Annotated in this window: 48 protein-coding genes (2 of these 48 running past the window's edge); 19 read left to right on the top strand and 29 right to left on the bottom strand. The window is 65.1% G+C overall.

The window, feature by feature from the left end; translation table 11 throughout:
- The 3 genes in view from CKO27_RS08140 to CKO27_RS08130 are tightly spaced (at most 21 nt apart) and all read left to right on the top strand, a layout consistent with a single transcriptional unit that may run on beyond the window.
- Positions 1 to 215 carry the 3' portion of a cupin domain-containing protein gene (locus CKO27_RS08140; RefSeq protein ID WP_200374401.1) on the top strand. 67 nt of this gene lie to the left of the window's left edge, so 215 of the gene's 282 nt are visible here — the last part of the coding sequence; its start codon lies off the left edge, out of view; it ends in the stop codon at positions 213 to 215.
- Between the two features lie 21 nt (positions 216 to 236).
- Entirely contained in the window at positions 237 to 740 is a 504-nt protein-coding gene (locus CKO27_RS08135; protein ID WP_242470792.1) for a DUF302 domain-containing protein, read from the top strand.
- Between the two features lie 3 nt (positions 741 to 743).
- Positions 744 to 2,216 carry a 2Fe-2S iron-sulfur cluster-binding protein gene (locus CKO27_RS08130; RefSeq protein WP_200374375.1) on the top strand — a complete coding sequence of 491 codons (1,473 nt, stop codon included), beginning with the start codon at positions 744 to 746 and terminating at the stop codon, positions 2,214 to 2,216.
- Between the two features lie 9 nt (positions 2,217 to 2,225).
- Here CKO27_RS08130 and CKO27_RS08125 read toward each other — a convergent pair whose 3' ends face one another.
- The 3 genes from CKO27_RS08125 to zapE all read right to left on the bottom strand — a co-directional run bounded on the left by CKO27_RS08125 (position 2,226) and on the right by zapE (position 4,563).
- Positions 2,226 to 2,408, bottom strand: coding sequence for a hypothetical protein (locus tag CKO27_RS08125; protein ID WP_200374374.1), 183 nt, complete (start codon positions 2,406 to 2,408; stop codon positions 2,226 to 2,228).
- 199 nt (positions 2,409 to 2,607) lie between these two features.
- The gene (gene ubiG, locus CKO27_RS08120; RefSeq protein ID WP_200374373.1) at positions 2,608 to 3,384 is read right to left on the bottom strand and encodes a bifunctional 2-polyprenyl-6-hydroxyphenol methylase/3-demethylubiquinol 3-O-methyltransferase UbiG; all 777 of its coding nucleotides are present in this window, start codon (positions 3,382 to 3,384) and stop codon (positions 2,608 to 2,610) included.
- A gap of 96 nt (positions 3,385 to 3,480) precedes the next feature.
- Positions 3,481 to 4,563: a cell division protein ZapE gene (gene zapE / locus CKO27_RS08115; RefSeq protein ID WP_200374372.1), complete on the bottom strand. Its 1,083-nt coding sequence runs from the start codon at positions 4,561 to 4,563 to the stop codon at positions 3,481 to 3,483.
- 193 nt (positions 4,564 to 4,756) lie between these two features.
- Between zapE and CKO27_RS08110 the strand changes: the two genes are divergently transcribed.
- Positions 4,757 to 5,080 (top strand): hypothetical protein, encoded by a 324-nt coding sequence (locus CKO27_RS08110; RefSeq protein ID WP_200374371.1) that lies wholly within the window; start codon positions 4,757 to 4,759, stop codon positions 5,078 to 5,080.
- A gap of 27 nt (positions 5,081 to 5,107) precedes the next feature.
- Here the strand turns inward: CKO27_RS08110 and CKO27_RS08105 are convergent, their stop codons facing one another.
- Both CKO27_RS08105 and CKO27_RS08100 read right to left on the bottom strand, forming a co-directional pair.
- Complete coding sequence (locus tag CKO27_RS08105; RefSeq protein ID WP_200374400.1) at positions 5,108 to 6,229, bottom strand: aminotransferase class I/II-fold pyridoxal phosphate-dependent enzyme; 1,122 nt, start codon at positions 6,227 to 6,229, stop codon at positions 5,108 to 5,110.
- Between the two features lie 75 nt (positions 6,230 to 6,304).
- Positions 6,305 to 7,081, bottom strand: coding sequence for an HAD family hydrolase (locus CKO27_RS08100; RefSeq protein ID WP_200374370.1), 777 nt, complete (start codon positions 7,079 to 7,081; stop codon positions 6,305 to 6,307).
- A gap of 215 nt (positions 7,082 to 7,296) precedes the next feature.
- Here CKO27_RS08100 and dksA point away from each other — a divergent pair, with 215 nt between their 5' ends.
- Complete coding sequence (gene dksA, locus CKO27_RS08095) at positions 7,297 to 7,731, top strand: RNA polymerase-binding protein DksA (protein ID WP_200374369.1); 435 nt, start codon at positions 7,297 to 7,299, stop codon at positions 7,729 to 7,731.
- Between the two features lie 30 nt (positions 7,732 to 7,761).
- Positions 7,762 to 8,688, top strand: coding sequence for a tRNA glutamyl-Q(34) synthetase GluQRS (gene gluQRS / locus CKO27_RS08090; RefSeq protein ID WP_200374368.1), 927 nt, complete (start codon positions 7,762 to 7,764; stop codon positions 8,686 to 8,688).
- A 69-nt stretch (positions 8,689 to 8,757) separates the two neighbouring features.
- Here the strand turns inward: gluQRS and galU are convergent, their stop codons facing one another.
- From galU to lapB, 3 genes are read right to left on the bottom strand one after another with little or no spacing between them, the layout of a single operon-like run.
- Positions 8,758 to 9,654 (bottom strand): UTP--glucose-1-phosphate uridylyltransferase GalU, encoded by an 897-nt coding sequence (gene galU / locus CKO27_RS08085; protein WP_200374367.1) that lies wholly within the window; start codon positions 9,652 to 9,654, stop codon positions 8,758 to 8,760.
- 33 nt (positions 9,655 to 9,687) lie between these two features.
- Positions 9,688 to 10,389 (bottom strand): orotidine-5'-phosphate decarboxylase, encoded by a 702-nt coding sequence (gene pyrF / locus CKO27_RS08080; RefSeq protein WP_338115940.1) that lies wholly within the window; start codon positions 10,387 to 10,389, stop codon positions 9,688 to 9,690.
- Between the two features lie 58 nt (positions 10,390 to 10,447).
- Positions 10,448 to 11,638, bottom strand: a complete 1,191-nt coding sequence (gene lapB, locus CKO27_RS08075; RefSeq protein ID WP_200374365.1) for a lipopolysaccharide assembly protein LapB — start codon at positions 11,636 to 11,638, stop codon at positions 10,448 to 10,450.
- A gap of 386 nt (positions 11,639 to 12,024) precedes the next feature.
- Here lapB and CKO27_RS08070 point away from each other — a divergent pair, with 386 nt between their 5' ends.
- On the top strand, positions 12,025 to 12,738 hold the full coding sequence (locus CKO27_RS08070; protein ID WP_200374364.1) for an SDR family oxidoreductase: 714 nt from the start codon (positions 12,025 to 12,027) through the stop codon (positions 12,736 to 12,738).
- Positions 12,739 to 12,746: 8 nt separating this feature from the next.
- Positions 12,747 to 13,250 carry a hypothetical protein gene (locus CKO27_RS08065; protein ID WP_200374363.1) on the top strand — a complete coding sequence of 168 codons (504 nt, stop codon included), beginning with the start codon at positions 12,747 to 12,749 and terminating at the stop codon, positions 13,248 to 13,250.
- A 191-nt stretch (positions 13,251 to 13,441) separates the two neighbouring features.
- Here CKO27_RS08065 and rpoH read toward each other — a convergent pair whose 3' ends face one another.
- Complete coding sequence (gene rpoH / locus CKO27_RS08060) at positions 13,442 to 14,281, bottom strand: RNA polymerase sigma factor RpoH (protein ID WP_200374362.1); 840 nt, start codon at positions 14,279 to 14,281, stop codon at positions 13,442 to 13,444.
- Between the two features lie 728 nt (positions 14,282 to 15,009).
- Between rpoH and rsxA the strand changes: the two genes are divergently transcribed.
- From rsxA to CKO27_RS08025, 7 genes are all read left to right on the top strand, one after another.
- Complete coding sequence (gene rsxA, locus CKO27_RS08055; RefSeq protein ID WP_200374361.1) at positions 15,010 to 15,591, top strand: electron transport complex subunit RsxA; 582 nt, start codon at positions 15,010 to 15,012, stop codon at positions 15,589 to 15,591.
- 13 nt (positions 15,592 to 15,604) lie between these two features.
- Positions 15,605 to 16,174: an electron transport complex subunit RsxB gene (gene rsxB / locus CKO27_RS08050; RefSeq protein WP_200374360.1), complete on the top strand. Its 570-nt coding sequence runs from the start codon at positions 15,605 to 15,607 to the stop codon at positions 16,172 to 16,174.
- 13 nt (positions 16,175 to 16,187) lie between these two features.
- Positions 16,188 to 17,786, top strand: coding sequence for an electron transport complex subunit RsxC (gene rsxC, locus CKO27_RS08045; RefSeq protein WP_200374359.1), 1,599 nt, complete (start codon positions 16,188 to 16,190; stop codon positions 17,784 to 17,786).
- A gap of 11 nt (positions 17,787 to 17,797) precedes the next feature.
- Positions 17,798 to 18,838 carry an electron transport complex subunit RsxD gene (gene rsxD / locus CKO27_RS08040; protein WP_200374358.1) on the top strand — a complete coding sequence of 347 codons (1,041 nt, stop codon included), beginning with the start codon at positions 17,798 to 17,800 and terminating at the stop codon, positions 18,836 to 18,838.
- Positions 18,835 to 19,482 (top strand): electron transport complex subunit RsxG, encoded by a 648-nt coding sequence (gene rsxG, locus CKO27_RS08035; RefSeq protein ID WP_200374357.1) that lies wholly within the window; start codon positions 18,835 to 18,837, stop codon positions 19,480 to 19,482. The genes rsxD and rsxG overlap by 4 nt, the downstream gene beginning before the upstream one ends.
- Entirely contained in the window at positions 19,482 to 20,186 is a 705-nt protein-coding gene (locus CKO27_RS08030; RefSeq protein ID WP_200374356.1) for an electron transport complex subunit E, read from the top strand. Before rsxG ends, CKO27_RS08030 begins: the two co-directional genes overlap by 1 nt.
- A 112-nt stretch (positions 20,187 to 20,298) precedes the next feature.
- Positions 20,299 to 22,035 (top strand): sensor domain-containing diguanylate cyclase, encoded by a 1,737-nt coding sequence (locus CKO27_RS08025; RefSeq protein WP_200374355.1) that lies wholly within the window; start codon positions 20,299 to 20,301, stop codon positions 22,033 to 22,035.
- 31 nt (positions 22,036 to 22,066) lie between these two features.
- Here the strand turns inward: CKO27_RS08025 and CKO27_RS08020 are convergent, their stop codons facing one another.
- A complete protein-coding gene (locus tag CKO27_RS08020) occupies positions 22,067 to 23,809 on the bottom strand; it encodes an ATP-binding protein (RefSeq protein WP_200374354.1) in 1,743 nt (580 codons plus the stop codon).
- A 170-nt stretch (positions 23,810 to 23,979) separates the two neighbouring features.
- On the opposite strand from CKO27_RS08020, the gene CKO27_RS08015 reads away from it, so the two are divergent.
- Positions 23,980 to 24,870, top strand: a complete 891-nt coding sequence (locus tag CKO27_RS08015; protein WP_200374353.1) for a phosphoribulokinase — start codon at positions 23,980 to 23,982, stop codon at positions 24,868 to 24,870.
- Positions 24,871 to 24,919: 49 nt separating this feature from the next.
- Here CKO27_RS08015 and recQ read toward each other — a convergent pair whose 3' ends face one another.
- The 10 genes from recQ to CKO27_RS07965 form a co-directional block, all read right to left on the bottom strand.
- A complete protein-coding gene (recQ, locus tag CKO27_RS08010; RefSeq protein WP_200374352.1) occupies positions 24,920 to 27,118 on the bottom strand; it encodes a DNA helicase RecQ in 2,199 nt (732 codons plus the stop codon).
- A gap of 316 nt (positions 27,119 to 27,434) precedes the next feature.
- The gene (locus tag CKO27_RS08005; protein ID WP_200374351.1) at positions 27,435 to 28,304 is read right to left on the bottom strand and encodes an Rpn family recombination-promoting nuclease/putative transposase; all 870 of its coding nucleotides are present in this window, start codon (positions 28,302 to 28,304) and stop codon (positions 27,435 to 27,437) included.
- A 330-nt stretch (positions 28,305 to 28,634) separates the two neighbouring features.
- Positions 28,635 to 29,552, bottom strand: coding sequence for a GIDE domain-containing protein (locus CKO27_RS08000; RefSeq protein WP_200374350.1), 918 nt, complete (start codon positions 29,550 to 29,552; stop codon positions 28,635 to 28,637).
- 20 nt (positions 29,553 to 29,572) lie between these two features.
- A complete protein-coding gene (locus tag CKO27_RS07995) occupies positions 29,573 to 30,142 on the bottom strand; it encodes a LemA family protein (protein WP_200374349.1) in 570 nt (189 codons plus the stop codon).
- A 126-nt stretch (positions 30,143 to 30,268) separates the two neighbouring features.
- Positions 30,269 to 31,813, bottom strand: a complete 1,545-nt coding sequence (locus CKO27_RS07990; protein WP_200374348.1) for an ATP-binding protein — start codon at positions 31,811 to 31,813, stop codon at positions 30,269 to 30,271.
- A gap of 148 nt (positions 31,814 to 31,961) precedes the next feature.
- Positions 31,962 to 32,309 (bottom strand): DUF5615 family PIN-like protein, encoded by a 348-nt coding sequence (locus CKO27_RS07985; protein WP_200374347.1) that lies wholly within the window; start codon positions 32,307 to 32,309, stop codon positions 31,962 to 31,964.
- Positions 32,306 to 32,530, bottom strand: coding sequence for a DUF433 domain-containing protein (locus CKO27_RS07980; protein ID WP_200374346.1), 225 nt, complete (start codon positions 32,528 to 32,530; stop codon positions 32,306 to 32,308). The genes CKO27_RS07985 and CKO27_RS07980 overlap by 4 nt, the downstream gene beginning before the upstream one ends.
- A gap of 154 nt (positions 32,531 to 32,684) precedes the next feature.
- Complete coding sequence (ppdK, locus tag CKO27_RS07975; RefSeq protein WP_200374345.1) at positions 32,685 to 35,462, bottom strand: pyruvate, phosphate dikinase; 2,778 nt, start codon at positions 35,460 to 35,462, stop codon at positions 32,685 to 32,687.
- A 154-nt stretch (positions 35,463 to 35,616) separates the two neighbouring features.
- Entirely contained in the window at positions 35,617 to 37,512 is a 1,896-nt protein-coding gene (locus tag CKO27_RS07970) for a putative bifunctional diguanylate cyclase/phosphodiesterase (protein WP_200374344.1), read from the bottom strand.
- Complete coding sequence (locus tag CKO27_RS07965) at positions 37,509 to 38,432, bottom strand: HDOD domain-containing protein (RefSeq protein ID WP_200374343.1); 924 nt, start codon at positions 38,430 to 38,432, stop codon at positions 37,509 to 37,511. Before CKO27_RS07965 ends, CKO27_RS07970 begins: the two co-directional genes overlap by 4 nt.
- A gap of 150 nt (positions 38,433 to 38,582) precedes the next feature.
- Between CKO27_RS07965 and CKO27_RS07960 the strand changes: the two genes are divergently transcribed.
- Entirely contained in the window at positions 38,583 to 40,883 is a 2,301-nt protein-coding gene (locus tag CKO27_RS07960) for a winged helix-turn-helix domain-containing protein (RefSeq protein ID WP_200374342.1), read from the top strand.
- A gap of 92 nt (positions 40,884 to 40,975) precedes the next feature.
- Here CKO27_RS07960 and CKO27_RS07955 read toward each other — a convergent pair whose 3' ends face one another.
- Both CKO27_RS07955 and CKO27_RS07950 read right to left on the bottom strand, forming a co-directional pair.
- Complete coding sequence (locus tag CKO27_RS07955; protein WP_200374341.1) at positions 40,976 to 41,962, bottom strand: response regulator; 987 nt, start codon at positions 41,960 to 41,962, stop codon at positions 40,976 to 40,978.
- Between the two features lie 2 nt (positions 41,963 to 41,964).
- The gene (locus tag CKO27_RS07950) at positions 41,965 to 47,661 is read right to left on the bottom strand and encodes a PAS domain S-box protein (protein WP_200374340.1); all 5,697 of its coding nucleotides are present in this window, start codon (positions 47,659 to 47,661) and stop codon (positions 41,965 to 41,967) included.
- 577 nt (positions 47,662 to 48,238) lie between these two features.
- On the opposite strand from CKO27_RS07950, the gene CKO27_RS07945 reads away from it, so the two are divergent.
- Together CKO27_RS07945 and CKO27_RS07940 are read left to right on the top strand one after the other, a co-directional pair.
- Positions 48,239 to 48,811: a cache domain-containing protein gene (locus CKO27_RS07945; RefSeq protein WP_200374339.1), complete on the top strand. Its 573-nt coding sequence runs from the start codon at positions 48,239 to 48,241 to the stop codon at positions 48,809 to 48,811.
- A 59-nt stretch (positions 48,812 to 48,870) separates the two neighbouring features.
- Entirely contained in the window at positions 48,871 to 50,535 is a 1,665-nt protein-coding gene (locus CKO27_RS07940; protein ID WP_200374338.1) for a methyl-accepting chemotaxis protein, read from the top strand.
- A gap of 135 nt (positions 50,536 to 50,670) precedes the next feature.
- Here the strand turns inward: CKO27_RS07940 and CKO27_RS07935 are convergent, their stop codons facing one another.
- From CKO27_RS07935 to CKO27_RS07905, 7 genes are all read right to left on the bottom strand, one after another.
- Positions 50,671 to 50,919, bottom strand: coding sequence for a BrnA antitoxin family protein (locus CKO27_RS07935; protein WP_200374337.1), 249 nt, complete (start codon positions 50,917 to 50,919; stop codon positions 50,671 to 50,673).
- The gene (locus CKO27_RS25260) at positions 50,903 to 51,094 is read right to left on the bottom strand and encodes a BrnT family toxin (protein ID WP_420825822.1); all 192 of its coding nucleotides are present in this window, start codon (positions 51,092 to 51,094) and stop codon (positions 50,903 to 50,905) included. Before CKO27_RS25260 ends, CKO27_RS07935 begins: the two co-directional genes overlap by 17 nt.
- 302 nt (positions 51,095 to 51,396) lie before the next feature.
- Positions 51,397 to 54,486: a galactose-binding domain-containing protein gene (locus tag CKO27_RS07925; RefSeq protein ID WP_200374336.1), complete on the bottom strand. Its 3,090-nt coding sequence runs from the start codon at positions 54,484 to 54,486 to the stop codon at positions 51,397 to 51,399.
- Entirely contained in the window at positions 54,483 to 54,704 is a 222-nt protein-coding gene (locus CKO27_RS07920) for a hypothetical protein (protein ID WP_200374335.1), read from the bottom strand. The genes CKO27_RS07925 and CKO27_RS07920 overlap by 4 nt, the downstream gene beginning before the upstream one ends.
- Before the next feature lie 81 nt (positions 54,705 to 54,785).
- Complete coding sequence (locus tag CKO27_RS07915) at positions 54,786 to 56,210, bottom strand: ABC transporter ATP-binding protein/permease (RefSeq protein WP_200374334.1); 1,425 nt, start codon at positions 56,208 to 56,210, stop codon at positions 54,786 to 54,788.
- Positions 56,211 to 56,337: 127 nt separating this feature from the next.
- Complete coding sequence (locus tag CKO27_RS07910; RefSeq protein WP_200374333.1) at positions 56,338 to 56,907, bottom strand: hypothetical protein; 570 nt, start codon at positions 56,905 to 56,907, stop codon at positions 56,338 to 56,340.
- On the bottom strand, positions 56,907 to 57,671 hold the 3' portion of the coding sequence (locus CKO27_RS07905) for a hypothetical protein (protein ID WP_200374332.1). The gene runs 60 nt beyond the window's last position; only the last 765 of its 825 coding nucleotides appear in the window; the start codon falls outside the window, past its right edge; it ends in the stop codon at positions 56,907 to 56,909. The genes CKO27_RS07910 and CKO27_RS07905 overlap by 1 nt, the downstream gene beginning before the upstream one ends.

Raw genomic sequence — 57,671 nt, 5'->3', positions numbered from 1 at the left:
AGGACTGGCCGATCTGGAAGAAGGAGCCGTCCGAATTCCCCTGGCATTACGATCAGACGGAAACCTGCTACGTGGTGCGCGGCCGGTTTCGAGTGACGCCGGAAGGAGGCGCGCCCCAAGCCTTCAGCCGGGGCGATCTGATCACCTTCCCCGCCGGACTCTCCTGCGTCTGGGAGGTGCTGGAGGCCGTTGAAAAACACTATCGATTCGACTGAGGACAAATAATGAGAACACTCATGAAAACGAATAGAACCCAGTGGCTGACCCTGCTGATCGCGCTGCCGATGCTGCTGCTGACCACCGCCGCGACCCGCGCCGAGGGCATGAGCATCGCCGACACCGTGGTCAAGATGCCGCTGGCCGAGGACGTCTCCCCGGACGACGCGGTGGAATCCATGCTGCTGCGCGCCAACGTACTGAATTTCAAGCTGGTCGCCCGCCTGCCGCTCTCCAAGGAACTGGAGGCCATGGGCGTGGAGACCAAGCGGATCGAGATCTTCCAGTTCTGCGACGCCCGTATCGCCGCCCAGATGATCGCGGAGAACATCGACTTCTCGGCCTATCTGCCCTGCCGCATCACCCTGATCGAGGATCAGGCGGGCAAGCCCTGGCTGGTCACCCTGGACATGGACAAGGTTATCGGGATGTCCGACCTGCCGCCGAGCCTTAAGGAGTTGGCCGTCAAGGTCCGCGACACCATGATGGAGATCATGACCGCCGGCGCGACCGGAGACCTCTAGACCATGGACTACCTGAGCCTCTCGCGCGCCGCGCGTCTCGCCGGAGTGACCCGCGCCGAGCTGCAACGCCGCATCCGACGCGGCGAGATCGCGACGTTCGAGGGCTCGGTCGCGATCGGCGACCTGCTGCGGCTCTACCCTCGGGTAAGCCTCACGGACGACGCCGCCCTAGAGCGCACCGAGCGCATCAAGAGCGACGCCCTGCCCAAGCTGGGCCACGCCGGCGAGACCACCCTGCCCGATCCGCGGGTCCTGCTGTCGCGCCTGCGCGGCCTGAGCGCCACCCTCGCCGATCGGATGTCGCATCTGGAGGCCGCCAACGTCCTGCTGGATCAGATCGGGGCGCGTCTCGATGCCGTGTCGCGGCGGCCCCCCGAGCAACTCCCGGACGCCCTGCAAGCAACGCGCGATTGGCTGCGGACGCAACGCGAACGCCTGGACTCCGAGGCCGCGCCCGACCAACGCGCCCAACTCCTCGCCAAGGACACCCTGCTGCGCCTCATGGCCGCCAACGTCAAACTCATCCCCAGCGGACACGACTTCTTCGTCGAGGGCAACGAGACCATCCTGGACGCCTCGGTCCGGGCCGGCTTGAAGCTCGGTTATGGCTGCGCCAGCGGCAACTGCGGCAACTGCAAGGCGCGGGTTCTGAGCGGCGAGACCTGGAAAATCCGCGACCACGACTATGTCATCGGCGAGCGCGAGAAGGCCATGGGTTACATCCTGACCTGCTCGCACACCGCCGTCACCGATCTTGTCATCGAGGCGGCCGAGGCCCTGAGGGTCGAGGATCTGCCGCGTCAGGAGATCCGCGCCAGCCTGCGCAAGCTGGAGCGGCTATCGCCCGATCTCGTGGCGCTCACGATCCAGACCCCGCGCACCCAGACCCTGCGCTTCATGGCCGGACAACGGGCAACGCTCGCACTCGAGGGCGGACAGACGCAAGAGTTGCCGATCGCGAGCTGCCCCTGCAACGGACGTCATCTCTGGTTCTATGTCAGACGTCGGGCGGACGCCTTTTCCCAGGCCGTGCACGCGGGCTTGCGGCACGGTCAGCTCGTCACCGTTACCGGGCCGAGCGGCCGCTTAGTACTCAAGGAGGATGCGCCGGAACCGGCCGTCTTCATCGCCCTGGGCGATGGGATCGCTCCGATCAAAAGCCTGATCGAACATGCCGTGTCCATCGACCTGATCGAATCCTTCCATCTCTACTGGGATACCCAGCATCCGGAGGGGCATCATCAGGCTCGGTGGGGGCGCGCGCTCAAGGACGCACTGGACAACTTCAGCTTCACGCCCCTCGTGAGTGGAAGAACGGAGGATCTCATGGCGGTGATCCGGGCCGATCACGAGGCATTGGAGGGATTGCGTTTCTATATCGCCGGTCCGGCGATCCCCGTTCAGCGAACCCTGGCCTCTCTGTGCGATCTGGGGGTCGCCCCCGATCGCATCAGCACGGAAGAGACCGAAAGCTGAACCGGCCGCCTAGGCGGCGCGCGGCCTGGACTGCGCCGGCGGCAGGAATACCGTGCCCTTGCCGAAGCGATTCACGGCCAAGTCCCGCACCCAGTCCGGCGCGTCCGCGTACAGCCGAATGTAGGTGTAACCCAGGTCGCCGCGGACCATGGACGCCACCCAACCCTCCAGTTCTTTTTGTCTTTTCTCCATCTCCACTTACTCCGCAAAAAACTCCGTCACTCCCAGGCCGCCATCCCAAGCAACGCCTTGAGCAACCGATCCATGAGTCCGTCCACGGCTTTCCGCCTCGCCTCGCGCGATCCTGGACCGCGCGACACTCTCCAGACGGCCTCTCGATTATTATGAATCTCCCTATGCATCATCAGAATAGGCCCGCAACCTCGCCCATTCAAGTAAGTGTTCCGGAAAAGCCTCGGGAAGCGAGCCTCTGCATGACGAGCATGTAGTTGACGCCCTTCCAGCCGGTGTAACCGAAGACCCGATTGAAGGGATTCACGCGCACCCCGGTCTCGTGAAGCCTGCGGTATTCATCGCCCAACAGGCGAACCACCTCGCACGGCGGGACGAGCTTGCGGTAATGATGGGTTCCGCGCGGCAGCCAGCGCAGGATGTACTCGGCTCCGACGATGGCCATGAGCCAGGCCGCCGGCGTGCGATTGATGCTGGCGACGACCATGACCCCGCCCGGACGCGCCAGACGCCCGCAGTCGGCCAGGAAATCCGGCAGATGCTCGACATGCTCGATCACCTCCATGTTCAGCACCGCATCGAACCGCGCGCCCTCCCGAACCAATTGGTCGGCCGTCGCCAGGCGATAGTCGATCTCCAGCCCGCTCCATTGCGCATGGAGTTGAGCCACGCGGACATTCTTCTCCGTGATTTCGATCCCGGTCACCTGGGCACCGAGTCGCGCCATGGACTCGCTCAGAATCCCGCCGCCACAGCCGATATCGAGTATCCGCACCCCCTCGAACGGCTGCGGTGCGCTCGCGTCTCGCCCTAAGGCGCTGGCGAGGTGCTCGCGGATGTAGTCGACGCGAAAGGCATTCAGGCGATGCAATGGCCAGAACGGCCCTTCCGCATCCCACCAGCGATGGGCCAGACGCTCGAAATAGACCACTTCCTCCGGGTCGATGCTGGGCGCGGTGAGATGGACGGCGGACATGGATGATCTCCAGGAGACGGGGCGGCGATAGCGCGGACATCGTGATGCGGACGAGGCTTTCCAAGTCTCGCCACGTTCAGGCGCGAGACCGGAAGTCTAGGGGATCGCCGCGGCGAGATACTCGGTCGATTGCATCTCGATCAAACGGCTCAGCAGGCGCTCGTGCGCGAACTCCACCAGACCGCCCGCGTAGAGCTGCTCGACCGGAGCGGCGGTGGACATCACGAGCTTCACGCGCTGGTCGTAAAGCTCGTCGACCAGATGCAGAAAGCGACGGGCCGCGGCCTCCTGACGGGGGCCGAGCCTCGGCACGCCCGAAATCAACAGGGTGTGGTACTCGCTGGCGATCTCGATGTAGTCCGAGGCGGAGCGCGCGGTCTCGCACAGCGCGGCGAAATCGAGCCAGATCACGTCCATGCCGAGCCCGCGCACCGGGATGGAACGGCCGTTGACGAGAATCGACTCCGCGGCCGCCGCGTGTCCTCCGGTCAGTCGGGCGAAATACTCCGCGAGCCGTCGATCGCCTTCCTCGCCCGCCTCGAAGAGCACGCCACCGCTCGTCAAGGCGCGCAGCCGGTAGTCGACCCCACCGTCCAGCTCGAAGACCTGGGTATGCTGCTTGAGCAGCGCGATCGCCGGAAGAAACAAGGGGCGTTGCAGGCCGTTGCGATAAAGACCATCGGGTGGTGTATTGGCCGTGGTGACCAGGGTCAGTCCTCGCGCGAAGAGCGCCTTGAGCAAACCGTGCAGGAGCATGGCGTCGGTGATGTCCGTGACCAGGAATTCGTCCAGGCACAGAACCCTGACCTCCTCGCACAGCCGATCCGCCACGACCTCGAGCGGATCTGGCTGCTTTGGCAGACGCGACATCACCGCGTGGATGTCACGCATGAAGTGATGAAAATGCACGCGCCGCTTACCCGGAAGCTCCAGGCCCTCGACGAACCAATCCATCAGGTAGGTCTTGCCGCGCCCGACCCCACCCCAGAGATAAAGACCGCGCACCGGGACCGGCGGCCCGGAGAGGCGCGCCTTGATCCGCCCCAACCATCCCGGTCGCGCCGCTTGACCGGGAGGCTCCCGAAGCAGGCGCCGATGCAAGGCGAGCAGCCGTTCGCCAGCCTCGCGCTGGGCACTGTCACGCGGCTGTAAGGAATCCAAGGAATTGGCTTGTGTCATCGGTCAGGACCAGAAGGTGAGTCCAGCCCCCCATGTCGGTCAATGAAGACCTGAGGAAGGCGCGAAAAAATCACGGAGGGCGTCGCGCTTCAAGAGTCAGTGACAGCGGCGGGACGATTGACTAGCATCTTATCGATATTGGGTGCGCCGGACGGCATCGGCGCCACTGCCCCGCCTGCGGAGAAACGGATCCATGCAGAACAAGCTCAAACGGTTTTTCACCTCGCTCATGCCCGTGGACAGCAATCGCCGCGGTGATTGCAACCGCTGCGGCGAGTGCTGCAAGCTGCCCTATCCCTGTCCCTTCCTGCGTTTCGACGACGAAGGACTCAGCCGCTGCGCCGTCTACCTCGCCCGACCGCCAAGCTGCCGCAAATACCCCCGTGTCGCCGCCGAGAACCTGACCCCCCAGACCTGCGGTTTTTATTTCGTCGCGCCGGATCGGATCGGTCGCCGACAGGCGCCAACCTTCGAGCCAGTCCCGAACAATGTCATGTCCGTGGAAGAGTCGGGCTGATACCGGGCCGGGAGACGGGGGCGAACCTCATCCGCGACCCAGCCAGGCACCGATCCGGCGCACGCCCTCGTCGAGCACCTCCAGTTCGCGCGTGTAGGCGAAACGCACATGCCGATCGGCGGCGTGATCGCCGAAATCCCGACCTGGGGCCAGCGCCACGCCGGCCTCTTCCAGGAGTCGGGTGGCGAAGCGCATCGAATCCATGGCGACGCCTTCCGGCAGGCCGGCATAGAGATAGAAGGCGCCGTCCGGCGGCTTCGGGATGGTGAAACCGAGTCCGCGCAAGGCCGGCAACAAGCAGTCACGCCGCTGACGGAACACCTCCCGACGCGCCTCCAGGATGGGGCGCGTGTCCGGGTCGAACGCGGCCAGGGCCGCATGCTGCGCGGGCGTATTGGCGGCGATGAAGAGATTCTGAGCCAGACGATCCATCACCGCGACCGCGTCCTCCGGACCCACGACCCAGCCGACCCGCCAGCCCGTCATCCCGAAGAATTTCGAGAAACTGTTGATGACATAGAGATCGCGCCCGTCCAGGGACAAAGCGCTCTCGTCCGCGACCCCGTAGACCAGCCCCCGATAGATCTCGTCGACGATGAGCGCCGCTCCGCGCGAACGGCAGAACGTCTGGATTTGGCCCAAGGTCTCCAGAGCGAGGATCGAGCCGGTCGGATTGGATGGCGAGGCCACCACGACCGCGCGGATGCCCGGAGTCCAGGCCGATTCGAGACGCTCCACGGTCAGGCCGCCGTCGGCTTCGGATCCGAGCGGCACCATGACCGGCTCGCCGCCCATGAGCCGAAGCATCTGTCGATAGCAGGGATAGGAGGGATCGGCCAGGAGGACGCGATCCCCCGGCTCCAGCAGGGCCGAAAAGACCAACTGAAGCGCGCCCGAGGCGCCGGGTGTCACCAGGACACGGGACGGCCTGACCGCGACCCCATAACGGCGCCGGTAGTCATCGGCGATGGCCTGACGGAGCGCCGGGAGACCCGCCGCCGCCGTGTAGTGCGTCAGCCCGGCGGCCAGCGCCCCTTGTCCGGCCGCCAGGATCGGGGCCGGGGTCGGGAAATCCGGCTCGCCGATCTCCAGGTGAACCACGGATCGACCGGAGGCATCCAGCTCGCGGGCACGCCCGAGCAGACGCATCACATGGAAGGGCTCGATCCGACGGGCGCGGCTCGCCAGCCGGCTGGGTTCGCTAGCGCTCACGCGGACCAGCCTTCAGCCCGCCTGAACCTGGCGATGGAGGCGCTCGAGCCCGGCCAGGTCGACCAGCGGCCGGTCATCCAGATCGCCCACGAGGGCCTTGGACGGTACCTCTGGTTCGCCGAGCTGGTCCACCACCAGCGCCGCGGCCCCGAAATCCTGCCCGGCGGTGTAGCCATTGACGGTCACCACCAGCGCCCGGATACCGGCGGCCAACGCCGAGCGTGCGCCGTTGTCCGAGTCCTCGATGACGACGCAGTCCTCGGGGGCCAACCCCAAGCGTTCCAGCGCGAAGTCGAAGATGTCCGGGGCCGGTTTCTTGAGCGGAACCACATCGCCCGCCGCGATGACGTCGAACCAGTCCGGCAGACCCGGCACACCGACGTTCGCGAGCAGCTCGACGACGTTCTCGGGCGTGGTCGTGGTCGCGATCGCCAGACGGATCCCGGCCGCGCGCGCCTCGCGCCAGAGTCGCAGCACACCGGGACGCAGCGGGATGGCGCCCTCGCGCAACAGGGCCAGATAGTGACGAGTCTTGTCGCGATGCAGGCGCGCCACGAAGGCGTCGAGATCCACCGCCGGATCGAGCGCGATGTCGAACCGATCCATGAAATAACGGATCCGCTCCTTGCCGCCGGTCACCGCCAACAGCTCGCCATAGAGTTCGGGATCCCACCGCCAATCCAGACCGGCCTCGGCGAAGGCGGCGTTGAAGGCGGGGCGATGCCCATCGCGTTCGGTATCGGCGACGGTTCCGTCCACGTCGAAGATCAGGGCCTTGAATCCGTGCATACTGGGACTCCAACTTGGTGTGGTCGCGCATCCGCGAGGCTGTAAGCGCGAAGGTTACCCAAAGTAAGGATCGCCCGCACCGATGGCGACCCGCATGGAAGTTGCCCCTGGGGCCACGATCTGGTACTTAAGCACGTTTTCGCGGCACGGATCACCGAATAAACAGGATTCGATCCGCGGGCGTCCAACGAATTTAGAGCCTTCGGGAGACAACAATGGCCGAAGCACGAACACAAGAAGCCGAGGTGTATTCATTCGAACCCTACAACGCGGGGAGCGACGAAGAATACATGAGCCCGGAGCAGGAGGAGCATTTCCGGGGGATCCTCCTGGCCTGGAAGCAGTCCCTGATGGAAGAGGTCGACCGGACCGTGCATCACATGCAGGACGAGGCGACCAACTTCCCCGATCCGAACGATCGCGCGACCCAGGAATCGGAGTTCAGTCTGGAACTTCGCACACGCGACCGCGAGCGCAAGCTGATCAAGAAGATCGATGAGGCCCTGGCCCGCATCGACGATCACGATTACGGTTTTTGCGAGGCCTGCGGTGTCGAGATCGGCATCCGCCGCCTGGAGGCCCGCCCGACGGCGACCCTCTGCATCGACTGCAAGACGCTCGACGAGATCCGCGAAAAGCAGCGCGGCTGAGGATCAGCGCCCGCGCCACCCTATTTCTCCATGACCGACGAAGCGCTTCCGGCCACCCCTGGCTACCGGGGGCGCTTCGCTCCCTCCCCGACGGGTCCACTGCATTTCGGCTCGCTGCTCGCCGCCGTGGCCAGCTACGCCGACGCGCGCGCCCACGCGGGAGTCTGGCTCCTGCGGATCGAGGATCTCGACCGGCCTCGTGAAGTTCCTGGAGCCGCCGAGGACATCCAGCGCACCCTGCGGGCCTTCGGATTCGACTGGGACGAGCCGGTGGTTTATCAGCACGACCGTTCCGAGGCTTACCAAGGGGCCCTGTCCAGGCTCGAATCGCTGGGTCTGGCCTATCCCTGCGGATGCAGCCGTGCCGAGATCGCCAGGGTCGCGCGAATCGGCGTCGACGGCCCCATCTACCCAGGAACCTGTCGCGACGGGCTGCCCCGCGACCGGCGTCCACGCAGCCTCCGGATGCGAACCGACGCGCGCTGCGCGCGCTTCACCGACCGTGTGCAGGGCGAGCAAGCACAGGTGATCGAGGAAGCGGTCGGCGATTTCGTCTTGCGCCGCGCCGATGGCATGCACGCCTATCAGCTCGCCGTCGTCGTCGACGATGCCTGGCAGCGGATCACGCATGTTGTGCGCGGCGCCGACCTACTGGCGTCGACGCCCCGCCAGATCCTCCTGCAACAGGTGCTGGGTCTCCCGCATCCGAGCCAGGCCCACATCCCGGTCATTCTGGATGATCAAGGGCGCAAGCTGAGCAAATCGCTGGCCTCCGCCCCAGTGGACCCGGGGGATCCACTTCCAGCCCTGCGCCTAGCCTGGCGAGCCCTCGGTCAAACGCCCCTGGACGGCCTCGGCTCGCCAAGCGGATTCTGGAAACAGGCCACCGAGCAGTGGCGAATCGAGCGGGTTCCGCCTTGCCGGAGCCTTCCGCTCAGGGGGCTTGAACGGCAATAAAAAACCCCTGTTCAAGCTGAACAGGGGGTTTTTACGGATCTGCGGCCGGGTTCGTTGGGAATCTGGCCGCTAGGACTGGAAATCCCCGAAGCCAGCGGCACCGAAGGCCCGCAGATAGGCTGAAAAGCGCTCGCCAAGCTCCGGATGGGCCAGGCCGTATTCGACGGTCGCCTCCAGATAGCCCAGTTTGCTGCCACAATCGTAACGTTTCCCCTCGAAGGGATAGGCGATCACATGCTCGTCCTTGAGCAGGTCGGAAATGCCATCGGTCAACTGGATCTCGCCGCCCGAGCCTTTCTCGGTCTGCTCCAGCTTCTCGAAAATCCTGGGCGTGAGCAGATAACGACCAACCACCGCCAGATTCGACGGGGCATCGGCGGGCGCCGGTTTCTCGACGATCGAGATGACGCGCATCACACCATCGGAACCCCGCTCGACCTCGACGATACCGTATTTATGGGTTTCCTCGCGTGGCACCTCCTGGACGCTGAGCACGCTGCACCCGTGGCGCGCATGCACATCCGCCATCTGCTCGACCACGCCCTTGCCGCTGGTGCGGATCAGGTCGTCGGCCAGAAGCACCACGAAGGGCTCGTCTCCAATCACCGGCTTGGCGCACAGGACCGCGTGCCCGAGTCCCAGCGCGACGGCTTGCCGGACGTAGATGCAGGAGGCGGAACTGGGCATGACGCCACGGACGATGTCCAGCAATTTATGCTTCCCGGCTTGTTCCAGCTCGGACTCCAGCTCGTAGGCCTTGTCGAAATGGTCCTCGATCGAGCGCTTGCTACGCCCGGTAATGAAAACCAACTGATGCGCCCCGCCGGCCTCGGCCTCTTCCGCCGCGTACTGGATCAGCGGCTTATCGACAATCGGCAGCATCTCCTTAGGACTCGCCTTGGTGGCCGGCAGGAAGCGCGTTCCCAATCCGGCAACAGGAAATACGGCCTTACGGATCTTCGCCATCGTTGTTCCTCCAGAAACTGTGCGGATTTCAGATCAAAGGGAATGCAGCGACCGTTCGATCTCGACAAGCGCCGCCAAAGGGTCGGGCGCCAGCGTGATGGGACGGCCGATCACGAGATAATCAGCGCCCGCGGCCATCGCCTCGGGCGGTGTCATGATACGTTTCTGATCGCCGGCCTCCGTACCGAGCGGACGCACGCCTGGCGTGACGAGCCGGAAGCCGCTCCCCAGGGCGGCCCGAACATCGGCGGCCTCCAGCGGCGAGCAGACGACCCCATCCAGGCCCGCGCCCTGCCCGAGCCTCGCCAGGGCGAGCACCCGCTCATGGGGCGCGCCGGGACAACCAATGCTCGCCAGATCGTCCCGATCGAGACTGGTCAGCACCGTCACGCCGATCAGCAGGGGCGGCCGATCGAAGCCGTTCAAACGCTCGCGAGCCGCCTCCATCATGCGCGCGCCCCCCGAGACGTGGACATTGACCATCCACACCCCAAGATCCGCCGCCGCGGCACAGGCCGCCGCGACCGTATTGGGGATGTCGTGGAATTTGAGATCGAGGAATATCTCGAAGCCCTGGCGCTGGAGCCTGGCGACGAACGCGGGGCCGAGTCGGGTGAACAGCTCCTTGCCGACCTTGAGCCGGCAGCGGGACGGATCGAGCCGTTCAATCAGCGCAAGGGCCGGTGTCTCGTCGGAATAGTCGAGCGCAACGATGATTCGCTTAGCCTGGGTCACGGTCGCGGGAAGTCTCCGGCAGGATTGTTGGTTGTTCGAGGAAGCCTGGTCACGCGGGTCATGCCAACTGTCGTGGCGCCTCGCCATGGATGGGCTCGGGAAGAACCGAGACAATGGTTCCCCAGCTCTTGCAGCTTGGGCACTGCCAGTGCAGTGAGCGCGCCTGAAAGCCGCACTGCTCGCATTGGTAGACGGGCTGACGCAACAGCAGATGACGGGCCACCCCAAGCGCGACGCCCGCGCGATACTGGGTCCTCGCCTTCGGATCCGGCTCGCGCGCCTGGAGATCGAGGAAGCGCTCAAGCACCGCCAGGTCGGCATGGCGCGCGAGATATCCGGACAACAACTCCAACGCCGCCTCGGGTCCGCGCGCGCGCGCCACCAGCTCGCCGAGACTCAACATCAGGGGTGGACTCGCGTAGCGTCCGGCCAAGGTCTCGAGCTGGCCGATCACGTCGTCCTCGCCCAATCGCCCCATGGCCTCGATCAGGGCCGGCAGGATCTCCGACACATAGGCGCCGCCACGGTCGGCGACCCGTCGGAACAGCACGACGGCGCGCTCGGCATCGTCCTCCTCGAGCGCCATGAAACCTTCCAGCATGGCGGCGCGCACGCCATTCGGGTCGGCCCGCTGGGCCAGGCTCAACTGCGCCCGCGCCGAGGGCGCGTCTCCCTTGCGTCGCGCATCCTCGGCCAGCTCACAGTGATACTGGGCGATCTCGACCGCCATCGACTGGTCGGTCAGTGGTTTGAGCTGCTCGGCGACCTCGAGACAGCGCGACCAGTCGCGCTCCTGCTGGTAGATCTCGCGCAAGGATTGAAGCGCGCGCTGACTGTGCAGACGCAGTTCCACCAGTTCCAGGAACAGCCCCTCCGCGCGATCCAGGAGCCCGGCGCGCATATAATCCTGTCCCAGCTCGAAGAGCGCGAACCCACGCAGATCGGGGCTGAGATTCCTGCGCTCGACGAGATTCTGATGGATCCGAATGGCGCGGTCGACCTCGCCCCGGCGGCGGAAGAGACTGCCTAGCGCCAGATGCGTCTCCACCGTCTCGCCGTCCACCTCGGCCAGCTTCAGAAACATGTCGAGGGCCTTGTCCGGCTGTTCCTCCAGCAGGTAGTTCAGTCCCCGCAGAAAATCCGGATGGGTGGGTCCAACGCCGTCGCCCTTGCCCCGCGTCTCTCGACGCCCCAGCAGCCAGCCCGAGGCGGCGGCCACCGGCAGGAGAAGAAACAGCGCTTCAATCATGTCCGCACCCCATCCGCCATGGCGTTAGACCCATGGTTCAAGCGAAGAAGCCCCGACGCCTGGATCGGGTCGACGAGGCGATGGCATACGGCCTTGAGATTTGAATCCCATGCTCAAGGCACGAATCATACAGACAAGCGAGACGGCCCGCATGATGCGAAGAATCCAACCTTGGGTCCATTGGGAATTGCCCATGGGGACGGAAACCCATACTGTCTGGAGAGGGTCATAACCAGCGGTGCCCGAAACCGCCACGGCATCACCGTCATTCGCGCCCCGATTCTCACTGGCGAGCCGATCGAACCTCGGGCGGCGCCCTGGCCAGGATGGGGGCTCGGGCGCCTCCCGATGGGCTATCTCTTCAATCCGACGCAGGAGTCGATGTCGTGCACGATCTCACAGGCAAGACCGTCATCATGACGGGAGCCGCCGGCAACCTCGGCCGTGCGGCTTCCCGGACCTTCGCCGCGCGCGGAGCACGGCTCGCGCTGATCGGTCGCGATCCACGGGCGCTGCAAGAGGCGCGAGCGGCGCTCCCCCCGAAGACCGAGTCCCTCTCCCTGGCCGTCGACCTGCTCGCGCCGGACGCGGTCGCCGCGATGGTCGAGGAAGTCGCGGCGCATTTCGGGGGCATCCATGTGCTGGCGAACCTCGCCGGCGGCTTCAGCATGGGGCCTCCCATCCAGGAAACATCGGATGCCGATTGGGAATTCATGCTCGATCTCAATGCCCGCACCGTCTTCAACTGCGCGCGCGCGACCATCCCAAGGCTGCTGGAGGCCGGGGCCGGGCGCATCATCAATGTCTCGGCGCGCGCGGCCACCAGGGGCATGGGCCACATGGGGCCGTACTGCGTCTCCAAGGCGGCCGTCATCACCCTGACCGAAAGCCTCGCCGATGAGCTTCGGCACGCGGGCATCAATGTAAACTGCGTCCTGCCGGGCACGCTGGATACACCAGAAAACCGCGCGGCCATGCCGGACGAGGATCACTCGACCTGGGTCTCGCTCGACGCCCTGGCGGATGTACTCCTCTTCCTGGCCTCGGACGCCTCGCGCGGCATCACGGGAGCCGCCATTCCTGTTTACGGACGCAGTTGAGGATCATCGTGCGAGTCAAGGCCACATCCAGAACACCGCGAACGACACCCGCCCCGCTTACCGCCATCATTCGGCTCCGGGCCAGGCCCCGGATCCCACGTCGGCCGATCCAGGCGATCCTAGGAGCCATTCTGATCGGCGGGCTTCTCGGCGCGCCCGTACTGGCGCGGCCCGATCTGGACGAGCCGACCCGGATGCTACTGGTCGAGGCCGTCGAGGCCGCGGTCGCGCTGGATTTCTATCACGCCCGCTGCCGCGGGGACGTCTCGGGGCGTCGAGTCGACAACCTCAACAAACTCATCGTCGGCAAACTGCGCACGACGGTTCTATCCGTCCAGGACGATTTTTTCCCGGAACAGAGCTATCGCCGCGTCCAGCAGCGGCTCGAACAGGATTTCGTGGAGACGCTGCAAGCGGCCGGCGGCTGCCCCGGAGCGAAGAACTCGGATCTGCCGGAACAGCTCAAAAGTCGCTACGAAGAGGCCATCGAAGCCATCCGGGCGTTGCCCTGAAGCCTCATCGGCATGGAGAAGGAGTCTGGACCGTCAATAGGCTGGATCTCGGCATGGCCGAGTCAAGTCGGACGCGGAAGAAATCGGCACCCCGGTCGGCGCCGGCCTCGACCAGGATCGCCGCAACGCACAAGGCCCGCCATGGGCGGGCCTTGTGCACTCTATCCTGTCGTCGATCGACAGGGGCCTTGCTAAACCTCGAGCTGAAGCCGCATCTTCTTCATGGCGTTCTTTTCGATTTGCCGGATCCGCTCGGCCGATACACCGAATTGCTCGGCCAATTCATGCAGCGTCTGCTTCTTCTCGGAGAGCCAGCGCTCGTGAAGAATCGTCTTGCTGCGCTCGTCAAGACCCGAGAGTGCCGCGTAAAGCCTTTCGCGCTGCTTCCGCTCGCTGTCCTCGCGCTCCAGCAGACGCGCCGGCTCCATGCGGATATCCGGCAGATAGGTGGACGGCGCGGACGGCGCGTCGTCGTCGTCGTCCTCAAGACCATCGAAGGAGAGATCCTGGTTCGCGAGCCGCGACTCCATCTGCAGCACGACTTCGGGCTTGACGCCGAGGTCGGCCGCCACGTCGTCGACCTCTTGCTTCGTGAGCCAGCCGAGCCGCTTCTTGGCGCTGCGCAGATTGAAGAAGAGTTTACGCTGTGCCTTGGTGGTCGCGACCTTGACGATCCGCCAATTGCGCAGAATGTATTCGTGGATCTCGGCGCGAATCCAGTGCACGGCGAAGGACACCAAGCGCACACCCATGTCCGGCTCGAAGCGGCGCACCGCCTTCATCAAGCCGACCGAGCCTTCCTGGATGAGATCCGGCAGGGGCAACCCATAGCCCAGATAGCCGCGGGCGATCCGGATCACGAAGCGCAGATGGGATGTGATCAGCCGTCTCGCGGCCTCCATATCGTCATGGTCGCGCAGCCGAACCGCGAGGGACTTTTCTTCCTCTGGCGTCAGCACCGGAATCTGGTAGGCACTGCTGATATACGCCTCGATCGTGCCCGTCGGCATCATTGAGTAGTCTTTGGCCATGGTGCGATACCTGAGTCAGTTGGGTTCAAAATTATCCTAGCATTGAAGTCTGGATTTTCCCAGTACTCACGGCAGGGTTTTTTTATTCTGACCCGCTTCGTGTTGCTTCAAACTCTAGGCGTTTGTTCAGGTTCACACAAGATGCCGTGTGTCGGAAAACAGATCGTATGTTTCGATGACAATCATCGTTCAAGCTGATCGAGGATGTTTTTGCTTTTCATATCATTTTATTAGAAGACATGAATGCAAGTCGTCACGGGGCCTGGCGCGAGGATCGAAGGTCTGGACTCTAAGGAAAAGGCCAGACAGAAAACCTGTGCAAAATATCGACAAGCATCCCCTGCGCCGATTGGCGCTCAGGGCGCGATGGCGACCCGCTAGCCTTGATGTAGACAGCGGGACGAGCACACGGTTCGCCCTCCCCGCGGACGACGCCCAAAACCAGCCTTTACGAGTACGCCTTCCCGATATCGTCTCCAGCCAGAGCCGCACACGTCTCGATGCGATCGACCTTCGTCCGGGCCTGTAACTCCGAGGTCGGAGACTAGGATCAAGCGGGATGACCAGCGATCCGCCGGGCCGCCCAATCCGGGATAACCCTAGCGAATCTCGGTTGTAGCGCTCGAACGCGCGGCGTATTCTTGCGCGTTCGGGTCAAGACGAGCCTCGCTCGCCGCCAATCGACTCCCGGATCACCCGGCCCTTGCTTCCCCCGACTCCGTGCTCGCATGACTGAATACGCACTCATATTGGTCGGCACCGTGCTGGTCAACAATTTCGTGCTCGTCAAGTTCCTCGGACTCTGCCCTTTCATGGGCGTTTCCAAGAAGCTGGAGACCGCGACCGGAATGGGGTTGGCGACGACCTTCGTGATGACCCTGTCATCCGTCATCACCTGGGTCGTCAACGAGTACGTGCTGGAGCCGCTCGACATCGGCTATCTGCGCACCATCGCCTTCATACTGGTGATCGCCGCCGTGGTCCAGTTCACCGAGACGGTGATGCGCAAGACCAGCCCCATGCTCTATCAATTGCTCGGCATCTTCCTGCCGCTCATCACGACCAACTGCGCCGTGCTCGGGGTCGCCCTGCTGAATCAGCAGGCGGCGCATACCCTGGTGGAATCGGCGCTCTATGGCTTCGGTGCGGCGCTCGGTTTCTCGCTGGTGCTGGCGCTGTTCGCCGCCATCCGCGAACGGGTCGCGGTCGCCGACGTGCCCGAGCCCTTTCAGGGCAGCGCCATCGCCCTGATCACCGCCGGACTCATGTCGCTGGCCTTCATGGGCTTCGCCGGCCTGGTCGCCAATTGAGGCCGTCCCCGTCATGCTAGCCGCCATCCTGGCCATCGCCGCGCTCGCCGCCTTCTTCGGGCTGCTGCTCGGCTATTCGGCGATCCGTTTTCGGGTCGAGGGCGACCCCATCGCGGATCAGATCGACAGCCTCCTGCCTCAGACCCAGTGCGGTCAGTGCGGGCATCCGGGGTGCCGGCCCTATGCCGAGGCGCTCGCCAAGGGCGAGGACGACGTCAATAAATGTCTCCCAGGCGGCGAGGCCCTGGTGCTCGCGCTCTCGGATCTGCTCGGGCGCGAGCCGGTCGCCATGGAGGTCAAGGAGAAGGTTCCATCGGTCGCGATGATCGACCCGACCCTCTGCATCGGCTGCACCCTCTGTCTCCAGGCGTGCCCGGTGGATGCCATCATCGGCGCGGCCAAGCAACTGCACGGCGTGCTGATCGATGAGTGCACGGGTTGCGAGCTGTGCCTGCCCCCCTGCCCGGTCCAATGCATCCGCATGCGCCCACTGACCGAGGACATCCCCCGCTGGCGCTGGCCCTATCCCGGCAAACAACCCTCGGACACCGCCTCGCCCGTCCCCGTCCGGGACGCGGCCTGAGGGAGCATCAAGCATGGCCATCGCCCTCAAGCTGACCTCCAAACGCCGGCTCTGGACCTTCCACGGCGGCATTCATGTTCCGGACGAAAAATCCCTGTCCAACACCCAGGCGATCGAATCCCCACCCTTGGCCCAGCGGCTATACGTGCCCTTGCAGCAACACATCGGCGCGCCGGCCCGACCGCTGATCGAGCTGGGCGCCCGGGTTCTCAAGGGACAGATGATCGCGGAACCGAGCGGCTTCATCAGCGCCCCGGTGCATGCCCCAAGCTCGGGCCGTCTGATCGCGATCGAGGAGCATCCGGTGCCCCATCCGTCGGGACTCGCGGCCCTGTGCGCGGTCATCGCAACCGACGGCGAGGATACCTGGGCCGAACTGCCGCCGCCGCTGACCGACTACCCCCAGTTGGACGCGGCCCTGATCCGCGAGCGCATCCTCTGGGCCGGCGTGGTCGGCATGGGCGGCGCCTCCTTTCCGACCAATGTCAAGCTGACGCCTGGGACCGATCGTAAAATCCAGACCCTGGTCATCAACGGCGCCGAATGCGAACCCTACATCAGTTGCGACGACCGCCTGATGCGCGAGCGCGCCGGACATGTCCTGGAGGGCGTGCGGATCATGCATCACCTGCTCGGCGTGCGGGCGGTGATGATCGGTATCGAGGACAACAAGCCCGAGGCGATCGAAGCGATGCGCCTCGCCCTGGCCGAGACGGACATGCACGACTACACCGAGATCCTGCCCATCCCGACCCTCTATCCAAGTGGTGGCGAGAAGCAGCTCATTCGCATCCTGACCGGCAAGGAGGTTCCGACCAGTGGCATACCGGCCCAGATCGGTATCGTCTGTCAGAACGTAGGCACGGCGGCGGCGGTCGCGGACGCCGTGCTCCTGGGGCGACCGCTGATCTCACGGGTCGTGACGGTCAGCGGGCGCTCCATCGCCCGGCCGAGCAATGTGGAGGTTCCGGTCGGCACGCCGGCCGAACATCTGATCTCCCATTGCGGCGGTTACCGCGAGACGCCCCGCAAACTGGTCTGCGGCGGTCCCATGATGGGCTTCGAGCTGAGGAGCGCGGAGGTTCCCATCACCAAGGCGACCAATTGCCTGCTGGCGCTGACGCCCGAGGAATCCCCCAGTCCCGAGCCCGCGCTCGCCTGCATCCGCTGCGGTCGCTGCGCCGAGGTCTGCCCGGCCAAGCTCCTGCCCCAACAGATGTATTGGTACGCCCGCAGCAAGGATCTGGACCGGATTCAGGACTACAACCTCTTCGACTGCATCGAGTGCGGTTGCTGCGCCCAGGTCTGCCCGAGCCATATCCCACTGGTGCAGTATTACCGCTACGCCAAGACCGAGATCTGGGCGCGCGAAAAGGACCGGCGCAAGTCCGAACTGGCGCGCGCGCGCCATGCCGCGAAGCAGGCCAGACTGGAACGCCAGGAGCAGGAACGCCAGGCCAGACTACGCAAGCAGAAAGAGGCGCTGGAAACCCCGAAGGCCGCCGATCCGGAGGGAGAGGATCCGAAAAAGGCCCTGATCGAAGCCGCCCGTCGGCGCGCCGCCGCCAAAAAGGCCGTCACACCGCCCCGACAACTGACAACTGACAACTGACAACTTCTTCGATGAAGACCGCCCTCGTCTCCTCTCCCCATGTGCCGCGCCTGAACCGGGTCGACCGGATCATGTTCGAGGTTCTTCTGGCGCTGATCCCCGGAATCGCGGCCATGACCTGGTTTTTCGGCTGGGGTCTGCTGGTCAACATCACGCTGGCCGTGACCTTCGCCGTGCTGGCCGAGGCCGCCGTGATGCTGGCGCGCGGACGCTCGCCCTGGATCGCGATCGGTGATCTGAGCGCGGTGGTGACCGCCGTGCTCTTCGCCATCTCGGTCCCGCCGACGCTGCCCTGGTGGCTGACCCTGATCGGGATGCTGTTCGCCATCGTTCTGGTCAAGCAACTCTATGGCGGCATGGGCTACAACCCATTCAATCCGGCGATGGCGGCCTATGTTTTCCTGCTGATCTCCTATCCGGTCGCCATGACCACCTGGCTCGCGCCCAGCATGCTGGCCGAGCACAGCTTTTCCTTCATGGAATCCCTGCGGCTGATCCTGACCGGCGGACTCCCGACCGGCCTGGAGTGGGACGCCATCTCCTCGGCGACCCCGCTGGACGAGATGCGCGGCAAGCTGGATCTTGGCCTGACCATCGAGCAGATCCGTCAAGGCCCGGTCTGGGGCGAACTCGGCGGGCGTGGCTGGGAATGGGTCGCCGGCGGGTTCCTGCTCGGCGGCCTCTACCTGCTGTGGCGGCGAGTCATCGGTTGGCATATCCCGATCTCCATGCTGCTCGGGCTGCTGATCGGCGCGGGCGTCTTCTGGATCATCGATCCCCAGACCCATCCCTTCCCGGCCTTCCATCTGTTCAGCGGCGCGGCCATCCTCGGGGCTTTCTTCATCGCCACCGACCCGGTGACCGCCTGCACCACCAAGCAGGGGCAACTCATCTTCGGGGCCAGCATCGGCGTGACCGTCTATGTCATCCGTTCCTGGGGCGGCTATCCGGACGCGGTGGCCTTCGCGGTCTTGCTGATGAACATCGCGGCGCCCACGATCGACTACTACACCCAACCACGCGTCTTTGGACATGGCGAAAAACCCGGATGAAGACTCGATCCATTCTGCTCGCCGGCTTCGTGCTCGGCACCTTCGCGATCAGCGGCGTCTCGCTGGTCGCCGTCACCCACGAGGCGGTGGACGGGCGCATCGCGGACAATCAGTACCAGGCCATGAAGCGCAAGCTCGAAACCATCCTTCCGGCCGGACGGGCGGACAACGACCCGCTCCGTGACCACATCCAGGTCGCGGCGCGGGATCTGTTGGGCACGGAGACCACACAGGTCTACCGGGCGCGCAAGGGCGAGGATCCGGTGGCCCTGGTTCTGGAGCCCGTGGTCCCGGATGGCTACGCCGGTCCCATCAAGCTCCTGATCTCGGTGCTGCACGACGGCACACTGGGCGGCGTGCGGGTCGTCTCGCACCATGAGACCCCTGGGCTTGGCGACAAGATCGAGGAGGCCAAGTCGGACTGGATTCTGGCGTTCACGGGCAAGTCGCTGACCGATCCGCCGCTCGACAAATGGGGCGTCAAGCGCGACGGCGGGGAGTTCGACCAGTTCACGGGCGCCACCATCACGCCCCGCTCGATCGTCAACGCGGTCAAGAACGCGCTGCTCTATGTCGATCAACAGGGCGATCGGCTCTTCAGGCCGGTCGAACCCGCCGTGCCGGCCGAACGGGAGAAAAGCTGATGTCCGCCCCTCCGTCCTACGGCCACATCATCGGCGGCGGACTCTGGAGAAACAACCAATCGCTCGTGGCCCTGCTCGGGCTCTGCCCACTGCTCGCCACCACCACCTCGGCCACCAACGGGCTCGGCATGGGCCTGGCGACCACGGCGGTCATCGTCTGTTCCAACGGCACGGTCTCGCTGGTGCGCCATCTGGTGCGACCCGAGATCCGCATCCCGGTCTTCGTGCTGGTGATCGCCTCCTTCGTGACCCTGGTCGAGCTGATCATGCAGGCCTTCTTCTATGAGATGTACCTGGTGCTGGGACTCTTCATCTCGCTGATCGTGGTCAACTGCATGATCATCGGTCGCGCCGAGGCCTTCGCCTCGAAGAACCGGGTCGACCGCGCGCTCCTCGATGGCCTGGCGGTGGGCCTGGGCGCCACGCTGGTCCTGACGACGCTCGGCGCCCTGCGCGAATTGGTCGCCCAGGGGACCATCTTTTACCAGGCCGATCTCCTGCTCGGCGATTGGGGTCGGGTACTGACGGTTCGGCTGGGAGACGACTTCCAGGGCGCCCTGGTCGCCATCCTGCCACCGGGCGCCTTCATCGGACTGGGACTGATGATCGCCCTCAAGAACCTGATCGACCGCCGCGTCGAACGACGTGGCCCGGCGAAAGCGACCGCTCGTCCGATCGTCCCGGCAACGGCCTCCTCGGCCTGATGAGCCGCCCGACAATCATCTAGACTCAAAGGTAGGTCGACCGCTAACCGAAGGGTCCGACCGGAAATGCCCGAAGGTCGCCGCAAGGCACGCAGGACGCAGGAGCCCCAAGATGTCCGCCCCGGATTCCGCGAAGAGGAAGGACCGAAATCCTACGCGGCTCTGGCGCCACCTGGGATTACGTGAGCGTCTGCTCCTGACCTTGGTGACGGTCGCCTTGATTCCCGTGCTCGCCTTGTCCTGGGTGGAACATCGACAGATCCGGTCGGATACCCTGGTGTTGGCGGAAAGCACCCTGGGTCTCATTGCCGATGCCCAGCAACGACGTCTCAACCTGGAATGGCGACGCCTGCATGATCTGGTCGAGCTGGTGGCCAGTCGCACCCAGATGCGTCTGAGCTTGGACGCCTACAATCGCGACGGCGATCCCGCCCACCTCAAGCTCATCGAACGCATCCTGGACGACGCGCTCCAGTCGATCCGGGGTCCGCGCGGCCTCTGGATTCGCGACCCATCCGGCCGGACCCTCACGGGCGTCGCCCGCGACGGCGTCCCGGCGAACGCGATCGAACCGCCCGTCAATCCATCCCTCGGCCTGGAGACCCCGAGGTTCCGTCACCTGGACAGGCCGGACCCGGAGCTTTGGCTCGCCGGACCGCTGCGCTTGAACGAGGCCACCATCGGAAGCCTGCATCTGCTGGTCGGAATGGAGGATATCCAGGCCCTGCTCGCGGATTTCCCCCATCCCTATCCAGGAGGCGAAAGCGTACTGCTGCTGTGCGACGCTGACGCCGGGCTGCTGGCCTTGAACGCGCGGGAGGGGATCTGGAATCCGGCGACGGCCCGATCGACCCCTTTGAATGACTGGCTGCGTTCCAGCACCCCCGCCGTGGGGGGCTGCCTAGAGGGCGCGGCGCTCCCAATCCCGCGAGACGAGATACTGCTCCATGCCGAACGCACGCTGGCGCTCGACCGCGCCAGGCTGCTGGTCTACACCAGCCTGGACAAGATGGGCCAGATCGCGCGTCCGCGTCTCGATCCGTTGCTGTATGTCACCCTGAGCCTCGTGCTTCTGGTGCTGATGATGGCGGTTACGATGGCCCGCGCCATCACCGCGCCGATCCAGGCCCTGAGCGAGGCGACACGACGGCTGCGCGAAGGCGATTACCAGGTCCGTATCCCCGAGCAGGGCTGGGGTGAGCTGGCCGCCTTGACGCACGACTTCAACGAAGCCGCCGCCGCCCTGCAACGGGAGATCCTCGCCCGTCGCGCATCGGAGCGGGAGCTGGCCAACCTCGCCAATACGGACGCCCTGACGGGCTTGAACAACCGCCGACGCTTTCTGGAGTTGCTCAGGCATGGGTCCGATCGGGAGCACCATCCGGCCACCGATGGCGCCCTGCTCTATCTGGATCTGGATGGTTTCAAGCCGATCAACGACCGTTACGGCCACGACGCGGGCGATGCCGTCTTGCGGATCGTTGCCGAGCGTCTGCGCCGGCTGATCCGGGAGAATGACAGCCTGGGCCGACTCGGCGGGGATGAGTTCGCGATCCTGCTCAACGGGATCGAACCCGGCTTCGAGCCCGAAGCGCTTGTCCAGCGCATCCACGAGTCGATCGCGCGGCCGATGCTGGTTCAGGGCCGGGAACTGCGGGTCGGTTGCAGCCTGGGCGTGGCTCGCATCCATGCCAAGACCGATCCCATCGGGCTGCTCAAAGAGGCGGATGCCGCCATGTATCGGGCCAAGGCGCTGAAGGCCGAGGCCTCGCGCCAGACCCTCGCGCCCCAGGCTCGGAACGCACCGCGCGACACTCGGCCCGATTTACGGATCATCGGGACGCCCTGAGCCTCGCGGCCGAAACCAGGACTCCTCGCCTTCATTCCCCTCCCCTCGGGGCTCCGAGCGCTAGCCGCTCCACCGTCCGGCGCAGTTCATCCGGATTGACCGGCTTGGCGAGAAAGCCATCCATTCCCGCCGCCAGACAGTCCCGTCGCGCCTCCTCGGCGGCGTTGGCGGTCAGGGCCAGGATCGGCAGGGGCCGGCCGTTCGACTCGGCCCGATAGCGCCGGGTGAAGCCGATTCCGTCGAGTTTGGGCATGTGCATGTCCACGATGGCGATCTGGTAACCGCCCGCCAGCGCCGACTCCAGCGCGGATTCCCCATTCGTGAAGCGCGCATGGACGAATCCCATGTGATCGAGAAAACGGGTGATGACCCTGGCGGCGATCTCGTTGTCCTCGGCGACCAGAACCCGGATCTCGGGACCGACATAGGGAAGGCGCCAATCCGACCGCCGCGCCTCCTCGTCATGGCTGATCTCGTCCGCGACGTCCGACGGGAGTTCATCGAGCCATGGCAGGCGCACCCGGAACAGGCTACCCCGACCCACCTCGCTCTCGACCTCGATCGTCCCACCCATGAGCAGCGCCAGCTCGCGCGCGATGGTGGTGCCCAGTCCGGTGCCACCGAAACGGCGCGTCGTCGATTCGTCCGCCTGACGGAAGCTCTCGAACAGCACGTCAAGTTTGTCGCTCGGGATACCGATGCCGGTGTCGGCGACCTCGAACAGCAGATGCGCCCGTTCCACCGACGCCTCCGGCGGACGCAGGCTCAACCGTAGCGAGACCTCGCCCCGCTCGGTGAACTTGATCGCGTTGCCCAGCAGGTTGTAGAGAATCTGGCGCACCCGTAAGGGGTCGCCGACGACCCGCCTCGGCACCTCGGACGCGACCTCCTGAATCAGGGTCAAACCACCCGCCCGCGCCTGCGTTTCAAGGATCGCGCACACCTCGCGCACCAGCTCGCGCGGGGAGAAGGCCAGCCGTTCGAGTCGGAGCTGGCGCGCCTCGATCTTGGAGAAATCCAGGATGTCGCCGATCAGGGCCGCGAGCGACTTGGCGGAACTGACGATCGCCCGGACCTGTTCGCTCTGTTCGGCGTCGAGCCGGGTCTCATTGAGCAGCTCGGCCATGCCGATCACGCCGGTCAAGGGCGTGCGCAGTTCGTGGGTCATGAAGGCCAGGAAATGGCCCTTGGCCCGGTTCGCCCGCTCGGCCTCCTCGCGCGCCCGCTGGAGCTGACGCAGCAGGGACGCCTGATAGAGCGGCAGAAGCACCAGCAGGAGCAGGAAAAAAGCCGCCTCGAAGGTGTGCTTGCGCCACTCATCCAAATCGATCAGGACGAAGTTGTAGGCGATCACCGCCACTACCGAGGCCAGGATGAGTTCGCCCCGCCCAAAGCGGGTGCCGGCCGAGATGAAGATGAGGATGTAGAGCAGATAGAAGGGACTGATCGCCTCCTCGGTGACCGAGATGGCGAGACTGACCACCACGATGTCGAGACAGATGGCCAGATAGCGGCGTAGCGGCCAGTCCGGACGCCTCGTCACGCTGACCAGGAGGGCCAGACTCACCAGCAGGTGGAGCACGTAGATCGTCAGGAAGTAGGGGACATCGATCCGGTAATACGCTGTCCAGGCCCCGACACCGATATAAACGGCGCCGAAGAGCGCGGTCAGGATCCGCACCAATCCCGACTGAAACTCCGGATGGCCGCGCGATTCCGCCGGCCAACCGAACCCAAAATACCGCCATGGCCTGGGCCATTCGTACTGTCTCATCGGTCCTTCCTCCCTTATCCATCCGTGGCCGACCGACCGCTTCCCGTCCAGCGATCAGGTACCAGGATCGTGATATATTAGCGAATCATGTCGAACACCTTGACATCGGAAACCAGTATTGGGCCATACACCCAAACGCGAAGATAATCATAGAGAACGGGGAGAGCCACATGTCCAAGAAACACCCAATCGTCGCCGTCACCGGCTCGTCCGGGGCGGGCACCACGACCGTCAAGCGCGCCTTCGAGCACATCTTCCATCGCGACAAGATCAGCGCCGCGGTGATCGAGGGCGACAGCTTCCACCGCTACGACCGCGCCGCCATGAAGACGGAGATGGCCAGCTTCGCCGAGCGCGGACAAAGCCTCAGTCATTTCGGTCCCGACGCCAATCGTTTCGACCTGCTGCAGGAACTCTTTCGCGAATACGGCGAAAGCGGAACCGGCAAGAAGCGTTATTACATTCATAGCGACGACGAGGCGCGGGAACTCAACGCGCGGCTCGGCACCTCGCTCGATCCCGGTCAGTTCACCCCCTGGGAGGATGTCCCGCCGAACACCGACGTGCTCTTCTACGAGGGTCTGCATGGACTGGTGATCACCGAGGAATCCAATGTCGCCCAGCATGTCGACCTCGGGGTCGGCGTGGTGCCGATCGTTAACCTGGAATGGATCCAGAAAATCCATCGTGACAACCTGGAGCGCGGCTACTCCGCCGAGGCGATCGTCGACACCATCATGCGTCGCATGCCGGATTACATCCGCTACATCACGCCGCAGTTCTCCATGACCGACATCAACTTCCAGCGCGTGCCGACGGTCGACACCTCCAATCCCTTCATCGCCCGCGACATCCCGACCCCGGACGAGAGCTTCGTCATCATCCGCTTCAAGGATCCGCAGAAGTTACAGATCGATTTCCCTTATCTGCTCGCCATGATCCACGACTCCTTCATGTCGCGGCGTAACTCCATGGTCGTCCCTGGCGGCAAGATGGGGATGGCGATGGAGATCATCCTGCAACCCATCATCGAGCGCATGATGGAGGCCCGTAAGGTCTGATCTCGCCCAGCGCGTGCTTCCGGCCGCCAGCGATGGCGGCCGGCTGATTTCAACCCTCGACGACCCTCCCCATCCCCGCCCGCACGCAACGCAGCAAGCCGTAGGAATAACGCCCCTCGAAGGCCTCGAAGACCGGTTTGATGGACAGGATCGCGTTCTCCGGCAGTTGCTCGAAGGCGAACTCGATCCGCCGCAGGCTCTCCTCGTCCAGCCTCACCACCTCGCGCGAACTCAGGCGTCCCTCGGCGATGCAGCGCGACAGATGGGTATGGATGGTGTCGAGTTTGACGGCCCGACGCTCGGCGATCGCCTCTGGCGTGAGTCCGTCGCGAAAGAGATCGAGCGTCTCCAGGATCGTATCGCTCAGATCGGCGCGCGCCGAGGGCGTCGTCATCCGACCGGCCTCGGGCCATGGTGGAAGGCTCGACGGCCGACCGTGCGCGGCCTCGTGATCCGCCAGCACCCGCAGGAAACCGGCGGCGAAACGCTCCAGCTTGGCCTGACCCACGCCGCTGATCCGGCGCATCTCATCCAGATTCCGGGGACGGTAGGCCAGCATCTCGCGCAGGGTGGCATCGCCGAAGATCACATAGGCCGGCACGTTTTGCTCCTGGGCCAGCGCCTGCCGATAGGACCGCAGGGACTGCCAGAGCGCCACCGAATCCGGATCGCTCGGGAGCGGCGACGGGGACGGACGGGCGCCAGCCAACGCCTTCTTGCGGTCCGGATCGCGCCGCAGCCGGATCGCGCGCTCGCCCCGCAGGAGCGGTCGGCTCGCCTCGGTCAGACGCAGCGCCCCGTGCCCTTCCATGTCGACCGCCACCAGCCCGGCCGCCACCAGTTGGCGATAGACCGAGCGCCATTGATCGGCGTTTAGCTCCCGGCCGATGCCGAAGGTGCTGACCTGGTCGTGACCGAAGCGGCGGATGCGCTCGTTGTCCTTGCCGAGCAGCACGTCCACCAGATAGGCACTGCCGAAACGCTGCCCGGTGCGGTAGATACAGGACAGCGCCTTGCGCGCCGCCTCGGTGCCGTCCCAGGTTTCCACCGGATCCAGACAGGTATCGCAGTTCCCGCAGGGCTTGGGCAGGGCCTCACCGAAATAATTCAGCATCACCTGGCGGCGGCATTCGGTGGTCTCGCAGTAGCCCAGCATGCTGTCGAGCTTGTGCATCTCGACCCGCTTGAACTGTTCCTCTGCCTCCGAACTCTCGATGATCCGGCGCAGCATCACCACGTCACCCAATCCATAGGCCATCCAGGCATCCGCCGGTAGACCGTCGCGCCCGCCGCGCCCGGTCTCCTGATAATAGGACTCCAGACTCTTGGGCAGATCCAGATGGGCGACGAAGCGCACGTCCGGCTTGTCGATGCCCATGCCGAAGGCGATGGTCGCGACCATGACGACGCCCTCCTCCCGCAGAAAACGCGCCTGATGGACCCGGCGCGTCTCGGCCGGCAGCCCGGCGTGATAGGGCAAGGCGGTGAATCCCTGTCCTTGCAGATAGGTCGCCGTCTCCTCGACCCGACGCCGCGAGAGACAGTAGACGATGCCCGCGTCCTCCGGGTGCTCGGCGCGCAGAAAGGCCAGCAACTGCTGACGCGGACTGGATTTCTCGACGATGCGATAGCGGATGTTCGGCCGATCGAAGCTGGAGACGAACTGGCGCGCCTGCCCGAGTTGCAGGCGGGTCAGGATCTCGTTGCGGGTCGGGGCATCGGCGGTCGCGGTCAGGGCGATGCGCGGCACCTGGGGCCAGCGCTGGTGCAGCAGATCGAGCTGGATGTACTCGCGGCGAAAATCATGTCCCCACTGGGACACGCAATGGGCCTCGTCGATCGCGAAAAGCGCGACCTGGATGGAATCCAGCAGGGACAGAAAGCGCTCGGTCAGCAGGCGTTCCGGGGCGACATAGACCAGATCCAGCTCGCCGACACGCAGCGCCTGTTCGACCGCTCTAGCCTCATCCAGTGTAAGCGAGGAATTCAGCAGGGCCGCCCGCACCCCGAGCTGGCGCAGCGCGTCCACCTGATCCTGCATCAGGGCGATCAGAGGCGACACCACGATCGCCGTGCCGGGCCGCAGGATGCCGGGAATCTGGTAGCAGAGCGACTTGCCGCCGCCCGTGGGCATCAGCACCAGCGCATCGCCGCCGCCGATCAGATGCTCGATGATCTCGGCCTGATCGCCACGAAAATGCTCGTAGCCGAAGACCTGCTTCAGGAGTTGCCGTGCCGACTCGCCCATGTCTTATGTTTCGTTTCGATCGCCGCGCGGGCGGATTTTTGAAGAATCCAGCCAGGATACCGATACCGCGATCCGGATAGAACCGCGAGAGACAAAAACCCTCGCCCGAATCCTCGGATCAAGACGCGGAGTATCCTATCCGTGTTCGCGAGCGAATTCTAGCGGAAGTGGCTGGATCGAGCGGGAATCGCGACCGGCGCTGGCTGGTCGCGTATCGAATCAGATCAGGGACCAGGGTTTTGAATGGGCCGCGGTGGATCCAGGTCGAGATCCTTCGGACTGTTCTGGCGGACATCGCGCGGACGGATGGCGTCGCTCAAGTCGGCTCCCGCAGGGCGCGAATCTCGGTCTCGGTCAGACCCGTTTTATCCGCCAGTACCCGGTCATCGGCGATCAGGTCCAGCAGGCTCCGGGCGATGCGCAGGCGTTCCTGTTTGCGCCCCTGGTGCACCCCCCAGCCATAGGAGGACTGGACCATGCTGGCCTGCTGGTGCAGATCGTCCTGATAGCGCTCGTAGTCCCAGCGCTCGGCGTCCGGCAGTTTTAGGATGTCCAACTGCTCCTTGGCCTCTTGCAGACCCCGCGCCCGAAAGCCGTCCGGCACCTCCTCGTGCTTGAGGAAATAGATCCATTCGTCCAGCGAATCGCGCGCGATGTCGTCGAACTGATTCACCTTGATCAGGTAATACTCCGGGAACAGGGCTTGTGGTTCCTGGCGTCGGTAGAGTTCCTGCTGCGCCTCGCTCAGGTGCAGCTCGTCGTGGCGGTGCAGGCCGATGAAACGGGTCGCGCCGTGATAGACGTAATCCTCGCCCTGGCCCAGGTCGAAGTAGAGGATGCTGACCGAGATGACCTTGACCACCTCGCCATAGGGTTGACCTTCCTGGAGGTTCTCCACCAGCGTGCGCGCCGTGCTGTGCAGGATGCGCTGGAGATAATCGAACTGGCGCTGGTACTGGACCTCGATCAGGATGATCTCGCCCCCGGCGTTGCGGGCCTTGAGGTCCACCCGATTCTGTTTCTCGATCGCGGTGTCCTTGTTGCTCTCGCTCTCCAGGATTTCCAGGATCTGGATGTCCTCGCGCAGCAGTTCGCTGAGAAATCCTTCAAGGATGCCGAAGTGGGCCTTGCTGCGCAGCAGCCGTTTCATGGCCCAATCGAAGCTGATGAGACGGCGGCGGGTCATGCGGTCGAGCCTTCGGTCGATAGGTTCATCGGATGGGTATTCCTGCACGGCACGGGGTGGCGACGGGCCGCGCCTGCCCTGTTGTTGTCGAGTATAGCCTTCGCACCTGATATCCAGACATGGCCTTGGGTAGGATGGGCAGAGCGGGAGCGATGCCCATCCTGTACGCTCCGAGACTCAAGAGACAAGGAGCGCGTTTGGCCTTGATCATCGTTGGGCCTGCCTGGGAACGCGGGCGTCTCGCCCGCCTCGCGGGCCAGAGGCCCGCGCTCCCAGGGATGGCCATCATGGGCCAAATGATGATCGACGCCGCGCGTTTTAACCGACGGATCAGCCCACTCCCAGCCGCTGAATCACCGCGAATCCGATCAGTCCAACCAGACAGACAAAACCCGCCGTATACGCAAAGGTCGTCCAGCGCAGACTGGATGTGAGGTCTTCGAGCGAGTGGGTGGAGATGATGAAGGGGTGGCGCGGATCGCCCGTATCTACCACGCGGGGCACGGGGGGCGCGAGGCGGCGTTGTTCCTCCGAGCGGTCGGCGAGGCGTTCGGCCTCCTGGCGCGCCCGTTCCCATTCGTCCGGGCTGATCTGGCCGTCGCCATCGAGGTCGAAACTGGCCATGCGCTTCGGGTCGCGCTTCCAGAGCCGCAGGAGTTCGCGCTGGAGACGCTGGCGCTCGGCGGTTCCGCGGCGCGGGGTCTCGAAACGGCCGAGCAGATAGACGGGATCGCCGGCCTGGATGCGGGACTCCGTGAAGCGGTAGCGTTCGCCGCCACCCAACCAGGCGAAGCGGATCTGGCGCTGACGGGGATCGCGATGGGGACCGAGCCATTGCTCGGTCCGCTGGAGCTTGAGCCGAGCGCCCTCCGGCTCGACCAGACAGCGGCCGCTGCCATCGTCGAGCAGGAAGGGACGCTCGGCCGTGCCTTCCTCGACGGTGGTCCAGCGGCTGTCGCGCCCCGACCCCCGGCGTTTCTGGACGCGATACCGATACCAGACGCAGGGCTTGTCGGTCAGAGGCGCGGGCACGACGCCATCGCGCTCGCTGGCAAATCCCGAGAGTTCCAGATATCCCTGGGACGCGGACTTGATCCTCGATCTGGGTGTGTCGAGGATGGTGCGCAGCCGCCAGAAGGTGCGTATCGCCTGGTGCAGCGAGTAGATGGCGACGCCAAGCAGGGCGGCCATGAGGAACCAGAACTCCAGGCCGTCCAGATCCAGGACGAATTCAATCCGCGTTTCCATGCCCGTCTCGCTCCCGGCACTCAGCGAAACAGCGCCCCCAGGTCGACGTCCTGCCGTGCCTCCTTGAATTGCAGCAGGTCGAAGGTTCGGGCCTTCATGAGTCGCGCGATCAGCACATCCGGGAACTGCTCGATACGCATGTTGTTGAGATTAGCGCTCTCGTTGTAAAGCTCGCGCCGGTCGGCGATCAGTTCCTCAAGCTGGCTGACCCGCTGGGCCAGGTGTCGGAAGCTGTCGTTGGCCTTGAGATCCGGATAATTCTCGGCCAGGGCGAAGAGGTGGCCCAGACCCATCCGCAGCTCGGTCTCGGCGCGTCCGAGCGCGCGCGGATCGCCCCGCCGGCTGGCCTCGGCGACCGCACCGCGCGCCTGGACGACGCGCTCCAGCGTCTCCTGCTCGTAGACCATGTACTGCTTGCAGACCTCAACCAGCTTGGGCAGCTCTTCATGGCGCTGCTTGAGGGCGACGTCGATATTGGACCAGGCGCGGGTGACGTTGTGCTTGAGCCGGACCAGCAGGTTGTAGATCTGGATCGCGTAGAGCACGACGACCAGGATCAGGGCGAGGACGATGATGGTGGTCGGATTCACGGGCGTCTCCTTGAGGCGGGCGGCTGTGTCGACACGGATTCTAGGCGCGCGGACGGGATCGAACCGGAACGAACGCACGAAACCAGAAGACGCCTCGTCTCCGATCCTGCTCCAGCCCCGACCGGCTCAGAGGGTCTCCACCTCGAACCCCACGAGGCCCCGGCGCTCGCGGCTGAATTCCACCCCGATCAGGTGGATCGGCTGGCCCTCGGCGTGGTATTTGTCGGCGTAGCCGCGATCCTTGATCTGGCGCAGCGCGCGTCCCTCGGGCTCCAGCTCCACGACCTTGAATTCGAACAGATAGATCCTGCCCTCGAAACGCAGGGCCAGATCAAGCCGTCCGGCGCTACAACTGTCCTCCACTCGCAAATCCAGCCCGAGCGCGGCCAGATGGCTGTAGAAAACGCTGGCGTAATAGCCCTCGTAGCGGGCGATGGGGTTGGTGTCGTGCCACTGATGGGGGATGCTGGCGAAAAGGCTCTCGAAATGGCGATGCAGCCCGGCCAGATCGTTGGCGAAGAGCAGATCGTAGAGCCGGCTGGCCAGTTCGCTCGCGCGTGCCGGGTGGCCGATCAGGGCCTTGGCGAGGACGTCGTTCAGCGCGCTCTCGACCTCCAGATTCGGATAGCCCAGGGTGTATTCGATGCGCGCGCCGATCTGACGGGTGGCGGTGAAGGTGAGATAGCCGGTCTGCCAGAGCAGGGCCTCGGGGGCCATGTGGTCGACATCGAAGGCGGACAGCAGCGCTTCATCGGCGCGCAGTCGGGCGAGATCCGGGGTAAAAAAACCGCGCTGAGTGAGGAGATCGATCAGGAAGGTCGGCGTGCCGGTCTCGAACCACCAGGGTCGGAACTGGCGTTCCCTCAGCAGCAATAACAGATCGAAGGGGTTATAGACCGATTCACCGGTCCAGTTGTAGCCGTTGTACCAGCGGCGGATCCGATCGCGATCCAGTCCCTCCAGCTCAGGGGCGAAGACAGTGTCGAGATCCGCTTCGGTGTAGCCGCAGATGGACGAATGTTCCCGAGACACAGTGATGTCATGGAGGTTATTCAACCCGGAAAAGATGCTGACCTTGCTGAACTTGCTCACCCCGGTAAGGAAGGCGAAGCGGATCTGGGCATCCGCGCTCTTGATGACGGAATAGAGATTGCGCAGGCCGTCGCGCATCTCGCCCGCGATCTCGGGCCGCGTCAAATTGTCCAGGATGGGCTTGTCGTACTCGTCGACCAGCACCACGACCGGCTCCCCGTGCGCCTCATGCGCCAGACGGATCAACTCGGAGAAGCGTCCGGAAATACTGGGGTAGTCGCCCTTGACGCCCAGCCGCCGCTCGTTCTCGTCGAGCAACTCGGCGATCTTTTCGTCCAGGTCCGATCGGCTGTGCAGCACCCCTGCGGCGAAGCTCAGACGGATGACCGGGTAGCGGACACTCCAGTCCCAGCGATCATGAACCGCCAACCCCCGAAACAGCGGCTCGCTGCCGGCGAACAGCTCCGCCAGGGTATCGATGAACAGGGATTTTCCGAAACGGCGCGGACGCGACAGAAAATAGTGCCGGCCCGACTCGATCAGACTCAGGGCGAAGGCCGTCTTGTCGACGTAGTACCAGTCCCCCTCGCGGATCACCCGGAAGGTCTGGATACCGATGGGCAGTTTTTTACGGGTCATGCGGGTGGCCTGGAGAAGATAGGGAATCAGGTTGAGTCTAAACCCTCGCCAGCCGCCTGTTCATGACCCCGGCGGGTTCGCGCGCCTCTTCTTCGGACGCGGCTTGACCGCGCGCGGCCAGCGGCACCGATGACAGACCCACCGGGTATCAGTCGTGGATAATCAGGCTGGTTCGTGTTAGCTCGACGAAACGGTTCACGCTGAGCGCGCCAATAATAGCCGTCAGATTGTCGGCTACCAGGCGCTCCAGATCGGGATTTGCAATGTTTCCGGTGGATAGGAGCCAAAGCTGTCGCGGTCGATCGTTAAACGACTGTACGAAATCGTCATCCTTGGTGACGACGACCCGGTCATCCTGTTGGGCAAACTGGATAATGTTCGTATCCTGGGTACGGTTGCCGGAAGGTAGATCGAGCGTATGGAGTGCATCGTGCCCTTGCGCGCGGAGCCAGCGGGCCAGGCGGCGCGGCCGTTGGGCGTCGATCAGGAATTTCATGGCGCTAGCGGTTCGATGCGCTTGGTATGGGCCAGACGGGCGGCAAAGGCCAGCACAGCGAGGATATCCTCGCGCTCAAGGTCTTCATAATCGGCCAGGATTTCCTCGATGCTCATGCCGCTAGCGAGCCATTCGAGTACGTTTTCGACCGGGTAGCGCAGGCCACGGATGCAGGGCTTGCCATGGCAGATAGCGGGATCGAAGGTAATGCGATCAATCATGGTCGTTTTCCTGAATCAAGAAAGCCACACGAAACGAAATGTGACCGTTTAGCTACTCTCCCCAGCGGGGAGATCATGGCGCGCCTTCATTCCAAGCGGGCGACTGTCCGACCCCGGCGCGCCCCCAAACGGGGCGCGTCGGGTCTGGGGCTGGCTACTTACCGACCTTGGACTTGAGCGCCGCGTGCGCCGCGGCAAGCCGCGCGATCGGCACCCGCGGTCCGGAGCAGCTTACATAGTCCAGCCCCGCGTCGTGGCAGAAGGCGATGGAGGCCGGATGGCCACCGTGCTCGCCGCAGATGCCGACATGCAGATCCGGCTTGACCGAGCGACCCCAGTCCACCGCCAACTGCATCAACTTGCCGACGCCCTTGACGTCCAGGACGTCGAAGGGGTTGTCCTGGAGGATCTCGGCCTGGTTGTAGAGCGGCAGGAACTTGTTCTCGGCGTCCTCGCGCGAGAAGGAGAAGGTCGCCTGAGTCAGGTCATTGGTACCGAAGGAGAAGAACTCCGCCTCCTCGGCCAGCGACTCGGCGCGCATGCAGGCCCGCACCACCTCGATCATGGTGCCGAATTTGTACTTGACCGGCTTGCCATAATGCGCGGCGACCTCGGCATGGATGCTGTCGACATACGCCTTGACCTTACGCAGTTCCTGCGCGGTACAGACCTGGGGCACCTTGATCTGAGGATGGACCTCGATGCCGGCCTTGGCGCATTCGGCCGCCGCCTCCAGGATGGCGCGCACCTGCATCTGATAGATCTCGGGGAAGGTCATGCCGAGACGCACGCCGCGATGACCGAGCATGGGGTTGGTCTCGTAGAGCACCCGAACCTTACGCAGCATCGCCTCTTTCTTGGCGATCGCCTCCTCCACCACGCCTGGGTCGATCAGGCGCCGCGCGGTGTCCACCTCGTGGCGAAGACTCTCGGAGGCATGCAGCAGACCCATGGCGCCCGCCAGCACGGTCACGCCACGCGCGTTCTGCGCCAGCACCCGCAGCTCGGAGATCTCACGTTCCAGCACATGCTCGTCGGGCAGGAACTCGTGGATCGGCGGGTCGAGCAGACGGATGGTCACCGGGTTCGGCGACATCACCTCGAACAGATCGTGGAAGTCCTTGCGCTGTAGCGGCAGCAGCTTGTCGAGCGCCTCCTGACGTTCCTCGATGGTGTCGGCGACGATCATCTCGATGACGATCGGCAGGCGTTCGACATCGTTGAACATGCGCTCGGTGCGCGCCAGGCCGATGCCGACCGCGCCATAGCGGCGGGCACGCCGCGCGTCGTCCGGGGTGTCGGCGTTGGCCATGACCTTGAGCCGGGCCACCTCGTCCGACCAGCCCAGCAGGGTGTTCAACTCGGGCGTGAAGTCTGGCTCGACCGTGGGGATGGCGCCCAAATAGACCTTGCCCGAGGTACCGTCGAGCGTGATGACGTCGCCTTCCTTGAAGCTGGTGAGACCGACCCGCGCCTCGCGCCGGTTCACATCCACGCTGATCCCCTCGGCGCCCGCCACGCACGGCTTGCCCATGCCGCGCGCGACCACGGCGGCGTGCGAGGTCTTGCCGCCGCGCGAGGTAAGGATGCCCTCGGAGGCGAAGAAGCCGTGGATGTCCTCCGGCTTGGTCTCCTCGCGTACCAGGATGACTTTGTGGCCCTGCTCCTTCCCTAACTGCTCGGCGCGATCGGCGTCGAATACCGCGATGCCCGAGGCCGCGCCCGGCGAGGCCGGCAAGCCTTGCGCGACCGCGTTGGCCTTGATGGTCGGATCCAGACGCGGAAACAGCATCTGCTCCAGCGAATCGGGCGCGATGCGCAGCAGGGCCTCGGCCTTGCTGATGAGCCCCTCGCGTTCCATCTCGACCGAGGTGCGCACCATGGCGACCGTGTTCATCTTGCCGTTGCGGGTCTGGAGACAATAGAGCTGACCGCGTTCGATGGTGAACTCGAAGTCCTGCACCTCGCGGTAGTGGGTCTCCAGTTTGTCGCGCAGTTCGTCGAGCTGGTCGGCCATTTCGGGCATCTCGACCTTGAGCCGATCAATCGGCTTGGGGGTGCGGATGCCGGCCACCACGTCCTCGCCCTGGGCGTTGACCAGATACTCGCCGTAGAGCTTGTTCTCGCCGCTGGCGGGGTTGCGGGTGAAGGCCACACCGGTGGCCGAGTCGTCGCCGCGGTTGCCGAACACCATGGTCACGACATTGACCGCCGTGCCGTTGGCCATGTCCGGGGTGATATGGAACTGCTTGCGGTAATCCACCGCGCGCTTGCCGCCCCAGGAGTTGAAGACCGCCTTGATCGCGATCTCCAACTGCTGATAGGGATCGGACGGGAAGGCATGGCCCGTGGCCTCCTCCACCACCTTGAGGAAACGCTCGCAGACATCGCGCAGGTCGTTGGCGGAGAGATCCACGTCCTGCTTGGCGTGGGCGACCTCCTTGATGGCCGCGAACTCCTTGTCGAAGGCTTCGTCGGAAACCCCAAGGGCGACCTTGCCGAAGAGCTGGATGAAGCGCCGATAGGCGTCGTAGCCGAAGCGCGGATCATCGGTGGCGCGGATCACGCCTTGCAGGGTCTCGCTGTTGAGACCCAGATTGAGAATGGTGTCCATCATTCCGGGCATGGACATGGCCGAACCCGAGCGCACCGAGACCAGCAGCGGATTCTCGGGATCACCGAACCCCTTGCCGGTCTTGCTTTCCAGGGCGCGCATCTGCTCATGCACCTGCTCGATCAGCCCCGGCGGCAAGGCGCGCTTAGGCTCGTCCAGATACTCCAGGCAGGCATCGGTGGAAATCACGAAACCGGGCGGAACGTTCAGCCCGATCTGGGTCATCTCGCAGAGATTCGCGCCTTTGCCACCGAGCCGTTTCTTGTTCTTTCCATCGCCTTCCTCGAAGGCAAAGACATACTTAGCCGTGGTATCCATCGATTGGATCGCCCTCTCTCGTCGCTGGGTTTAGGGGGAAATACGGGCTCCATCGGAGCCCAGCTTGTTCGGATGCAAGCCCCCCTATTCTGTCAGACCTTGTACCGGAGATCTCAAGGAATCCGGCGATTCGCCAGCCCCCTGGCCACCTCGATCAGGAAAGCCAGCGTTCGAGCGGTTCGGGCCGACCCACCCAGAACCCTTGGGCGAAATCGACACCGATCTCGACGATCGCCTCCAGCACCCGACCGTCCTCGACGTATTCCGCGATAGTGCGTTTGCCCATGATCTTGCCGATGTCATCGATCGAGCGCACGAAGGCCAGACTCACGGGATCGCGGGCGATCTCGCGCACCAGAGTGCCGTCGATCTTCAGATAATCGACCTCCAGATCCCGTAGATAGAGGAAGGAGGAGTGCCCGCTGCCGAAATCATCCAGGGCGAATTTACAGCCGATATCCTTCAAGACACGGATGAAATGCTTGGCCGCGTCGATGTCCGAAATGGCGACGGTCTCGGTGATTTCGAAACAGATCCGCTCTGGAGACAACCCGGTGGCGGCGAACTGCTCGATGATGAAGTCCAGCAGACGGGTGTCGTCGATGGAGTGTCCGGACAGATTCACCGCGAGTTCGCTCTGCTCCAGGCCCGGCCGTCGCGCGGCGGCCAGCAACCGAAAGGTTTCCTGGATGACCCAGCGATCGAGCTTGACCGAAAGACCGCAGCGTTCCGCGAGCGGGAGGAAGGCGCCCGCGCCATGCAGGTTCCCGTCCTTATCGAGCATCCGCAGCAGGACTTCATGGATCGAGGCCGCGCCCGCCGGCTCGTTCGCGCCCGGATGCGCGGCCACGATCGGTTGGGCGAACAGCCGCAGACGATCCTCCTTGAGCGCGCTGGTCAGATGGTTGAGCATCCGGCCGTCATCCTTGAGGCATCGCTGATTGTCGACCGCCTCGCTATAGACCTGTATCGCGCCTCCGCCCTGACGGCGCGCGGCGGCGCAGGCATCGCGCGCCTGACGTAGCGCGAGGTGGCCCGCGCGCCATCCGCTCCCGATCGGGGCGAGCCCGATGCTGATACTGATGTCGTAAAGCTGACCGGCGTAGGACATGCGTTGCGCGTCGACGCCATGGACGAGGCGTTGCGCCATGGCCACCGCGTCGTCCTCGGTTTCCAGGTCGACGGCGATCCCGAATTCATCCCCGCCCAACCGGCCCAGCACGATGTCCTGACCCGCCTCGCGGCGCAGGATATCGGCGACGATCCGGAGCACGCGATCGGCGGTCTGGTCGCCACCATGGTCGCGGATCCAGCGAAAACGATCGATATCGAGGTAGAGCAGATAGGGCGACCGCCTCGGGGTCGGCCCACCGTCGAGCGCGTCTTGCAGACTCGACTCGAAGGCGGATCGACTCAGCAGGCCGGTCACTGGGTCGAGCCGGCGTCCGCGTGAAGCGGTCGGCCGATCGGGGGGCGAGGCGGCGCGCGGCCCTGAATCGGCCTGACCCGATGTGGCCGACGCGCCATCCGGGAAGCCGCGCTGACGCAGCGCGAGCGACAGGACGTCGCTATAGAGTCCGAGCAGATTCTCGTGCCAGGGCTTGAAACAATACGGCTCGCGGCTCCAGACCGCTAGGGCGCCCAAGACATGCGTGGGCGCGATGATCGGCAGAACGATCAGACTGCCATGGAGCTGGCCCGAGCGCCTGGCGAGATCGGGCTCGTAATGCGCGTAACCCACGCGCATGACACTGGCCGAAACCTCCGCGCTCACCGCCGACAGATACCGGGGCAACCCGGAGGCCGCCAGCGGTTCGAGTGTGTCGGATGAGTGGGTGTTGCGATCCGCGCGCCCCTGCTCCCCGCCCGCCGGATAGATCGCGCAGCCGTCGAATTCGCGATGCGCGATCAAGGCCCGCGCGGCCGTTTGCGGCGTACTGGAATCCCAGTCACCCGCCGCCGCGACGATCAACTCCCGCAGCGAACCGAGCGCATCGATCAGGAACAGGATTCCCGAGCCTGGCCCTGCGGGCATATTCGGGCCGTTCATGACAGACGGCTCCCCAGGACAGCCGCCAGTCGATCGATGTTGTCGACCTGCGCGCGCCACTGTTGGATGGCGCGCTCCCAATAAACCTGGGCGATACCGAGATCGCCGAGCAACAGCGACCGCTCCTCGGCCTCTTCGGTCCCCGCCGATCCGCGCGCCAGCTCGCGACTGGCGCCATTCGCCAGGTTGGTCAGGGCGACCAGGGGCCAATCCAGACCCCGGTAGCTGGCGTCGGGGTGATGGCGCATGGCCGTGCCGATGGCGGCTGGAAGGCGCCAGGCGACGGCGACTTCGCCGCCCGCCTGGGCATGATCCATACCGAGTAGCGAGCACTCGATGTCGATCAGCGAGCGGGCCGGATCCGCGTCCGCCTGTTCGAAGGCGATGTCCATCCCATCCGGCGCGACCTGCACCAGCGCCAGCAGCCCGAGATTGTGCAGCAAGCCGGCGAGGTAGGCTTCGGAAGGACTGGGCGCGTCGTCCAGCCCCACCCTGGGTGACAGAGTCTGGGCCAGGGTCGCCGCCAGCATGGCGCGCCGCCAATACCGCATCGGATCGAAGCGGGCGCTCCCCCGCACACTAAACGATTGCCCGAGAATCAGCGACATCGACAGGTCTCGGACCAGATTCAAGCCGAGCAGGCGTATGATGGCGTCCGACACATGGCGGGGAGGCATGGCGCTCTTGAAGAAGGGCGAGGCCGCGACACCCATGATCCGAGCCGCCAGTGAGGGGGTTTCCTCGATCAGTTCGACCAGACGCAGGATATTCAGCGACGGATCGGACAAGAGGTTCAGCATCTCGTGCGATCGGCGCGGCAATGGCGGCAGCGCGATCAACCCCTGAAGGCGCGTCTGGGTCGACTCACTGGCCTGGGCGCGGCGGGCGCCGGGACACTCTTCGTGATTCACGTCATTCATCGCTCGCTCTCGTCGGCGGCCCGGATTCGATGGGCGACGCCATCGATAGCAGGCGTGACGGCCAGAAGCCTGATGGCCGACCAATGCTTCGCTGATGCTTTTCTGACGGTTTTTTTACGGCCTTGAAAACAGTTGGTTGGGGATATTTCCGTGCAACCTGGCAAGACTGTTCAAGAACGCTGGATCGGGCCATGGCGGCTGATTCCGGCGCGGAATCTGCTCCAACGCGAGGGCCAGGAGATTCGTCTTGAGCCACGTCATGTGGAGCTGCTCCTGTTTCTTTCCGACCGACCGGGAGCGGTGCTCGGAACGGAGGAGATCATCGCCGGCGTCTGGAACGGACAGGTCGTCGGCGATCAATCCCTCTATCAGGCGATCGCCAAGCTGAGAAAGGCGCTCGGCGACGATGCCGCCAACGCGACCTATATCGAAACGGTGTCCAAGCGCGGCTATCGCCTGATGGCCGAGGTGGAGGATGTCCCGCCCGACCCCGCGCGGACGCCCGCTCGGCGCGACCACGCGAAGGCGGCGCCCGAGTCATCCGGGCCGTTACCTGGAGCCTGGATGGAAAGCCGCCGATGGCGGGCGATCCTGGCCGCCGCGCTCCTGGCGATCCTGGTTGGCGGATCCTGGATCTGGCTCGACGAGCCGGCGCCCGATCCGTCCGTCTACCGCACCCTGGTCGTCCTTCCCTTCGCGAGTCTTTCGCACGAGGCGTCGGATGCCTATATCGCCGAGGGATTCGCGATCGAACTCGCCAATGCGCTGGGACGGTCGAACGATCTGCGCGTCCTGGGGCCGGTGTCCTCGAAGCTGGTCAGCGAGGCACGGATCGAGTTGGCCGAGGTCGGGCGGCGCCTGGCGGCGAACGCCGTCGTCAGCGGCAGCGTCAGACGCGCCGCCGGACAGTTGCGCATCTCCGCGACCCTGACCGACGCCGCGACCGGCTATCAGCTCTGGACCCACATCTTCGACCGGGAGGACGCCGATGTCTTCGCCATCCAAAGCAGCATCGGCGAGGAGATCGCCGAGGCGCTGCATCGCACGCTCGCGGTTGGCGACGCCTCACCCTCGATCGAGGCCGAACCGGAAAGCCCGCGCGCCTATGATCTCTTCCTGCTCGGACGTTATTACCGTGCCGCGCGCTCGCCGGATTCGCTCGGGCGCGCGCTCGGCTATTTTCGCCAAGCCCAGGACATCGATCCCGGCTTCGCCCCGGCGCGCCGCGAGATGGCGGCCACCTATCTGCTGCTCTCCTTTTACGGTGATCTCCCGCTGGCGGAGGCGCTCAAGGAGTCCGAACCGCTGCTCGCGGACTGTCTGCGCGAGCACCCGGACGACGCCGAGGTCATCGGCGCCATCGGACTCTCGCATTACCTGCGCGGCGCCCATGGACTGGCCGAGGACTATCTGACGCGCGCGGTCGGGATCCAGCCCAACTACGCCGAGGGCTGGATGTGGCTCGGTCTGGCGCGGCAGCAACAAGGCCGACTGCCGGACGCCACCGCCGCCTTCGCGAAGGCGCGCGCCCTGGAGCCGCTCATGGCGACGGCGGTCGGCAATCAGGCCAAGGCATTCGCCTGGGCGGGTGATCGGACCGCAGCGCGCGAAATGCTCCTGGAGCTAGCGGCGACGGTCGTCGATCAACCCCATCTGTTTCGCGTGCTGTCCGACCTGGCGCTGGAGTCCGGCGAGCTGGTCGAGGCCCACGCCTGGGCGACCAAGGCCCTGGCGATCGACCCGAACGACGCCTTGTCCAAGGCCAACCTGGCCATGGTGCTCGGCTTTCTCGGGCAGACCGAGCCGGCGGCGACGCTGATGCTTGATGCCTGGAGCAGTTCCCAGCCCGGCCGAGCCGTGCAGCGTTACATCGATCGGCTCGGCATCGCCGCGCCAAGCCTTCTTCCCACGGATCCCGACGAGGCTTACATCTCCCGGATGCGAGAGGAGCCGGACCTGCCGGAAATCGACTGGCGTCTCGCCAACGCCCGCACCGGACTGGCACGCTATGTCGCGGGCGAGCACGCCATCGCGCGCGACCGTCTGCGCCAGGCGCTGGATGGGCGCGCCTACCCGATCGAGCGCACGGATTACGATCTCTTCCTCTGCGCCACGCTCGCGGACGCCAGCCGACGCGCGGGGGAAGCCGACGAGTCCGCCCGCTGGCTCGACCGCTGCGAAGGCGACCTGGCCGAGGCCAAGCGACAGGGCTGGAAGACCCCGCCACTGGAATACGCCGAGGCGCGCCTGCTCATGCTGCGTCAAGAGCCGACCGCCGCGCTCGAACGGCTGGACGCGCTAGTCGGCCGGGGGTTCAGGAACCTGAAACTCCTGGAGATCGATCCGGTCTTCGAGGAGCTTCGCGAGGATCCGGCGTTTCGAGAGCTTAGGGCCAGGATCGAGACCTTGATTCGACAGGCTTGGGCGGAAATCCAGGCGACCAACCATTAAGGTGATTTCCAGAAAAGAGGCTCTCTCCCCTTCCCCCGAGGGAGAAGGGCCGGAGAAGAGGGTGGGCCGGGGCGCGGCTCGCCGCCGGATCGCTACGCCTCGCGTCCATCCCATTCCGCCTTGACTTCCAGGATGCGTGCTCGGATGTCGACGAAGCATTCGATCAGACGCGGCTCGAAGTGGCTGCCGCTGCTCTCGCGCATGGTCGCGATCGCCCGCTCGATCGGCCAGGCATCCTTGTACGGTCGCTTCATGGTGAGTGCGTCGAAGACATCCGCCACCGCGACGATGCGGGCGCACTCGGGGATGGCCTCGCCCGCCAGTGCGTCCGGGTAGCCGCCGCCGTCCCATTTCTCGTGATGGCGCAGGGCGATCTCGGCGGCCAGTCTGAAGATGGGCGCATTACTCCTGGCGAGTATCTCGTGCCCGATCCGGGTATGCCGCTTCATCACCTCCCACTCGCGCTCGTCCAACTTGCCCGGCTTGCGCAGGATCTCGCCGGGGATGCCGATCTTGCCGGTGTCGTGCATGGGCGCGGCCCGCTCCAGCTCGTCACAGGCGGAAGATGTCCAGCCCAGCGCGCTAGCCAGCTCGCGGGCGTAGGCGCCCATGCGCCAGATGTGCACGCCGGTATCGGTGTCGTTGTAGTGGCCCGCCATGCCGAGCATGGCGAGCGCGTCCTGGTAGCTCTGCTCAAGCCGGGAGGTCCGCACCAGGGAGAGATGAGTGGCGACGCGCGCACGCACGATGGGCGCGGATAGCGGCTTGACGATGTAGTCCACCGCCCCGGCGGCGAAGCCGGCGGCCTCGGCGCCAGCCTCGGACAGCCCGGTGACAAAGATTACGGGGATGGCCTCGGTCGCCGGATCCGCCTTGAGGGCGCGGCAGACCGCGTAGCCGTCCATGTCCGGCATCTGGATATCGAGCAGGATCAGCGCCGGTGAGCACTTGGCCGCAGCGGCGATCGCCTCGCCACCACTGCGGGCGAATATGAGTTGGTAATCCTCGGCGAGGATCTGGCGCATGGCGGCCAGATTCGGCGGTTCGTCGTCTACGATGAGCAGGGATCCTAAGGGCATGGTCAATCCTCCAGTGAAATGTCCAGCTCGCTAGCGAGTGCGCGCGCCAAGGCCGCGCCGGCTGGTGTGTCGAAGTCCTCGATCGCCAGCCGCAAGGGTGCCAGATACGCGGCGGGCAGATGCTTGCTCAGCGCTTCCATGGCCGGCCCGGCGGCCATGGGATCGAACCGCTCGCAGGCCGCCAGCACCTGCCGAAGCAGGAGCGCCAACTGGGCGCGCACCGGCTCGGTGCGGATGCTCGGGGCGGATTCTGGTGTCGCGGACAGGGGCCTGGGCTCCTCGGGCGCGTAGCGGGCGATGGAGTCCAGCGCGGTGTCGAGCGCCTCCCGCAACGCGGCCACCAGGGCGCCGGCCTCGGTCGTCGCGCCTTGCCCCAGATGTCCCTCCAGCACCCCCGCGCGGGCGGCGACCTCGGTCAGACCGAGGTTGCCCGCCGTGCCCCTGAGCTTGTGCGCCAGTTGGCGCGCCGAGTTGGGCTCGGCGGTGGCGATGACGCCAGCGCTGTCGGCATAGGCGTGGGCGAAACGGCGCAGATACTGGCGATAGATGGCGGCATCCGACCAGAGCGCCAAGCCCTGGTCGAGCGCGATACCGGGGAATGCGGGGTCCGGGGCCTCATCGGGGCGTCGCTCGTCCAACTTGGTGTGCTCGTCAGGAGAGGTGCGCGATGGGGTGAGCGCATCGGCCCCCATCGAGGCGCGATCGTCGCCCTCGCCCGACGCCGCCCCCCTCGCTCCGGGATCGCCGTCGGTCGGGGTGAGCTGACTCTTCTCGGGGGCGCCCGGCGCATGACCCGTCAGACATCGGATCAAGGCGACCGCCTCCGGCACCTCGAAGGGCTTGGACAGAAAGGCGCTCATGCCCGCGTCCAGCGCGACGGCCTCCCGATCCTGAAGGGCGTCGGCGGTCAGGGCGACGACGGGTAGCCGGGCGATCTCCGGCGTCTGGCGGATCAACCGGGTGGCTTCATGGCCATCCATGACCGGCATGTGCACGTCCATGAGCACGATGTCCACGGCGTCCGGGTGGGCGACGAGCCAATCCACCGCCTCGCGTCCGTCGCCCGCCAGATGCACCTCGGCCCCTTCGCCGGCGAAGATGCGGCGCGCCACGTCGCGGTTGATGTCGCTATCGTCGACCACGAGCATCCGGATACCGTTCAAACGACGCTCGGCGGTCGCGGGGGACACGACGACCGAGGACGTCCCCAGCCGGCGTGCAAGCTCCGCCAGCACGGCGTCATAGAGCATTGAGGGCGTCAGTGGCTTGGCCAGCACCCCATTCACTGCCTCGACGCCCGACAAGGTTCGCACCGCCTCGATCGGGTGGGCGGTGAAAAGAAAGAGCAGGGGCACGGAGTCGGCCGACAGGGCGTCGCGAATGGCCCTGGCGGTGGCGAGACCGTCGAGTCCCGGCATCCGCCAATCCAGCAGCACGACCGCGCCTGGACCCTGAAGCCCCGGCTCTTGCAGGACTTTTCGCAAGGCTTGGTCGCCCGACTCCGCCTGCGTGGCCGACCATCCGAGCGCCTCGACCGTGATGGCCGCCGCCCCCCGGACGATGGGGTTGTCATCGGCGATCAGCACCCGCATCGGGGCGCCCCGCAGCCGGGCCGTCGGGTTCGGCTCCGCCAGATCGAAGGTCAGCTCCAGCCAGAAGGTACTGCCCTCGCCGACGACACTCTCCAATCCCATGCGCCCGCCCATCAGCTCCACCAGGCGGCGCGAGATCACCAGCCCCAGGCCCGAGCCGCCGAAACGGCGCGTCGTGGAGGCATCCGCCTGGGTGAAGGGCTGGAAAAGTCGGGCCCGAGCCTGGGGATCGATGCCGATGCCGGTATCACGCACCGAGAAGCGCAGCGCGATCCGCGACGGGTTCCGATCCAGCCTGTCGATCCGCACCTCGACCATACCCGCCGGGGTGAACTTGATGGCATTGCTGGTGAGATTGGTCAAGACTTGACCGAGCCGCAGCGGATCGCCCAGCAGGGTGCGGTCCAGGCAGTCGGGCGGCTGGATGACTAGCTCGATGGCCTTGTCGGCGGCGGTCGTGGTCATGACGGTGGCCAGGGCGTCGAGCACCTCGCCGAGCTGGAAGGGAACCCGTTCGATCTCGACGCGGCCGGACTCGATCTTGGAGAAGTCCAGGATGTCGTTGATGATCGCGAGCAGACCGCGACCGGACTGACGGATCTTGTGGGCCAGTTCGCGCGCCTCCGCCGGCAGATCCTGACGCTCCAGCAGGTAGGCGAGACCCAGCACCGCGTTCATCGGGGTGCGGATCTCATGACTCATATTGGCCAGGAACTCGCCCTTGGCCTGGGCCAGACGCTCGGCCTCGGCGCGCGCCTGCATCAGCTCGGCGGTGCGCGCCGTCACCAGCTCTTCCAGATGATGACGGTGGCGCTCCAGCTCTTCCTCATTGCGTTTGAGATGGGTGATGTCGCGCGCGATCCCCAGCACGCCGATCACCTGCCCGCCCGCGTCGTAGATGGGTGTCTTGATGGACTGCACCAGCTCCCGATGCCCATCGCTCGCGAAGATGACCTCCTCCTCGTTGCAGCTCGGACCAGCGGCGGCAATCGCGGCCAGATCGTTGGCGCGAAAGAAATCCGCCAGCTCCCGGTCGACGAAGTCGTAATCGGTCTTGCCGACGATCTCCGTCTCGGCGGCCCCGAAGAGCCGCTCGAAGCGGGGGTTGCAGGCCAGGTAGACGCCATTCGGATCCTTGAGCCAGACCAGATCGGGGAGGCTGCTAAACAGGGTTCGGAGCAGTTCCTGGCTCTCCAGCAGCGCCAGCTCGGCCTGGCGCTTCTCCGTCACATCGCGGTCCAGGCCCCGGTAGCCGAGCAGCTCGCCTGCCGCATCGAGGATAGGCATGCCGCTGGAGTGGATATAGAGCAAGCGGCCGTCCTTGTGCCGATTGAGATTCTCCAAGTCGCGGAAAGGCACGCGCCGGGCGCTGATACCAGCAAACTCGTCCGCCACCCGTGCCGCCTCCTCGGCGGGCATCAGATCGAAGGGCGTCTTGCCCAGGATTTCCTCGGCGCTGTAGCCGAGCACGTCATGGACGCTCTCGGAGGTATAGGTGAAGCGCCCTTGAGCGTCTACCTCCCACACCCAGTCGGCCGAGGCATCGACGATGTCCTGGAAGCGTCGCTGACTCTCGCGCAGATCCAGCTCGGCTAGCTTCCGGGCGGTGATGTCCTCGGTGAAGATGAGGATGCCGCCCGCCACGCCATCGGTCTGATACCAGGGGTGCATCTCCCAGCGCACCCAATGCACCCGGCCGTCGGCGCGCTCGAAGCGGTCCTCGTCGGCGCGGATCACCTCGCCGGCCAGGCCACGCCGATGCACGGCTTTCAGGGACTCGCCGATCTCGGGGAAGACCGCGTAGTGGGAGCGGCCCAGCAGGTCGACATCCAGCAGGCTGTAGTCTTCCAGCCAGCGGTGACTCACGGCCAGATAACGCATCTCGCGGTCGAACATGGCCAGCGCGGCGGGCGCATGCTCGATGAAGAGACGCAGCCGCTCCTCGCTCTCGCGCAGCGCCTGCTCCGCCTCCTTGCGCGCGCTGATGTCCTGTACCGTGCCGCGCAACAGGATCGGCTGGCCCGCCGTGTCGCGCACGGCCTCGCCGCGCGCCGTGATCCAGCGATGGCTCCCGTCCGGGCGCACCACTTCGGCGTCGTACTGATAGGCGGTGCCCTCGGCGAGCGCCTGCTCCACCGCCCGCGTCAGACCGGCCCAGCTCTCCGGGGTGAAATACCGCGCGACCTCCGGATATTGGGCGGGAGGCAGACCGGGATCGCGCCCGTAGATCTGGTAGATATCCTCCGACCAGCGATGGCGATCCGCGCGAAGATCCCACTCCCAGTGACCCAGACCGGCGATCCGCTGCGCCTCGCGCAGCCGTTCCTCACTCTCGCGCCGGGCGGCCACCGCCGCGAGGCGGGCGCTGATGTCCAGGGCATGGACGATGCGCGTCGCCTGCCGGCCGTCGTCGGAATGCGTGACGGTGATGTCCAGCAGCACGGGAAAACGCTCGCCGTTCTTGCACTGGTGCTCGGTCTCGAAGAGGTGATGCCCCCTGGCGTCCGCCTCCCGCGCCTGGGCGAGAACCTCCTCCAGGCGGTCAGGTGGGAAGAGGGCGGCGACGGGCATGTCCACCATCTCCTCCGGGCGATAGCCGCGCCGCGCCGCGAAGGCCGGATTGACGGCCAGCAGCCGTTGATGGACCGCGTCTCCGATCGCCAGATTCAGCTCGGCCTTCTCGAAGGCATTGTTCCAGAGCGCGAGCCGCGACTCCGCCAGCTTGCGCGCCTGGATGTCCTCCACCACGGAGATGAAGTAATCGGGCTCCCCGCTGTCCTTGCGCACCAGCGAAACAGTGAGATTGATCCAGACGTCGTCGCCATCCTTGCGCAGGTAGCGTTTTTCCAGGCTGTAGGTATCGATCTCCCCGGACAGCATCTGGCGCACCTGATCCAGGTCGCGGTTCAGATCGTCCGGGTGCGTGATGTCCTGGAAGGTCCGGTTCAGCAGCTCCGCCTCGTCGTATCCGACGATCTCGCACAACCGCTGGTTGACCCGCAGCCAGCGGCCATCCGGGGCGACCTGGGCGATGCCCACGGCGGCCTGCTCGAAGGTGGAGAGGAAGCGCTGCTCGGTCTCCCGCAGGCGTCCGAGCGTCGCCAGTCGCTCGGCCTGGGCTTCCTGGGTGGCGGTCGCCAGAGCGAGCTGCTGGCTGTGCCGCACCATCCGCGTCCCGGCGATGGCGATCAGGAGGGCGAGCAGCCCGGCCAGACCGATGACGGTGATCTCCAGCCCGGCGTTGGCCCGGATCTCCGCCAGATCCAGCTTGGTGGCCAGGAACCAGTCAGTGCCGGCGATCGAGTGCGCCACCCCGAGCACGGGCTCGCCACGGTAGTCGATCCCTTGCAGAACCTCGTCCCCGGAGATCTCGCCGCGCAGGAGCCGCGCCGCCAGCAGGCGGCCGCCCGCCACGGGCAGGCGCAGCTTGAGTGCCGCGTCGGCATGGAAGCGCAGCGGACTAAGGTAGCGCACCTGATCGCCGTCACGACGGAAGAGGAAGCTCTCCCCGCTTTTAGTGAGATTGGGCCAGGTCCGAAGGGTGGGATACAGCCAGCCCTCGGGGTCGGCGTGCAGAACCACGAAGGCCAGTGGCTCCGCGTTCGCGGCGAGTGGAACCACGTAGTCCAGATGGGGCCGTTGCCCGGCGTCCAGGTAGGGGCCGACCCGCCGCGACTGGCGTGCGCGCTCCGCCTCGCGCAGACCCGTCGCCAGCTCGGGCCGGGTGTCCGGAGTTGGCTCCAGGCTGGTCCAGACCAACGGCCCGTCGGCGTCGTAGAGCCTGACCGCCTCGAAGCCCCCCGGCATGAGCAGCCGGGTGAGTCGCGCCTGCATACTGGCGGCCGCCTCCGGGTCGGCACCCGTGCGCCAGCGCCGATATTCCTCCGGGAGTGTGGGGCTGGTGCGGACGAGATCGGCGTCGCCCTGGCGTTCCCGCAGCCAGTCGGCGATCTGGTGGGCTTGCATCTCGGCGACGGCCTCCAGCCGCAGGCTCTCCCGGTTGTGCTCGCCGATCAGGGCCGTGGCGATGCCGTAACCGCAGAAGATGAGGATGAGGACGATCGAGGTGAGCAGCGCGAGCCGCAGGGGGTCTCCGAGACGGGCCAACGCTTGGCGTGGACCCTCGGCGAGTCGGCATATCGGTGGCCATGAGAACACATTTCGCGCGGCGTCATGCGGCGAAGACCGTCGGCGGCGAGCGGCGCCAACTTCATCTGACATGGGTGTCGTCCATGGATCCATCTGTCATGGTCGGGCACGGAACCGGAAACAGCGATTCCGAGATCAATGCGTAGCATTACCTACTTTCATATCAGAAAATCCCTAGGAACTGAATACCATCGGGAGGCTTGGCGCATTTGATTGATGGGAATCATCGGCGCGCCGACGAGCGACCCGTTCAATTTCCACGGCGGATCCAAGGGGCATCGAGGTCACCACCTTAACCGCGCGGCCGATCCCGGTGCCAGTCTCGAAGCGGCTCGGTTCGTCAGACTTTAGACACTGTTCGCAGATCCGACGCCCGACACCGGGTCATCATCTATTCTTTGGCTCATGGCCGAGCGGGGCATGCCGCTCCATGCGCTCGATTCCTGGAGTCGGCGGCCCAATAAGAGTGGCTGATGCGTTGCGCGCATGCGGCCACGCGGCTCCACTCAAACCTCATCACCAAAGGAGAGCGCCGATGTCGCTCCAGAGACTGACGCTTGCGGTTGCGCTAACGACAGGTGTCCTGGCGATGCCCCCGGCGATCGCCGAGGAACTTCCAGACGCCGTGAAGGCCCTGGTGCCAACCTTTCAGCAGTGGGGAACCAATCCGGTCCTGATCCAGGCCGTGCGCGAGCAGAACGCCCTGGGGCGCTCGCTCGATGAGATCAAGCGGCTGGATGCGGACTGGATGGCCGCCAGCGGTATCACGCCGCTTATGGCGGCCATGCAGGACAATCCGCCGGCCAGGGAGCTGCGACGGCTGGAGCAGACCCAGCCGTATTTCATCGAGCTTTTCCTCATGGACGGCCAGGGCGCCAATGTCGCCATGACCAACAAGACCTCGGACTACTGGCAGGGCGACGAGGACAAATTCACGCGGTCATTCAACGCCGGCCAGGGTGGCGTCGACATGGGTGAAATCAAGTTCGACTCCAGCGCCCAAGCCTATCTGGTGCAGATCTCGGTGCCGGTGATGGACGAGGGCCAGGCGATCGGTGCCCTGACGATCGGGATCGATCTCGATCGGCTGGGGCAGGCACAGCCATAGGATCTCGCCAAGCGCCCGCGCCGCGCGGGCACGGCGCTCTTCGTCAAGGAGCCGAGCTCATGAGATGGTTTCAGAATCTTTCCTTCCGCTACAAGCTGATGATTCCGCTCGGTCTCATCGGTCTGCTGATGGTGTTCTTCGCCTGGAGGACGATCGAGCGGGTGGACCGGCTGGCCGAGGACGTGACCGCGCTCGTCAGTGTCAACATCCCGGTGGTGGACAACCTGCTCCAGGCCGACCGGGATCTCTACCAGGCGCTGGTCGCCGAGCGGACCCTGATGTTCGTCGACGTGCGCTCGCCCGACTTCGCGGACATGGCCGGGCAGCATGGCGAGAACCTTAGGCAGGCCAGGGAGCGCTTCGATCACGCCGCCGGGATCCTGATGGACAGCCATCTCGCGACCGTGCCCGAGGTGGCGGAGAAGATCAAGGCGTTCGACACGGCCCGTCAAGCCTGGGAAGAGGTGACCAGGCGCATCGTCGCGGAACGCCAGTCGGACACCCGGGCGGGCCGCTCGACCGCCATCGATCTGAGCTTGAAGGAGGCCCGCCAGTCCTTCGACCAGATGCGCTCGATCCTCGACGGGCTCCAAGAGATCGTCATCACGGCCACCAGCGATGTCGCCGCGCGGGCCGAGTCGTCCGTGGCGGCGAGCCGGATGCAGACGCTCATCCTGCTGGCGGTAGGAATCGGCACCCTGACGCTCGTCATCTTCGCGCTCCCGCCGCTGATCGTTCGTCCCATGCGGCGCATCCTCCATCGCGTGCGCGACATCGCCCATGGCGAGGGGGATCTGACCGCCCGTCTCGCGGAAGACAGCCGCGATGAGATCGGCCAGATCGCCAGTGCCTTCAATTTGCTGCTCGAAAAGCTCCAGCGGTTGGTGGGGCAATCGATCCTGTCCGCCCAGCAGGTCGACGACGCGGTGGAGCGTCTGGAGATGGTCGCAACCGAGAGCGACGAGGCGATGCTCGAACAGCTCACGCAGATTCAGATGGTGGCCACGGCGATGCATCAGGTCGCCACCACCATCGGCCAGGTCGCGGTCAACACCACGACCGCGGCCGAGAGCGCGCGCCTGGCCGATAGCGGTGTGCGCTCCGGGGGTCAGGTGGTCGGTGAGGCGTCGGTGGCCATCGGGCAGCTCGCCGAGGTCGTCGAGAAGGCGGCCGAGGCCATCGCGGCGCTCGAAGCCGAGACCAGCCACATCGGCGCGGTGCTGGAAGTCATCAAGGGAATCGCCGACCAAACCAGCCTGCTGGCGCTGAACGCCGCCATCGAGGCGGCCCGCGCCGGTGAAAGCGGTCGCGGCTTCGCGGTGGTCGCCTCGGAAGTGCGCAATCTGGCCTCGCGCACCCAGAAATCGACGGGCGAGATCGAGACCATGATCGCGTCCCTGCAATCCAGCGCGCACAAGGTCGTCGGCGTCATGAGCTCCGGACGCGGCATGGTCGACGCCACCCTGCGCAAGGCCTCGGAGGCCAGCGCGGCCCTGGAGGGGATCACGCGGGCGGTGGCCAGCATCAACGACATGAACACGCAGATCGCGAGCGCGACCGAGCAGCAGTCGGCGGTGACCGAGGAGGTCAATCGCAATACGGTCCGGATTCAAGCCCTGGCCGAGCACGCGGTCTCCGCCAATCGCCAGACCGCGGCGGCACGCGCCGACCTCGTCAGCCTGGCCCAAAGCCTGCACGCCGAGCTTTCGCAGTTTCGCGTATGAGGGCAAACCCGGCGGACTCCGGGCCATTCGATCAAGGGGGAATCGGGCGATTTCCGGAAATGGAGGGATCCTTGGTCTCCCCGCTCATTCCCACACAAGCTGAGGCTCACGTTGTTCGCCCCAGCCCCATCAAGTTCAGGCTGCCTGTAACACCTCATGCAATACCCGGCGCAAGGTTTCCACCGTGAGTGGCGCCGATTCCGGGGATAGCGTGGCGCGCAACGTCTCGTTGATCAGGGTTTGATAGCCCTTGCCGCTGTGTGCCGCGCGCTCCCTGAACGCCGCCAGAACATCGTCGTCCAGAAACAGGGTGATACGGGTCTTGCCGGTGGCGTTCAGCACCGCGCCGCGCGTGCCGTTGGAAAAATCATAGTCGTCTTGCATTGCCTAAGCCCTCTTGATAGGCGCGCCGCTCGTGAGGTTCAGTCAAGCACGCGGAAATCAGCCGGATCTCATCCTCGCCCCGATAGTGGTACGCCACCACGATAAGACGATCCAAGCCGTCCAGCCCAAGCGTCACGAAACGCTCTTCGGCATGGTCGCGGTCCTCGACGGCGATGGCCTGGTCATCGTAAAAAACGCCTTCGACATCCGACAGGATCGACCCGATGTTTTTGGCGGTTGAGGGTATTTTTGGTGGGGTCGAAGGTGATGTTCATCGCCTTGAAATATACATATCAGATATGTATTCGCGAGACGCTGTACGCTCCGAGGCTCAAGAGACAAGGATGGGCAGGCCCGCCGCGCGTCATCGCATGCCCCGGTCCTTTTGGACGCTTTACGTGCTCATATACCGGCTTGGGCCTTGGAGCCTGGAAGATGGGTTTCGCTGCGCTCTACCCATCCTAACGACGGATTGTGTCAGTAGCGCAACAGGATCTCGGCGGGGCAGATACGGCAGACCGCCCAGTCTGGGCCGAAGTCCGCGCTGGCCTGGCCGTCGATCTCGACACCCTGTAGCGGGTGTGGCAAGGGCGGCATGAGGATGAGTCCGCCGGGTGGCATGGCCAGTTCCCCGGAGAGCGAGAGGCGCAGCCGATCCGGTGCCTCCCGACGCAGACGGTAGCTGATCAGCCCGTGCTGGGTCGGCAGATCGCGCACCCACACCTCGCCGCCTTCGTTCAGCCAATCCTCGGCGACCCCGGCGGCGATGACCAGGCTCTGGTCGGACTCGCGCTCGTAGGCGAAGAATCCGCGCACCGCGAGGATGTACTCGGCCCCGATCCAGCTATGCGGCATGTCTCCGATGAAGCTGGGGCCGAGCGGGTCGCGCCAGGAGATCTCGGGCCATTGGTTCCAGGACTGGATGCGGCGGTCGGCGAGGAAGAAGTCCAGCAACTCGTGCGCCTCGCGCCGCCAGCCGAGCCGCACCAGGGCGGCGATGATGCGAATCTCGTAGGCGGTGTAGTTGGCCCAGTTGGAATCGGGACGGGTGCGCTCGCGGAAGCCGATCAGGTATTTCTCAAAGGTCCGGTCGATGGCCGGGCTGGGCAGATTGTGCAGCTCGTCGGCGATCGCGATGGCGATGGCGGTGGCCGAGGGGTCGAAGTCGGCGAATTCGACCGAGCCGGGGACGAAGTCGATTCCGCGCTCGGCGATGACGCGATCGAGCGAGGCGTACAGCGTCTCCTGGAAAGCGTCGCGCAGGGTCGCGATGCGTCGAGCCTGATCGGTCTCGCCGAGCAGTTCGGCCATCTCGGCGGCGTCCTTGAAACCGCGCACGGCCCAGAAATCGTCCCAATAGGCATGGACCGGATGGGCCATGTAGCCCTCGTGACTCATAGACTCTGGCAGGATTCCGTAACAGGCGCGCTTGGCCTCGGTCTGATACTCAGGCGTGAGGCGCTGGTTGCGCAGCCGCTCCAGATAGTCGACCGACTTGAGCACCGCCGGCCATAGTTCGGCCAGAAAGTCGCTGTCCCCACTGAAGCGGTAGTGATCCATGACCGCGAAGATCAGCTCACCCCAGCAATCGAACTCGGGTAGCCACTCCTGGCCATCGCGATCGGCGCAGTCCGGCAGGTTGCCGTCCTCGGTCTGAAAGCCGGCGTACCAGCGGATGAAGTCGCGCCCGGCCTCGGGGCGGCCGACCCGCGCCAGCGCCGCGCCCATGAGCGCGCCATCGCGGATCCAGGCGCGCGAGTAACGGCGCGGGCCGGGTTGCAGCGCGGGACCGTCGCGACTGATGAGGATGTGGGCGGCGGCGGTCTTGAGGGTCCCGACGACCCCGGCGGCATGGGGCGGGAGCTGGATGTCCAGGACGTCGAGCTTGGCCTCCCAGTCGGACAGGGCGCTCGCGAACGCTTCGCCGCCGTCCGGATCGGTCGGCCAGCCCTCGGCCCGATCCCCCGGGCAGTCGCCGAAGGGGATGGCGAGGAAGACCTCCCGTTCCGAGCGCGCCGGCAACTCCAGATCGAAGCGCAATGCCCCGGAAGCATAACCGAAGGGGTCTGTCACCTGGTCTTGGGCGGGCAGCTCGCCCGACTTCAGGTACTCCGTGATCGCGCCCTGGGCGAAGGCGGCCGCGCCGAAGCCGCTGGGCGGGGTGAAGGGGATGATCCGCTTGCCCTGATCGACCCGCACCTGTCCGTCCACGTAGGTCAGCTCACTCACCTGGCGGACACCGCCGAAGCGCTGCCAATGCTGCCAGGTCGGCGTGACCTGGAAGGGTCGGATGGCGGCGAAGAGCGACACCGGCCGCGCCGCATCCGAGTCGTTCGTGATCCGGTAGCGGATGAAGAGGCTGGACGCCCCGCTTGGCCCGGTGGCGAAGGCGGTGGTGCTCAGACGCAGGTCGCCGGCGCGCCAGTCGGACGAGGGGATCGGCAGATCGCCACGCTCCAGGCTTTGCGTGACTTCGGCGTCGGCCCAGGCGATGAGTTGACCGTCGGCGAAGAGGAAGGGCTCGATGGAGAAGCTGCCCTTGTCGACCTCGACCAGGCCCTCCTCGTTGAAGAGCGCCTGGGTGATGTCCTCGCCCGTGCCGACGGGCGTCCAGTGGGTCTGACGGCCGAGGAAATATTTCGGATAGAGCCCGTCGCGCGAGCGCCTGGCGATGGTGGTGAAAAAATCATTGATGGAGCGCGAGAAGTCGTAGGGCTGGACCTCGACACACTGGATGCCGATCCCATCACGGCCCGCGTCGGCCCCGAGATCGAGCGCCACATAGCGGGAGGCGGCGTCCGGCAGATAGACATGGGTCTCCCCGCCGACCCCCTGATCGGTTTCCAGGCAGGTGCGCCAGGTCTGCCCGTCGGAGGAGAGTTGGATGGCGAGCGTTCGGGGCCGCCGCTCGGGATCCCAGCGGATCGTCAGACCGCCGTATTCGCGCTCGGTCTGGAAATCGATAAGGAGCCGCTGGGGTTGATCGGTCGGCGCGCCGCGCCAGCAGGTTTCAGGGGATGGATCGCAGACATAGTGCGGCTCGCAACCCGGCAGGGCGCTGCTCGCCTCGACCAGCGGGGTCAGGTAGTAGCTGGTGTCCGTGAGGCACAGATCCTCGATCCAGACGCTGCCGCTACCACCGGGTCCGGCCGCGATCACGAACTCGATCGCGGCGATGGCGCGCGCCGTACCCCCGCCCAGCGGTCCCCAGGCGAAGGCGATCTGGCTACTTTTGATGCGCAGATCCAGCCAATCCTCGGGCATCGCGAAGACGTCCTCGCGATAGCGCCAGACGTTCTGGTTGGAGGCGTCCACCAGCTTGAATTCGAAGATGTTGGCCGGCGCCTGGCCACGGATGCCGAAGCTGAAGGCGTAATTCTCCGGCAGGCTCAGGTCGAACTCCTTGCGCGCGACCACGAAACCGCCGCCGCCGTGGAAGTCGAAATCCAGACGCATCGCCATCCCCTGGCGTCCGGGCTCTGGGGAGAGATTCAGCCGCGCCTGCCCCGAGGCGATGGCGGTCCAGCCGGACAGATCCGCGAAGTCGTCCAGGATGTTGGCGTTCATGGGTGGGTTCCCCGTTGGTTGGCATGGGTGTCGTGAGCGGCCGTCTGTCCCGTCCAGGTCCAGGAGCCGTCCGCCTGGATGTCGAGGGTAGCGTCATAGCGTTCGCTTGAATCGGTGGACCGGCCGAGATGAATGGTGGTGATGGATGCCTCGGCGAACCGCCCGAGAACCTGATCGACCTGCTCATGCCCAAGCGTGGCGCCGAGCCGGTCGAGCACGACGAAACGCGGCGCGGCCAGCCTGGCCCGCAGACAGGCCAGAAGCTGCTGGTCGCCGAGCGACAGCAGCCTGTCCCAATCCTATTCGCTGTCCAACCCGCCCACGCGGCTCGGGAGTGAATCGAGATTCCAGTCGGCCAGCAGTCCGAGTATTCGCGCATCGGGGATCGCCTCGTCCCGACCGAGCGGAACCAGGACCGCGCGCAGACGGCCGGGCGGCAGATAGGGTCGCTCGGCGAGGAACAGCAGGTCGCGGGCGGGTGGTCGGATCAAGATCCCCTCCCCGCTTACGGGCAGTCCGGCGGTCGCGCGCAGCAGCGCCAGGGTCGCCGCCTTGTCCGCGCCACGGATGAGGGTTCGCGTCCCCTCGGGAATGGCGATCGAGAGCGCACGGATCAGCACCTGGCCGCCCTCAGGCGCACGCAGGGTCAGCCCCTCATAGACCAGGCGCCCCGCCTCCTCGCGAACCGCGATGGCGGATGGGGCCTGCGTCTCGGTCTGCTCGACGGCCTCGACCAGCGAACTCAGCCGCGAGACCACGGCGGCGAAACTGGAGATCGACTGGAACTGGGTGACGATCAGCGAGAAGGCAGCCACCAGGGTCGAGAAGGCCATCGCCGACTGGGTGATGACACCGAACTCGACCTGCCCCGCGATGAAGGCGGGCGTGATGATGAGTGCCGGGATGATCTGGATCAGCCAGTTGTACCCGGTGGTGAAGAAGCCGAGGTTGCGGTTGATGCTGGTGATGCGCCGGAAGTTGCCCACCAGGGCCGCGAGCCGCGCCCGCAAGCCTTCCTCAAGACGCCCCTCGCAGCGCGCCAGACGGATCGCCTCGGCGTTCTCCCGGACATGGATGAGCCCGGCGCGAAAATCGGCCTCCTTGTCGAGCTGGTCGTAATTGAGCCCGACCAGCGGGCGTCCGAGCAGGATCGTCAGCAGCGAGCCGCTCGCGGCGTAGAGCACCGCGACCATGAAGAGCAAGGGACTGATCGACCAGAGCACCCCGGAGAAGGCAACCACGGTGAAGCTGCTGTTGAGCAGCATGAGCACGAAGGAGAGCGTGGAGGTGGTGAAGGCGCGCACGTCCTCGGTGATGCGCTGGTCGGGGTTGGCCAGGGCGTGCTCGGCCTCCAGGCGCTGGTAGGTGCCGTTGGCGAGATAGACCCCGAGGATCCGTCCGGTCATGAAGTTGCGCCAGAGCAACGCAAGGCGTTCCTCGGTGAAGCGCGAGCTGACCGCGATCAGGGTCGAGGCGGCGAAGACGCCGACGTAGAAAGCAGCCTGGCGGACGAACTCGGCCTGGTTGCGATCCGCGATGGCGGTCATGAAGTCCCGGCCGACATAGCTGTTGACCACATTCATGCCGTTGATCGCGAAGAGGAAAGCAATCAGCCCGGCGAACATCCAGCGCGCCTTCCAACCCACCTCGGAAGCCGCGAAGAAATGAACGGCGCGCACGAAGCGCGCGGCGGTGAGCTTGTGGGGGATGTGTTGCTTGTCCATGACGCAATGTCCCGTGCCAATGAGTGGGCTCAGTGATGCCGTGATCCGCCTCCCAGCCCGAAAACCACGGACTGTCGACTCAGCAATTATTCAAGCCCACTTGCTGCGCCTGTTAAAAACCGTACTGTTATCGGTGAATGCGATCACTAAGGTAATGCAGCCCCAAAAGCGTCGTCACAAGCAGATTGCAGATCCAAAACAGGTATAAAAAGAGACATGCAGGAACAGCAAACACATAAATCTCGACGGGGATGGTGTCCCGAAGGTTTTCGGCCAACAGACCGGCTAACGCACCCCAGAAGTACAGAACCAATCCAAGAAATGAAAGGTACCCGAACATCATGGAGAGAAACCTCCGTCGACTCAGATTGACTGGGACAAGGGCTCCGTTACGACGCTCGATCAAACGAGCTGGCTCGCCGTCCAAAGGAGCATCCATGCCGGGGCGGTCGAATGTAGCTACCGCCGCAAGCGCCGCGATGTAGAAGCCCACTAGAATCTGCAGCAAATCCGTAAAAACAGAAATTAGTCCTGAGTCACCCAACAAACGAACTGGATATGGAAGCAGCATCAGGCAGGCCGTCGCCAATCCTGCCATCAGCGCGGGAACAATCACGTCCAATAACCGCTTCGCCGGGTGCTGAATCCTAAGATAGCGGACCGGCGTCATTAATTGGCGTAGAGCCGCCAAGGACATCAATCACCCCTTGCCGCCTGAAGCGCAGCAATCATTTGGTCGACTAGAGACAGAACGATGTTCTCGTGACACTGCGCAAGGCTCTGGTCGGAATAGATCAGACTTGACCGTCCAAGAAGAGTGTCCGCGACATCTGTCTCATTCATGCCCATGGGGCCTGTTTTTTGGCGCCCATTGCGGTTTTTGTAGCGAACCTTGAGTTCGCTGTACCCCTTTTCTCGATAAAAAGGGATGAGCCTGGTGATCTGCTCAAGGATTCCCTGCTGGCTCGTCGCCTTCAGTACGACGATTCGCTTAGACTCCCGAATCGATGCATGCTCATCAATGCCATGCTCGTCGTTGACATGCTGGTAAAACTCGAAACCCGTGATAGCACCTCCGTCTTCCAGTTCTTCACGCAGGGTAATATCCGGCAAGGTATGCATCTCAACCACGGGATGATAGTGCTTCTCGCGGTTATTGTCCGTTTCGTCTGGCCATGCCCAGTCGATGGCAACCTCTTTGAATTCTTTTCTGAGAAATGGTTGCAACACGCTTCTGCCAAGCCCTGGGACTTCTTCCAACAAGCAGAGGTATCGGGGTAGAGAGGCTGGTGGCATTCTCGGAATCGTGGATACCACGATATGCCCAGAAACGGCCACTCCTTGCCGCTCTAGCAGTGGTTCGTGACGGACGAGATTGGTGTCCAAGTCTCCGATGCTAGGGGCGGACATGTTCGAGTTCACATGCTGAACCAATAGCACGAGCGCCTGTTGAGCAGGACG

This window comes from Thiocystis violacea, from assembly GCF_016583575.1.
GTDB classification, from domain to species: domain Bacteria; phylum Pseudomonadota; class Gammaproteobacteria; order Chromatiales; family Chromatiaceae; genus Thiocystis; species Thiocystis violacea.
The sequence above is the reverse complement of the archived record's forward strand: the minus strand, read 5'-3'. Positions and strand labels throughout refer to the sequence as shown.

Bases quoted from the DNA above. Each gene is read 5' to 3' on its own strand.
- CKO27_RS08125 (WP_200374374.1), bottom strand. From the start codon at position 2,408: ATGGAGAAAAGACAAAAAGAACTGGAGGGTTGGGTGGCGTCCATGGTC.
- CKO27_RS08105 (WP_200374400.1), bottom strand. From the start codon at position 6,229: ATGCGTCTGCTCGGGCGTGCCCGCGAGCTGGATGCCTCCGGTCGATCC.
- CKO27_RS07910 (WP_200374333.1), bottom strand. From the start codon at position 56,907: ATGTCCTTGGCGGCTCTACGCCAATTAATGACGCCGGTCCGCTATCTT.
- CKO27_RS07985 (WP_200374347.1), bottom strand. From the start codon at position 32,309: ATGAAATTCCTGATCGACGCCCAACGGCCGCGCCGCCTGGCCCGCTGG.
- CKO27_RS08135 (WP_242470792.1), top strand. From the start codon at position 237: ATGAAAACGAATAGAACCCAGTGGCTGACCCTGCTGATCGCGCTGCCG.
- CKO27_RS07925 (WP_200374336.1), bottom strand. From the start codon at position 54,486: ATGAACGCCAACATCCTGGACGACTTCGCGGATCTGTCCGGCTGGACC.
- zapE (WP_200374372.1), bottom strand. From the start codon at position 4,563: ATGACACAAGCCAATTCCTTGGATTCCTTACAGCCGCGTGACAGTGCC.
- ppdK (WP_200374345.1), bottom strand. From the start codon at position 35,462: ATGGATACCACGGCTAAGTATGTCTTTGCCTTCGAGGAAGGCGATGGA.
- CKO27_RS07955 (WP_200374341.1), bottom strand. From the start codon at position 41,962: ATGCCCTTAGGATCCCTGCTCATCGTAGACGACGAACCGCCGAATCTG.
- CKO27_RS07915 (WP_200374334.1), bottom strand. From the start codon at position 56,210: ATGGACAAGCAACACATCCCCCACAAGCTCACCGCCGCGCGCTTCGTG.
- CKO27_RS08000 (WP_200374350.1), bottom strand. From the start codon at position 29,552: ATGGAAACGCGGATTGAATTCGTCCTGGATCTGGACGGCCTGGAGTTC.
- CKO27_RS08030 (WP_200374356.1), top strand. From the start codon at position 19,482: ATGTCCGCCCCTCCGTCCTACGGCCACATCATCGGCGGCGGACTCTGG.
- ubiG (WP_200374373.1), bottom strand. From the start codon at position 3,384: ATGTCCGCCGTCCATCTCACCGCGCCCAGCATCGACCCGGAGGAAGTG.
- CKO27_RS07980 (WP_200374346.1), bottom strand. From the start codon at position 32,530: ATGATTGATCGCATTACCTTCGATCCCGCTATCTGCCATGGCAAGCCC.
- CKO27_RS08005 (WP_200374351.1), bottom strand. From the start codon at position 28,304: ATGACCCGCCGCCGTCTCATCAGCTTCGATTGGGCCATGAAACGGCTG.
- lapB (WP_200374365.1), bottom strand. From the start codon at position 11,638: ATGATTGAAGCGCTGTTTCTTCTCCTGCCGGTGGCCGCCGCCTCGGGC.
- CKO27_RS08130 (WP_200374375.1), top strand. From the start codon at position 744: ATGGACTACCTGAGCCTCTCGCGCGCCGCGCGTCTCGCCGGAGTGACC.
- rsxA (WP_200374361.1), top strand. From the start codon at position 15,010: ATGACTGAATACGCACTCATATTGGTCGGCACCGTGCTGGTCAACAAT.
- CKO27_RS08025 (WP_200374355.1), top strand. From the start codon at position 20,299: ATGTCCGCCCCGGATTCCGCGAAGAGGAAGGACCGAAATCCTACGCGG.
- CKO27_RS08110 (WP_200374371.1), top strand. From the start codon at position 4,757: ATGCAGAACAAGCTCAAACGGTTTTTCACCTCGCTCATGCCCGTGGAC.
- CKO27_RS08020 (WP_200374354.1), bottom strand. From the start codon at position 23,809: ATGAGACAGTACGAATGGCCCAGGCCATGGCGGTATTTTGGGTTCGGT.
- gluQRS (WP_200374368.1), top strand. From the start codon at position 7,762: ATGACCGACGAAGCGCTTCCGGCCACCCCTGGCTACCGGGGGCGCTTC.
- CKO27_RS08015 (WP_200374353.1), top strand. From the start codon at position 23,980: ATGTCCAAGAAACACCCAATCGTCGCCGTCACCGGCTCGTCCGGGGCG.
- rpoH (WP_200374362.1), bottom strand. From the start codon at position 14,281: ATGGCCAAAGACTACTCAATGATGCCGACGGGCACGATCGAGGCGTAT.
- rsxD (WP_200374358.1), top strand. From the start codon at position 17,798: ATGAAGACCGCCCTCGTCTCCTCTCCCCATGTGCCGCGCCTGAACCGG.
- CKO27_RS07945 (WP_200374339.1), top strand. From the start codon at position 48,239: ATGTCGCTCCAGAGACTGACGCTTGCGGTTGCGCTAACGACAGGTGTC.
- CKO27_RS07940 (WP_200374338.1), top strand. From the start codon at position 48,871: ATGAGATGGTTTCAGAATCTTTCCTTCCGCTACAAGCTGATGATTCCG.
- rsxB (WP_200374360.1), top strand. From the start codon at position 15,605: ATGCTAGCCGCCATCCTGGCCATCGCCGCGCTCGCCGCCTTCTTCGGG.
- rsxC (WP_200374359.1), top strand. From the start codon at position 16,188: ATGGCCATCGCCCTCAAGCTGACCTCCAAACGCCGGCTCTGGACCTTC.
- CKO27_RS08100 (WP_200374370.1), bottom strand. From the start codon at position 7,081: ATGCACGGATTCAAGGCCCTGATCTTCGACGTGGACGGAACCGTCGCC.
- CKO27_RS07965 (WP_200374343.1), bottom strand. From the start codon at position 38,432: ATGAATGACGTGAATCACGAAGAGTGTCCCGGCGCCCGCCGCGCCCAG.
- CKO27_RS07990 (WP_200374348.1), bottom strand. From the start codon at position 31,813: ATGACCCGTAAAAAACTGCCCATCGGTATCCAGACCTTCCGGGTGATC.
- CKO27_RS07935 (WP_200374337.1), bottom strand. From the start codon at position 50,919: ATGCAAGACGACTATGATTTTTCCAACGGCACGCGCGGCGCGGTGCTG.
- dksA (WP_200374369.1), top strand. From the start codon at position 7,297: ATGGCCGAAGCACGAACACAAGAAGCCGAGGTGTATTCATTCGAACCC.
- recQ (WP_200374352.1), bottom strand. From the start codon at position 27,118: ATGGGCGAGTCGGCACGGCAACTCCTGAAGCAGGTCTTCGGCTACGAG.
- rsxG (WP_200374357.1), top strand. From the start codon at position 18,835: ATGAAGACTCGATCCATTCTGCTCGCCGGCTTCGTGCTCGGCACCTTC.
- CKO27_RS07970 (WP_200374344.1), bottom strand. From the start codon at position 37,512: ATGAACGGCCCGAATATGCCCGCAGGGCCAGGCTCGGGAATCCTGTTC.
- galU (WP_200374367.1), bottom strand. From the start codon at position 9,654: ATGGCGAAGATCCGTAAGGCCGTATTTCCTGTTGCCGGATTGGGAACG.